57 protein-coding genes, 5 tRNA genes and 1 other RNA gene (2 of these 63 only partly in view) are annotated in these 57,055 nt (G+C 56.3%); 43 read left to right on the top strand and 20 right to left on the bottom strand.

Translation table 11 applies throughout. The annotated features are described in order from the left end of the window. A protein-coding gene (gene dtpD / locus AC236I_RS17415; protein ID WP_004859642.1) for a dipeptide permease DtpD crosses the window boundary here: on the bottom strand, positions 1-426 show its beginning. It extends 1,053 nt beyond the left edge of the window; only the first 426 of its 1,479 coding nucleotides appear in the window; its start codon is at positions 424-426; its stop codon lies off the left edge, out of view. Between the two features lie 270 nt (positions 427-696). Between dtpD and AC236I_RS17410 the strand changes: the two genes are divergently transcribed. The 8 genes from AC236I_RS17410 (at position 697) to nei (ending at position 7,019) form a co-directional block, all read left to right on the top strand. Then, positions 697-1,440, top strand: coding sequence for a type 2 GTP cyclohydrolase I (locus AC236I_RS17410; RefSeq protein WP_004859643.1), 744 nt, complete (start codon positions 697-699; stop codon positions 1,438-1,440). Between the two features lie 16 nt (positions 1,441-1,456). Then, positions 1,457-2,113, top strand: a complete 657-nt coding sequence (gene pxpB, locus AC236I_RS17405) for a 5-oxoprolinase subunit PxpB (RefSeq protein ID WP_032716910.1) — start codon at positions 1,457-1,459, stop codon at positions 2,111-2,113. Then, entirely contained in the window at positions 2,107-3,039 is a 933-nt protein-coding gene (gene pxpC / locus AC236I_RS17400) for a 5-oxoprolinase subunit PxpC (RefSeq protein WP_004859647.1), read from the top strand. Before pxpB ends, pxpC begins: the two co-directional genes overlap by 7 nt. Beyond that, a complete protein-coding gene (pxpA, locus tag AC236I_RS17395) occupies positions 3,029-3,775 on the top strand; it encodes a 5-oxoprolinase subunit PxpA (protein WP_004859649.1) in 747 nt (248 codons plus the stop codon). Before pxpC ends, pxpA begins: the two co-directional genes overlap by 11 nt. A gap of 62 nt (positions 3,776-3,837) precedes the next feature. Further along, on the top strand, positions 3,838-4,566 hold the full coding sequence (locus AC236I_RS17390; RefSeq protein ID WP_004859651.1) for a DUF969 domain-containing protein: 729 nt from the start codon (positions 3,838-3,840) through the stop codon (positions 4,564-4,566). After that, positions 4,563-5,558, top strand: a complete 996-nt coding sequence (locus tag AC236I_RS17385) for a DUF979 domain-containing protein (protein ID WP_015584870.1) — start codon at positions 4,563-4,565, stop codon at positions 5,556-5,558. The genes AC236I_RS17390 and AC236I_RS17385 overlap by 4 nt, the downstream gene beginning before the upstream one ends. Before the next feature lie 9 nt (positions 5,559-5,567). After that, a complete protein-coding gene (gene pcp, locus AC236I_RS17380; RefSeq protein WP_004859654.1) occupies positions 5,568-6,212 on the top strand; it encodes a pyroglutamyl-peptidase I in 645 nt (214 codons plus the stop codon). A gap of 15 nt (positions 6,213-6,227) precedes the next feature. Next, entirely contained in the window at positions 6,228-7,019 is a 792-nt protein-coding gene (nei, locus tag AC236I_RS17375; protein WP_048024578.1) for an endonuclease VIII, read from the top strand. Between the two features lie 725 nt (positions 7,020-7,744). Here the strand turns inward: nei and AC236I_RS17370 are convergent. Together AC236I_RS17370 and AC236I_RS17365 are read right to left on the bottom strand one after the other, a co-directional pair. Then, on the bottom strand, positions 7,745-9,031 hold the full coding sequence (locus AC236I_RS17370) for a citrate synthase (RefSeq protein WP_004859660.1): 1,287 nt from the start codon (positions 9,029-9,031) through the stop codon (positions 7,745-7,747). Between the two features lie 181 nt (positions 9,032-9,212). Beyond that, positions 9,213-9,344 carry a hypothetical protein gene (locus AC236I_RS17365; protein WP_418325369.1) on the bottom strand — a complete coding sequence of 44 codons (132 nt, stop codon included), beginning with the start codon at positions 9,342-9,344 and terminating at the stop codon, positions 9,213-9,215. A gap of 324 nt (positions 9,345-9,668) precedes the next feature. Here AC236I_RS17365 and sdhC point away from each other — a divergent pair, with 324 nt between their 5' ends. From sdhC to pnuC, 27 genes are all read left to right on the top strand, one after another. After that, positions 9,669-10,073: a succinate dehydrogenase cytochrome b556 subunit gene (gene sdhC, locus AC236I_RS17360; RefSeq protein WP_004859662.1), complete on the top strand. Its 405-nt coding sequence runs from the start codon at positions 9,669-9,671 to the stop codon at positions 10,071-10,073. Continuing rightward, positions 10,067-10,414 carry a succinate dehydrogenase membrane anchor subunit gene (gene sdhD, locus AC236I_RS17355; protein WP_004859665.1) on the top strand — a complete coding sequence of 116 codons (348 nt, stop codon included), beginning with the start codon at positions 10,067-10,069 and terminating at the stop codon, positions 10,412-10,414. The genes sdhC and sdhD overlap by 7 nt, the downstream gene beginning before the upstream one ends. Then, positions 10,414-12,180, top strand: coding sequence for a succinate dehydrogenase flavoprotein subunit (gene sdhA / locus AC236I_RS17350; RefSeq protein ID WP_004859668.1), 1,767 nt, complete (start codon positions 10,414-10,416; stop codon positions 12,178-12,180). The genes sdhD and sdhA overlap by 1 nt, the downstream gene beginning before the upstream one ends. Before the next feature lie 15 nt (positions 12,181-12,195). After that, a complete protein-coding gene (gene sdhB / locus AC236I_RS17345; protein WP_004859670.1) occupies positions 12,196-12,912 on the top strand; it encodes a succinate dehydrogenase iron-sulfur subunit SdhB in 717 nt (238 codons plus the stop codon). A 507-nt stretch (positions 12,913-13,419) separates the two neighbouring features. Then, a complete protein-coding gene (sucA, locus tag AC236I_RS17340; protein WP_004859672.1) occupies positions 13,420-16,227 on the top strand; it encodes a 2-oxoglutarate dehydrogenase E1 component in 2,808 nt (935 codons plus the stop codon). A 14-nt stretch (positions 16,228-16,241) separates the two neighbouring features. Continuing rightward, positions 16,242-17,462 (top strand): 2-oxoglutarate dehydrogenase complex dihydrolipoyllysine-residue succinyltransferase, encoded by a 1,221-nt coding sequence (odhB, locus tag AC236I_RS17335; protein WP_004859675.1) that lies wholly within the window; start codon positions 16,242-16,244, stop codon positions 17,460-17,462. Positions 17,463-17,607: 145 nt separating this feature from the next. Next, complete coding sequence (gene sucC, locus AC236I_RS17330) at positions 17,608-18,774, top strand: ADP-forming succinate--CoA ligase subunit beta (RefSeq protein WP_004859677.1); 1,167 nt, start codon at positions 17,608-17,610, stop codon at positions 18,772-18,774. After that, complete coding sequence (sucD, locus tag AC236I_RS17325; RefSeq protein WP_004859678.1) at positions 18,774-19,643, top strand: succinate--CoA ligase subunit alpha; 870 nt, start codon at positions 18,774-18,776, stop codon at positions 19,641-19,643. The genes sucC and sucD overlap by 1 nt, the downstream gene beginning before the upstream one ends. An 839-nt stretch (positions 19,644-20,482) precedes the next feature. Then, complete coding sequence (gene cydA / locus AC236I_RS17320) at positions 20,483-22,051, top strand: cytochrome ubiquinol oxidase subunit I (protein ID WP_004859682.1); 1,569 nt, start codon at positions 20,483-20,485, stop codon at positions 22,049-22,051. Positions 22,052-22,066: 15 nt separating this feature from the next. Then, positions 22,067-23,206, top strand: a complete 1,140-nt coding sequence (gene cydB / locus AC236I_RS17315; RefSeq protein ID WP_004859683.1) for a cytochrome d ubiquinol oxidase subunit II — start codon at positions 22,067-22,069, stop codon at positions 23,204-23,206. Positions 23,207-23,221: 15 nt separating this feature from the next. Further along, positions 23,222-23,335 (top strand): cytochrome bd-I oxidase subunit CydX, encoded by a 114-nt coding sequence (gene cydX / locus AC236I_RS17310; protein ID WP_004859685.1) that lies wholly within the window; start codon positions 23,222-23,224, stop codon positions 23,333-23,335. Further along, positions 23,335-23,628: a cyd operon protein YbgE gene (gene ybgE / locus AC236I_RS17305; protein WP_004859687.1), complete on the top strand. Its 294-nt coding sequence runs from the start codon at positions 23,335-23,337 to the stop codon at positions 23,626-23,628. The genes cydX and ybgE overlap by 1 nt, the downstream gene beginning before the upstream one ends. Before the next feature lie 160 nt (positions 23,629-23,788). Further along, complete coding sequence (ybgC, locus tag AC236I_RS17300; protein ID WP_004859689.1) at positions 23,789-24,193, top strand: tol-pal system-associated acyl-CoA thioesterase; 405 nt, start codon at positions 23,789-23,791, stop codon at positions 24,191-24,193. After that, positions 24,190-24,882, top strand: coding sequence for a Tol-Pal system protein TolQ (gene tolQ / locus AC236I_RS17295; protein WP_004859692.1), 693 nt, complete (start codon positions 24,190-24,192; stop codon positions 24,880-24,882). The genes ybgC and tolQ overlap by 4 nt, the downstream gene beginning before the upstream one ends. Before the next feature lie 3 nt (positions 24,883-24,885). Further along, the gene (tolR, locus tag AC236I_RS17290; protein ID WP_004859694.1) at positions 24,886-25,314 is read left to right on the top strand and encodes a colicin uptake protein TolR; all 429 of its coding nucleotides are present in this window, start codon (positions 24,886-24,888) and stop codon (positions 25,312-25,314) included. Positions 25,315-25,417: 103 nt separating this feature from the next. Next, the gene (gene tolA / locus AC236I_RS17285; RefSeq protein ID WP_044349716.1) at positions 25,418-26,755 is read left to right on the top strand and encodes a cell envelope integrity protein TolA; all 1,338 of its coding nucleotides are present in this window, start codon (positions 25,418-25,420) and stop codon (positions 26,753-26,755) included. Between the two features lie 129 nt (positions 26,756-26,884). Then, entirely contained in the window at positions 26,885-28,177 is a 1,293-nt protein-coding gene (gene tolB, locus AC236I_RS17280; RefSeq protein ID WP_004859698.1) for a Tol-Pal system beta propeller repeat protein TolB, read from the top strand. 34 nt (positions 28,178-28,211) lie between these two features. Further along, entirely contained in the window at positions 28,212-28,736 is a 525-nt protein-coding gene (gene pal, locus AC236I_RS17275; RefSeq protein WP_004859700.1) for a peptidoglycan-associated lipoprotein Pal, read from the top strand. A gap of 9 nt (positions 28,737-28,745) precedes the next feature. Further along, entirely contained in the window at positions 28,746-29,534 is a 789-nt protein-coding gene (gene cpoB / locus AC236I_RS17270) for a cell division protein CpoB (RefSeq protein WP_004859702.1), read from the top strand. Between the two features lie 162 nt (positions 29,535-29,696). Then, positions 29,697-29,772 (top strand) — tRNA-Lys (locus AC236I_RS17265). A gap of 138 nt (positions 29,773-29,910) precedes the next feature. Continuing rightward, positions 29,911-29,986 (top strand) — tRNA-Val (locus tag AC236I_RS17260). 3 nt (positions 29,987-29,989) lie between these two features. Beyond that, positions 29,990-30,065, top strand: a tRNA-Lys gene (locus AC236I_RS17255). A gap of 142 nt (positions 30,066-30,207) precedes the next feature. After that, positions 30,208-30,283, top strand: a tRNA-Lys gene (locus AC236I_RS17250). A 128-nt stretch (positions 30,284-30,411) separates the two neighbouring features. Beyond that, a tRNA-Lys gene (locus tag AC236I_RS17245) sits at positions 30,412-30,487 on the top strand. A 22-nt stretch (positions 30,488-30,509) separates the two neighbouring features. Further along, positions 30,510-30,643, top strand: a non-coding RNA gene (locus tag AC236I_RS17240) — RtT sRNA. A gap of 210 nt (positions 30,644-30,853) precedes the next feature. Beyond that, the gene (gene nadA, locus AC236I_RS17235) at positions 30,854-31,897 is read left to right on the top strand and encodes a quinolinate synthase NadA (protein ID WP_487608561.1); all 1,044 of its coding nucleotides are present in this window, start codon (positions 30,854-30,856) and stop codon (positions 31,895-31,897) included. A gap of 36 nt (positions 31,898-31,933) precedes the next feature. Next, on the top strand, positions 31,934-32,653 hold the full coding sequence (gene pnuC, locus AC236I_RS17230; RefSeq protein ID WP_487608560.1) for a nicotinamide riboside transporter PnuC: 720 nt from the start codon (positions 31,934-31,936) through the stop codon (positions 32,651-32,653). On the opposite strand, the gene zitB is transcribed toward pnuC, so the two are convergent. Next, positions 32,650-33,588, bottom strand: coding sequence for a CDF family zinc transporter ZitB (zitB, locus tag AC236I_RS17225; RefSeq protein WP_004859706.1), 939 nt, complete (start codon positions 33,586-33,588; stop codon positions 32,650-32,652). The two genes, pnuC and zitB, sit on opposite strands and share 4 nt — an antisense overlap. A 408-nt stretch (positions 33,589-33,996) precedes the next feature. Between zitB and aroG the strand changes: the two genes are divergently transcribed. Continuing rightward, a complete protein-coding gene (aroG, locus tag AC236I_RS17220) occupies positions 33,997-35,049 on the top strand; it encodes a 3-deoxy-7-phosphoheptulonate synthase AroG (RefSeq protein ID WP_004859708.1) in 1,053 nt (350 codons plus the stop codon). 95 nt (positions 35,050-35,144) lie between these two features. On the opposite strand, the gene gpmA is transcribed toward aroG, so the two are convergent. The 7 genes from gpmA to modE form a co-directional block, all read right to left on the bottom strand. Beyond that, the gene (gpmA, locus tag AC236I_RS17215) at positions 35,145-35,897 is read right to left on the bottom strand and encodes a 2,3-diphosphoglycerate-dependent phosphoglycerate mutase (RefSeq protein WP_004859709.1); all 753 of its coding nucleotides are present in this window, start codon (positions 35,895-35,897) and stop codon (positions 35,145-35,147) included. A gap of 207 nt (positions 35,898-36,104) precedes the next feature. Beyond that, positions 36,105-37,148, bottom strand: a complete 1,044-nt coding sequence (galM, locus tag AC236I_RS17210) for a galactose-1-epimerase (protein WP_054829420.1) — start codon at positions 37,146-37,148, stop codon at positions 36,105-36,107. Further along, a complete protein-coding gene (gene galK, locus AC236I_RS17205) occupies positions 37,142-38,290 on the bottom strand; it encodes a galactokinase (protein WP_004859713.1) in 1,149 nt (382 codons plus the stop codon). Before galK ends, galM begins: the two co-directional genes overlap by 7 nt. Before the next feature lie 2 nt (positions 38,291-38,292). Next, on the bottom strand, positions 38,293-39,339 hold the full coding sequence (gene galT / locus AC236I_RS17200; RefSeq protein WP_015584864.1) for a galactose-1-phosphate uridylyltransferase: 1,047 nt from the start codon (positions 39,337-39,339) through the stop codon (positions 38,293-38,295). A gap of 9 nt (positions 39,340-39,348) precedes the next feature. After that, positions 39,349-40,365, bottom strand: coding sequence for a UDP-glucose 4-epimerase GalE (gene galE / locus AC236I_RS17195; RefSeq protein WP_004859716.1), 1,017 nt, complete (start codon positions 40,363-40,365; stop codon positions 39,349-39,351). A gap of 207 nt (positions 40,366-40,572) precedes the next feature. Beyond that, on the bottom strand, positions 40,573-42,048 hold the full coding sequence (gene modF / locus AC236I_RS17190; protein ID WP_032717173.1) for a molybdate ABC transporter ATP-binding protein ModF: 1,476 nt from the start codon (positions 42,046-42,048) through the stop codon (positions 40,573-40,575). 67 nt (positions 42,049-42,115) lie between these two features. Then, entirely contained in the window at positions 42,116-42,904 is a 789-nt protein-coding gene (gene modE, locus AC236I_RS17185) for a molybdenum-dependent transcriptional regulator (protein WP_004859720.1), read from the bottom strand. A gap of 153 nt (positions 42,905-43,057) precedes the next feature. Here modE and AC236I_RS17180 point away from each other — a divergent pair, with 153 nt between their 5' ends. The 4 genes from AC236I_RS17180 to modC all read left to right on the top strand — a co-directional run bounded on the left by AC236I_RS17180 (position 43,058) and on the right by modC (position 45,889). Further along, positions 43,058-43,207, top strand: a complete 150-nt coding sequence (locus tag AC236I_RS17180; protein ID WP_004859721.1) for an AcrZ family multidrug efflux pump-associated protein — start codon at positions 43,058-43,060, stop codon at positions 43,205-43,207. 158 nt (positions 43,208-43,365) lie between these two features. After that, positions 43,366-44,139 carry a molybdate ABC transporter substrate-binding protein gene (gene modA, locus AC236I_RS17175; RefSeq protein WP_004859724.1) on the top strand — a complete coding sequence of 258 codons (774 nt, stop codon included), beginning with the start codon at positions 43,366-43,368 and terminating at the stop codon, positions 44,137-44,139. After that, positions 44,139-44,828, top strand: a complete 690-nt coding sequence (gene modB, locus AC236I_RS17170; RefSeq protein ID WP_004859726.1) for a molybdate ABC transporter permease subunit — start codon at positions 44,139-44,141, stop codon at positions 44,826-44,828. The genes modA and modB overlap by 1 nt, the downstream gene beginning before the upstream one ends. Positions 44,829-44,830: 2 nt before the next feature. Next, complete coding sequence (gene modC / locus AC236I_RS17165; protein WP_015584861.1) at positions 44,831-45,889, top strand: molybdenum ABC transporter ATP-binding protein ModC; 1,059 nt, start codon at positions 44,831-44,833, stop codon at positions 45,887-45,889. On the opposite strand, the gene AC236I_RS17160 is transcribed toward modC, so the two are convergent. After that, positions 45,890-46,708, bottom strand: coding sequence for a pyridoxal phosphatase (locus AC236I_RS17160; RefSeq protein ID WP_004859730.1), 819 nt, complete (start codon positions 46,706-46,708; stop codon positions 45,890-45,892). A gap of 173 nt (positions 46,709-46,881) precedes the next feature. Here AC236I_RS17160 and pgl point away from each other — a divergent pair, with 173 nt between their 5' ends. After that, positions 46,882-47,877: a 6-phosphogluconolactonase gene (gene pgl / locus AC236I_RS17155; RefSeq protein ID WP_054829419.1), complete on the top strand. Its 996-nt coding sequence runs from the start codon at positions 46,882-46,884 to the stop codon at positions 47,875-47,877. Positions 47,878-48,015: 138 nt separating this feature from the next. On the opposite strand, the gene AC236I_RS17150 is transcribed toward pgl, so the two are convergent. The 8 genes from AC236I_RS17150 to AC236I_RS17115 form a co-directional block, all read right to left on the bottom strand. Continuing rightward, a complete protein-coding gene (locus tag AC236I_RS17150; RefSeq protein ID WP_004859734.1) occupies positions 48,016-48,645 on the bottom strand; it encodes an NrsF family protein in 630 nt (209 codons plus the stop codon). Then, positions 48,638-49,189 (bottom strand): sigma-70 family RNA polymerase sigma factor, encoded by a 552-nt coding sequence (locus tag AC236I_RS17145; RefSeq protein ID WP_004859737.1) that lies wholly within the window; start codon positions 49,187-49,189, stop codon positions 48,638-48,640. Before AC236I_RS17145 ends, AC236I_RS17150 begins: the two co-directional genes overlap by 8 nt. A 17-nt stretch (positions 49,190-49,206) precedes the next feature. After that, on the bottom strand, positions 49,207-50,445 hold the full coding sequence (locus tag AC236I_RS17140) for a protein-disulfide reductase DsbD family protein (RefSeq protein ID WP_015584860.1): 1,239 nt from the start codon (positions 50,443-50,445) through the stop codon (positions 49,207-49,209). 15 nt (positions 50,446-50,460) lie between these two features. Next, on the bottom strand, positions 50,461-51,033 hold the full coding sequence (locus AC236I_RS17135) for a peroxiredoxin (RefSeq protein ID WP_032716916.1): 573 nt from the start codon (positions 51,031-51,033) through the stop codon (positions 50,461-50,463). 190 nt (positions 51,034-51,223) lie between these two features. Beyond that, entirely contained in the window at positions 51,224-52,027 is an 804-nt protein-coding gene (locus AC236I_RS17130; protein WP_069476129.1) for an anti-sigma factor family protein, read from the bottom strand. After that, positions 52,024-52,575, bottom strand: a complete 552-nt coding sequence (locus AC236I_RS17125; protein WP_072071430.1) for a sigma-70 family RNA polymerase sigma factor — start codon at positions 52,573-52,575, stop codon at positions 52,024-52,026. The genes AC236I_RS17130 and AC236I_RS17125 overlap by 4 nt, the downstream gene beginning before the upstream one ends. After that, a complete protein-coding gene (locus tag AC236I_RS17120; RefSeq protein ID WP_487608559.1) occupies positions 52,562-53,113 on the bottom strand; it encodes a tetratricopeptide repeat protein in 552 nt (183 codons plus the stop codon). Before AC236I_RS17120 ends, AC236I_RS17125 begins: the two co-directional genes overlap by 14 nt. Positions 53,114-53,406: 293 nt before the next feature. After that, the gene (locus tag AC236I_RS17115) at positions 53,407-54,690 is read right to left on the bottom strand and encodes a putative acyl-CoA thioester hydrolase (RefSeq protein ID WP_015584856.1); all 1,284 of its coding nucleotides are present in this window, start codon (positions 54,688-54,690) and stop codon (positions 53,407-53,409) included. A 250-nt stretch (positions 54,691-54,940) separates the two neighbouring features. On the opposite strand from AC236I_RS17115, the gene hutI reads away from it, so the two are divergent. Next, positions 54,941-56,275 carry an imidazolonepropionase gene (hutI, locus tag AC236I_RS17110; RefSeq protein WP_163980475.1) on the top strand — a complete coding sequence of 445 codons (1,335 nt, stop codon included), beginning with the start codon at positions 54,941-54,943 and terminating at the stop codon, positions 56,273-56,275. Continuing rightward, positions 56,272-57,055, top strand: partial view of a formimidoylglutamase gene (hutG, locus tag AC236I_RS17105; RefSeq protein WP_048024134.1) — the 5' portion only. The gene runs 173 nt beyond the window's last position; the window shows 784 of its 957 coding nt (coding positions 1-784); it begins with the start codon at positions 56,272-56,274; its stop codon lies beyond the right edge, outside the window. The genes hutI and hutG overlap by 4 nt, the downstream gene beginning before the upstream one ends.

The following is a 57,055-nucleotide window of genomic DNA, read 5'->3' as shown; positions in this document are numbered from 1 at the left end:
CAGCGAGAAGCCGCCATCGCGGCGTGGATCGGTGGGTTCGTACAGCTCTCCCAACAGGCAGCTGACGTTGGATTTAAACAATCCGTAGCCGCAGACGATGATGGCGAGCGACAGATAGAGGAAGGTTGGCGCAATTTCGCTGGCACCCAACACCAAATGGCCAATGGCCATCAACAACGCGCCGAGCATCACCGCCATTCGGTTGCCGAGGAGCTTATCGGCCAGGAAACCGCCGAGAATCGGCGTGACGTAGACCAGAGAGCAGTATGCGCTGAAGAGGGCGTAGGCGTGGCTATCGTCGTACTTAAGCTGATTGGTGAGATACAAAATCAGCAGCGCCCGCATCCCGTAAAAACTGAAGTATTCCCAAATTTGCAGCGCGACGACGTAATAGATTGCGCGCGGTTGCGATGATTGTCTGTTCATGTAACGCCTGGTTCCTGCCGTAAAACGAAAGTCGATCTTTCTGCATGAATAGCGGTTTAGCAGTGTTATTCATGGCCTTAAAGGCTTTCTGGTTATTTAATATGCTTTTATAATGCATAAATATACACGAATGCATCACGGGGTGGGTAGACAAATTGCGGGATTAAGCTAAAAGTCAAACGAGCGTCTCTCACGCAGAGGCTATCGACGATCTACGCGGATACCGCTATGTTATGCCTGTGCACAAAATGATGACCTGATGGAGCGGCAATGAAAAATAGCGAACTGGAACAACTGATTAACGAAAAGCTCAATAGCGCGACATTCAGCGACTACGCGCCAAATGGCCTTCAGGTGGAAGGGCGTGAGACGGTGCAAAAAATTGTCACCGGCGTCACCGCCAGCCAGGCGCTGTTGGACGAGGCCGTGCGCCTGCAGGCAGATGCGGTGATCGTCCATCATGGTTATTTCTGGAAAGGTGAATCGCCGGTGATTCGCGGCATTAAGCGCCAGCGCCTGAAGACGCTGCTGGCAAATGATATCAACCTCTATGGCTGGCATCTGCCGCTGGATGCCCACCCGGAGCTGGGGAATAACGTCCAGCTGGCGCAGCTGCTGGGGATCACCGTCATGGGGGAAATTGAGCCGCTGGTCCCGTGGGGAGAGCTGTCGATGCCGGTTTCCGGGCTGGAGCTGGCTTCGTGGATTGAGGCGCGCCTGGGGCGCAAGCCGCTGTGGTGCGGTGATACCGGGCCAGATAAAGTGGCCCGTGTCGCCTGGTGTACCGGCGGCGGCCAGAGCTTTATTGACAGCGCCGCTCGCTTTGGCGTCGATGCGTTTATTACCGGTGAAGTCTCGGAGCAAACTGTCCACTCCGCGCGCGAGCAGTCCCTGCATTTTTATGCTGCCGGACACCATGCCACCGAACGCGGCGGTATTCGCGCGTTGAGCGAATGGCTGACGGAAAATACCGATCTGGATGTGACCTTTATTGATATTCCCAACCCGGCCTGATGAGAGAGAAAGAAAAGTGCAGCGAGCGCGTTGTTACATGTTAGGCGAAACCGCCGTGGTTCTGGAGCTCGAACCCCCGGTCACGCTGGAAAGTCAAAAGCGTATCTGGCGCCTGGCTCAGAGACTGGCGGATCACGAAGAGGTCCTGGATGCGATACCGGGGATGAACAATATTACCGTGGTCCTGCGCCATCCGCAGGAGATGGCATGGGATGCGATTGAGCAGTTGCAGCGCTGGTGGGAGGAGAGCGAGGCGCTTGAGCCACAGTCGCGGCTGATGACCATTCCGGTTATCTACGGCGGCGAAGACGGCCCCGACCTGGCGAACGTGGCGCTTCACAGCGGGTTGACTGAACAGCAGGTTGTCGAACTGCACGCCTCCGTCGAGTACGTGGTGTGGTTTCTTGGTTTCCAGCCGGGATTTCCTTATCTCGGCGGACTGCCGGAGCGTTTAGCGATGCCGCGACATGCGGAACCGCGTCTGCGGGTCCCCGCCGGCTCTGTCGGCATCGGCGGCGCGCAAACCGGCGTGTATCCGCTGGCGACTCCGGGTGGATGGCAGCTGCTGGGCCGTACGCCGCTGGCGCTCTTTGATCCTATGCGTCAGGAGCCCGTGCTGCTGCGTTCCGGCGATCGAGTCCGCTTTGTGCCGCAAAAGGAGGGGGTATGTTGAAGATGATCCGCGCCGGAATGTACTCTTCGGTACAGGATGGCGGACGTGAAGGACAGCGACAGTCGGGGATCAGTCTCTGCGGTGCGCTGGATAAACCCTCGCTGGTGATTGCTAACCTGCTGGTCGGCAACGCGGGAAATGCTGCCGCGCTGGAGATTACGCTCGGCCAGGTGGATATTCAGTTTGAACGTGACTGCTGGTTTGCGCTGACCGGTGCCGCCTGTGAAGCAATGCTGGACGGCGAGCCGGTATGGGTCGGCTGGCGAATGGCGGCGAAGGCCGGGCAGCATCTGGTGCTTAAAACCCCGCAGTATGGGATCCGCAGCTATCTGGCGGTAGCCGGGGGCATTGACGTTCCGGAGGTGCTCGGTTCGCGCTGTACCGATCTGAAAGTCGGCATTGGCGGCCTTGAAGGGCGACGCCTGCAGGATGGCGATCGGCTGAAGCTGGGAAAAGCGTCCCGACGATTCAGTACGTCGCGGGGCGTTAAGTCACTGCCGATCGGCAATCGCATCCGCGCGTTACCGGGGCCGGAGTACCATGAATTTGATCGGGCCTCGCAAGGGGCGTTCTGGCGTTCCCCCTGGCAGCTTAGCGCCCAGAGCAACCGGATGGGATATCGTCTGCAGGGCCAACCGCTTACGCGCACCACCCATCGCGAAATGTTTTCGCACGGCCTGCTGCCGGGGGTGGTACAGGTTCCGCATAACGGTCAGCCGATTGTCTTGATGAACGATGCGCAGACCACCGGGGGCTATCCGCGAATTGCCTGCATTATCGACGCTGATATGTATCAGCTGGCGCAAATTCCGCTGGGCCAGCCGATTCATTTTGTTCCGTGCACGCTGGAAGAGGCGTTGAAAGCACGTGCGGATCAGCAGCGCTATCTGGAACAACTGGCATGGAGACTGAGCGATGATCATTGATTTAAATGCCGATCTGGGGGAAGGCTGTGCGAGCGATAGCGCGTTGTTACAGCTGGTCTCCTCCGCCAATATCGCCTGCGGTTTTCATGCCGGCGATGCGTTACTGATGCATAAATGCGTGCGCGAGGCGTTGAAAAACGGCGTGGCCGTCGGGGCGCATCCCAGCTTTCCCGATCGGGAAAATTTTGGCCGCACCGCAATGCAGCTGCCGCCGGAGACGGTCTATGCCCAGATGCTGTATCAGATTGGCGCGCTGGCGGCGATCGTGCGCGCGGAAGGCGGCGAACTGAAGCACGTGAAGCCGCACGGTATGCTCTACAACCAGGCGGCAAAAGAGGCGCCGCTGGCCGATGCGATTGCCCGGGCTGTGCGAGATTTCGATCCTGCGCTGATCCTGGTCGGGCTGGCCGGCAGCGAATTAATTCGCGCCGGACAACATTACAAGTTGGTCACGCGGCAGGAGGTCTTTGCCGATCGCGGGTACCTGGCTGACGGTAGCCTGGTGCCGCGTTCACAGCCCGGGGCACTTATCGACAGCGAAGAGCAGGCGTTGGCGCAGACCCTGGAAATGGTGCAGCATAATCGGGTACGCAGTCTCACCGGTGAATGGGCGCATGTTATCGCTGACACCGTGTGTCTTCACGGTGACGGTGAACATGCGCTGGATTTTGCGCGCCGTTTGCGTGCGGCTTTTGCCGGACGCAATATTCAGGTCAGCGCGGAAACAGAAGAATAAAACAATAATTATTAAGGCATTACAGCACTCACAACAACACTCACAACTAACAGGACGTTATCATGGGAGAAGCGATATCTCTCTGGCCGCTGATCGGCATTGCCGTGATTGTGGTCGGATTTGTTTTGCGTTTTAATCCGGTTTTAGTGGTCATTATCTCTGGAATTGTTACCGGCGTGGCGGCGCAAATGCCCATCGCCACCATTCTGGAAAAGCTGGGGGAGGGGTTTCTTAACACCCGCAACCTGCCATTTATTCTCTTGCTGCCGCTGGCGGTCATTGGGCTACTTGAACGGCATGGCCTGAAAGAGCGCGCCCAGGCGTGGATCGCGAAGATCCACAGCGCCACCGCCGGACGTCTGCTGATCGTCTACCTGTTCGTGCGCGAAGCGACGGCTGCGCTGGGGTTAACCAGCCTGGGGGGCCATCCGCAAATGGTGCGTCCGCTGCTGGCGCCGATGGCGGAAGGGGCGGCGGAAAAAACGTTAGGTCCGCTTCCCGGCAGCATTCGCTATCGCTTACGCGCGATGTCGGCGGCGACGGACAACGTCGGCCTGTTCTTTGGCGAAGACATTTTCGTCGCCTTCGGCGCCATCATCTTTATGCACAACTTTATGCTGGAGTCCGGTGGGATCCAGACCGAACCGCTGCATATTGCCCTGTGGGGGATCCCGACGGCGATTTGCGCCTTCGCGATCCATTCCGCGCGTCTGTGGCGACTCGATCGTCACCTGCAGCGCGAGCTGGATAAACTGAACGCCGCCGCACAGGCGAAAGGCGGTGTCGCATGAATTTTCAACAAACCTGGCTCTACTGGCTGGCGGGTGTCGTTCTGCTGGTGGTCGCGGTCATGTCATGGCGCGACAAAAGTAACCCTCGTCGCCTGACCACCGGCCTGTTCTGGGGGCTGTATGGTCTGCTGTTCCTGCTTGGCGACTGGACTTATCAGCTGGTAGACGACAAGCGCTCGGTCAATATTGCCGTCGGCGTTGCCGTCGTGGCGCTGGCGCTGATCGCCGGTTTTGGCGGTGTCAGGCTGGGTAGCTATCACCAGCGCACCGAGGAAGAGCGAACCGCCAGCGCGACCCGCCTGGGTAACCGACTGTTTTATCCGGCGCTGGCTATTCCGGTTGTCACGGTGATCGGGGTGCTGCTGTTTAATAACCTGCCATCGTGGCAAGTCCGGGTGTTTGGCCCGGGTAATCATGCCACGCTGATTACGCTGTTTTCGATGACCGCCGGGACGCTGATCGGCCTGATGATGGCGATTCGCATGACCCGGGAAAAGGTCGCGCAGCCGCTGCAGGAGGCGCGTCGTCTGCTGGATTCGGTAGGCTGGGCGTTTATTTTGCCGCAGATCCTGGCGGTGCTGGGGCTGCTGTTTACCACTGCCGGAGTGGGTAGCAGTATTGCCTGGCTCACCGAGCATTATCTGGCGGTGGACAGCCGCTTTGTCGCTGTGGCGGTCTACACCATCGGCATGGCGCTGCTGACGATGGTCATGGGCAATGCGTTTGCCGCCTTCCCGATTGTCACGGCGGGGATTGGTATTCCGATTCTGGTGCTTCAGCACGGCGGTAATCCGGCGGTGATGGCGGCGATCGGTATGTTCTCCGGCTACTGCGGCACCCTGATGACGCCGATGGCGGCAAACTTCAACATCGTGCCGGCGGCGCTGCTGGAACTGCCGGATAAAAATGCGGTGATTAAGGCTCAGATTCCGACCGGCGTACTGCTGCTGATCGTCAACGTATTTCTACTCTATTTCCTGATGTTCCTGTAAGGAGGAAAGATGGCGGGCGTATTAATCACCGGGTTTGAACCCTTTGGCGGTGAGGCGGTGAACCCTTCATGGGAAGTGGTGAAGCAGCTTGATGGCGCGATGGTGGCCGGTGAGCGCGTGGTCGCGCGACAGCTGCCCTGTGTATTTGGTGAGGCCCTGACGGCGCTGTATGCGGCGCTGGATGAGCATCAACCGGTGTTAACGATAGCGGTCGGGCAGGCGGGTGGTCGTGTCGATATTACCGTCGAACGTGTCGCGATAAACGTCGATGATGCGCGTATTGCCGATAATAAAGGCCAGCAGCCGGTTGACGTGCCGGTAGTGGCCGACGGTCCGGCGGCCTGGTTCAGCAGCCTGCCGGTGAAAGCAATTGTCGCGGCGCTGCGCGAGCAGGGCATACCGGCATCGGTGTCGCAAACGGCGGGGACATTCGTCTGCAACCATGTGATGTATGGTCTGCTGCATGCATTAAACGGGCGAAGCGGGGCAAAAGGCGGCTTTATCCATATTCCGTACCTCCCGGAGCAGGCGGCCGCCCATCCGGGTGAGGCGAGTATGGCGGTACAAACGGTCCGTGCGGCGCTGGAGACGGCGATTGCCGTCTCCCTGCGCCAGGAGGGGGATGTGAAAATTGTCGGCGGTGCGACGCACTAACAGAAGGACGCTATTATGCCGGAAGGTCCGGAGATCCGCCGCGCGGCGGATAGCCTGGAGGCGGCGGTCAAAGGCGAACCTCTTACCGATGTCTGGTTCGCTTTTCCGCAGCTGCAGGTGTATCAGGCTCCGCTGGTGGGCCAGCGGGTAACCCACATAGAAACCCGCGGCAAAGCGCTGCTGACGCATTTCTCCGGCGGGTTGACGCTCTACAGTCATAATCAGCTGTACGGCGTCTGGCGCGTGGTGGAGGCGGGCGAACAGCCGGTCAGCAACCGCGTGCTGCGGGTCAGGCTGCAGACGGCGGAGAAGGCGATTTTGCTCTATAGCGCGTCGGATATCGCTATTCTGACGCCGGAGCAGCTGGCTACCCATCCGTTTTTATTGCGGGTTGGACCCGATGTGCTGGATATGACGCTGACCACGGAATCGGTCAAAGCTCGCCTGCTGTCGGCCAGATTCCGCCGACGGCAGTTTTCCGCTTTGTTGCTGGATCAGGCGTTTCTGGCCGGACTGGGAAACTATTTACGGGTGGAGATTCTCTGGCAGGTCGGGTTGAGCGGGCGGCATAACGCATCGGCGCTCGATGATAAGCAGCTCGACGCCCTGGCCCATGCGCTGCTGGATATTCCGCGCCTGTCGTATCGCACCCGCGGGGCGGTGGATGAGAATAAACATCATGGCGCGCTGTTCCGCTTTAACGTTTTCCATCGTGATGGCGAAATCTGCGAGCGCTGCGGCGGGATTATCGAGAAAACGATGCTCGCGTCGCGACCGTTTTACTGGTGTCCGGGGTGCCAGCATTAGCGATACGTTGTTCGCTTTTTAAGCTATCGTGCCCGTCTTTCGTGCCGGGCGTTTACGGGTCGGTTGACCAATCCGGCAGTGGTGTGGCAGTGGTGTAAGAGTCAGTTATCTCAATGAGATTGCCGATTTTTTATGCGACGCAGTCAGGTTTTCAACATCTTTGCAGGAGTTTCTGTCCCGTCGTTCGCTGTTAAGCCAGAGATGTTGTTTTTACGCTGGTTTGTGCGAAAAGGGTCTATCGCGTGGGTTCCGTGGAGTATATCGTTCACTTTTGTGGCATGTTCCGTTCACGGTGAATCCGCCACTTTTCTTACACCCGCTGCGGGTGAACGGCATGGGGGGCGTTTCGCTCGCCCCCCATGCCCCCCGGCATTGCGCTGAAAACGGCCGCTACGCGGTATGCTCCACTCCGGCTTCATCTGGCGGACCGGGCCGGACTCGACATCCCTGTCTCGACCGATCCTCTGACCACCGTCCTGGCGGTCAGTCCTGGATGTGCGCCTGCGTTCCCGCCCGTTCACCTGTCGCGCAGGAAACAGTCGCGTGCGGAACCTCACGAGAACGGAATATTCCACAGAACACATGCCCCGAAGTACGAAAATTACTTTCGCGCCAACCACCGTTTACCGGCATCGCCCTGGTCCACGATAAACAAAAAAAAAGCTGGCCACCTTAAGTGGCCAGCATGACGTTCGCAGACGCGTTTTTTGTCTTCAGGATCGAACTTAGCCTTTGGCCACGTCGGATTTGAAGTCGCGTTTTTCGTAGCCGGTATACAGCTGACGCGGACGCGCGATTTTCATGCCGTCGCTGTGCATTTCGTTCCAGTGAGCAATCCAGCCTACGGTACGCGCCATCGCGAAGATAACGGTAAACATGGAGGACGGAATACCCATCGCTTTCAGAATGATACCGGAGTAGAAATCGACGTTCGGGTAGAGTTTCTTCTCGATGAAGTACGGGTCGTTGAGCGCGATGTGCTCAAGTTCCATGGCCACTTCCAGCAGATCGTCTTTGGTGCCCAGTTCTTTCAGCACTTCATGGCAGGTTTCACGCATTACGGTGGCGCGCGGGTCGTAGTTTTTGTACACGCGGTGGCCGAAGCCCATCAGACGGAAAGAGTCGTTTTTGTCTTTCGCGCGACGGACAAATTCCGGAATGTGCTCAACGGAACTGATCTCTTCCAGCATCTTCAGCGCAGCTTCGTTCGCGCCACCGTGCGCCGGTCCCCACAGGGAGGCGATGCCCGCAGCGATACAGGCGAACGGGTTCGCGCCAGAAGAACCTGCGGTACGGACGGTGGAGGTGGATGCGTTCTGTTCGTGGTCAGCGTGCAGGATCAGGATACGGTCCATGGCGCGTTCCAGTACCGGGTTAACCTCGTAGGTTTCACACGGCGTGGAGAACATCATATTCAGGAAGTTGCCCGCGTAAGAGAGGTCGTTGCGCGGATAAACGAAAGGCTGGCCGATTGAATATTTGTAACACATTGCTGCCATTGTCGGCATTTTGGACAGCAGGCGATAGGCGGCGATTTCACGGTGGCGCGGATTGTTGACATCCAGGGAGTCGTGATAGAACGCGGCCAGCGCGCCGGTGATACCGCACATCACCGCCATCGGGTGAGAGTCACGGCGAAACGCGTGGAACAGACGGGTAATCTGCTCGTGGATCATGGTGTGGCGGGTAACGATGGTCTTGAATTCGTTGTACTGTTCCTGGTTCGGCTTTTCACCGTTCAGCAGGATGTAACACACTTCGAGGTAGTTGGACTCGGTCGCTAACTGATCGATCGGGAAACCACGGTGGAGCAGGATACCTTCATCACCATCGATAAAGGTGATTTTAGATTCACATGATGCGGTGGAAGTGAAACCAGGGTCAAAGGTGAATACGCCTTTTGATCCAAGACTACGAATATCAATAACATCCTGACCGAGCGTGCCCTTTAGCACATCCAGTTCAATAGCAGTATCACCGCCTAGGGTGATTTTTGCTTTAGCATCAGACATTTATGGTCTCCTTAGCGCCTTTATTGCGTAAGACTGCCGGGTGTGGATTTGCCTTCGGCCCGTGCCTGACTACGTTACCAGTTTGTTATGTTGCACACAGCTCTGCGTCAGCGGAAATTGCAGGGTACAGAGCAAAGGCGCTTGATGGTACGTCTTCAGCCTACGACGAAACAGCAGCAAATCAGCGTTTTAGCAGTCCGAATTTAAAAATCTGTATACCACTAATAACTGTCCTGATTACATCGGTCAATACCATCACACTGTTGCATAACTTATTCTCAGGTGAAAGAGTGACCCCATAACTTTTGAGCATTATTGCATTTATCTGGTAATGGTTGTAACAAGAATGTTTAATATTTGTCAAATCAGGTGATTAAAATTTAAAATAATGTTGTTATCGTGACATCGATCACTGTTCCGGACAAAACCCGACAAACTATATGTAGGTTAATTGTAATGATTTTGTGAACGGCCTATACTGCCGCCAGGTCTCCGGAACACCCTGCAATCCCGAGCCACCCAGCGTTGTCTGGTCACGTTTTAGCTCTTGAAAAGGGGTTTTATCATGACCACAGGTTATAGAAAGGACGCTGTCTGACCCGCAAGCAGACCGGAGGAAGGAAACAATAAGAACAGCATGTGGGCGTTATTCATGGTAAGAAATGTGAAAAAACAAAGACCTGTCAATCTGGATCTGCAAACGATCCGGTTCCCAATCACAGCGATAGCGTCCATTCTCCATCGCGTTTCCGGTGTGATCACCTTCGTGGCGGTCGGGATTCTGCTTTGGTTGCTGGGCACCAGCCTTTCCTCTCCAGAAGGTTTCCTCGTTGCGTCTTCCATCATGGATAGCTTCTTTGTGAAGTTCATCATGTGGGGCATCCTGACCGCGCTGGCATACCACGCCGTTGTCGGTATCCGCCACCTGTTGATGGATTTTGGCTACCTGGAAGAAACCCTCGAAGTAGGGACACGCTCCGCTAAGATTTCTTTTGTTATTACTGTCGTGCTTTCACTTCTCGCAGGAGTCCTCGTATGGTAAGCAACGCCTCAGCACTGGGACGCAACGGCGTACATGACTTCATTCTGGTTCGTGCTACCGCCATCGTTCTGACCCTTTACATCATCTACATGGTCGGCTTTTTTGCCACCACCGGTGAAATTTCCTGGGAAGTCTGGACGGGCTTTTTCTCCTCCGCATTCACTAAAGTCTTCACCCTGTTAGCCCTCGTGTCCATTCTGATTCACGCCTGGATCGGGATGTGGCAGGTGTTGACGGACTACGTTAAACCGCTGGCTGTACGCTTAATTCTGCAACTGGTTATCGTTGTTGCGCTGGTGGCTTACGTTCTTTATGGATTTGTTGTGGTGTGGGGTGTGTGATGAAATTGCCTGTCAGAGAATTTGATGCAGTTGTGATTGGTGCCGGTGGCGCAGGTATGCGCGCGGCGCTGCAAATTTCCCAGAGCGGCCAGACCTGTGCGCTGCTCTCTAAAGTGTTCCCTACCCGTTCCCATACCGTTTCCGCGCAGGGTGGCATCACCGTGGCGCTCGGTAATACCCATGAAGATAACTGGGAATGGCATATGTATGACACGGTGAAAGGCTCCGATTATATCGGTGACCAGGACGCCATCGAATATATGTGTAAGACCGGCCCGGAAGCGATTCTGGAGCTTGACCATATGGGGCTGCCGTTCTCCCGCCTGGAGAATGGCACCATTTATCAGCGTCCGTTTGGCGGCCAGTCGAAAAACTTCGGCGGCGAACAGGCGGCACGTACCGCTGCGGCGGCTGACCGTACCGGTCACGCGCTGCTGCATACCCTTTATCAGCAGAACCTGAAAAACCACACCACCATTTTCTCCGAGTGGTATGCGCTGGATCTGGTGAAAAACGCCGATGGCGCGGTGGTAGGTTGTACCGCGCTGTGCATCGAGACCGGTGAGGTGGTTTACTTCAAAGCCCGTGCGACCGTGCTGGCAACCGGCGGCGCAGGCCGTATCTACCAGTCCACAACTAACGCCCACATCAACACCGGTGACGGCGTCGGGATGGCGATTCGCGCCGGCGTGCCGGTGCAGGATATGGAAATGTGGCAGTTCCACCCGACCGGTATCGCCGGTGCGGGGGTTCTGGTGACAGAAGGCTGCCGCGGCGAAGGCGGTTATCTGCTGAACAAACACGGCGAGCGCTTTATGGAGCGTTATGCCCCGAATGCGAAAGACCTGGCGGGTCGTGACGTGGTGGCGCGTTCCATCATGATCGAAATCCGTGAAGGTCGCGGCTGTGACGGCCCGTGGGGCCCGCATGCGAAGCTGAAACTGGACCACCTGGGTAAAGAGGTTCTGGAATCCCGTCTGCCGGGCATCCTGGAGCTTTCACGTACCTTCGCCCACGTCGACCCGGTGAAAGAGCCGATTCCGGTTATCCCAACCTGCCACTACATGATGGGCGGTATTCCGACCAAAGTGACCGGTCAGGCGCTGACCGTGAACGAGCAGGGCGAAGATGTGGTGATTCCTGGCCTGTTCGCCGTCGGCGAAATTGCCTGCGTATCGGTCCACGGCGCGAACCGTCTGGGCGGCAACTCCCTCCTTGACCTGGTGGTGTTCGGTCGTGCGGTCGGTCTGCATCTGCAGGAGTCGATTGCCGAGCAGGGCGATCTGCTTGACGCGACCGAAGCCGAAATCGACGCGTCCCTTGAACGTCTGAACCGCTGGAACGGTAACCGTAACGGCGAAGATCCGGTGGAAATCCGCAAAGCGCTGCAAGAGTGTATGCAGCATAACTTCTCGGTATTCCGCGAAGGCGATGCGATGGCCAAAGGGCTTGAGCAGCTGAAAGCGATCCGCGAGCGCCTGAAAAATGCGCGCCTGGATGACACCTCCAGCGAGTTCAACACCCAGCGCGTTGAGTGCCTGGAGCTGGATAACCTGATGGAAACTGCCTATGCCACCGCGGTTTCTGCAAACTTCCGTACCGAAAGCCGCGGCGCGCATAGCCGCTTCGACTTCCCGGATCGTGATGACGAAAACTGGCTGTGCCATTCCCTGTATCTGCCAGAGTCGGAATCCATGACGCGTCGTAGCGTCAATATGGAACCGAAACTGCGTCCGGCATTCCCGCCGAAGATTCGTACTTATTAATGCGGAGACAGGAAAATGAAACTAGAGTTTTCAATTTATCGTTATAACCCGGACGTTGACGATGCTCCGCGCATGCAGGATTACACCCTCGAAGCGGAAGAAGGTCGTGACATGATGCTGCTGGATGCCCTGATGCAGCTGAAAGAAAAAGACCCGTCGCTCTCATTTCGTCGTTCCTGCCGTGAAGGGGTCTGTGGCTCCGACGGTCTGAACATGAACGGTAAGAATGGTCTGGCGTGTATCACGCCGATCTCCGCGCTGAATCAGCCGGGTAAGAAAATTGTCATCCGTCCGCTGCCCGGTTTGCCGGTTATCCGCGATTTGGTTGTAGACATGGGGCAATTCTATGCACAATATGAGAAGATTAAGCCTTACTTGTTGAATAATGGGCAAAATCCTCCGGCTCGCGAGCATCTGCAGAAGCCAGAGCAGCGCGAAAAACTCGATGGTCTGTACGAGTGTATTCTTTGCGCATGTTGTTCAACCTCTTGTCCGTCGTTCTGGTGGAATCCGGACAAGTTTATCGGCCCGGCAGGTCTGCTGGCTGCGTATCGTTTCCTGATTGACAGCCGCGATACCGAAACCGACAGCCGTCTGGAAGGGTTAAGCGATGCTTTCAGCGTATTCCGCTGTCACAGCATCATGAACTGCGTCAGTGTATGTCCGAAAGGGCTTAACCCGACGCGCGCCATCGGCCATATTAAGTCGATGCTGCTGCAGCGCAGTGCGTAAGTAACCCGGTCTGTCCCGGATGGCGCTATCGCTTATCCGGGCTACCCGAAGCAGTAGCCCCGGCAGCGTTTGTGCCGCCGGGAAATGAATACCCTAAATAATTCGAGTTACAGGAAGGCGGCGACGCCGCGAATCCCCAGGAGCTTACTCAAGTAAGTGACTGGGGTGAGTGAGGAAAGCCAACGCACATGTAACTTGAAGTATGAAGGGGATGGCAGGAAATCTTTAAAAACCGCCAAATATGTACCAGTAATCAAGGCGTTCAGAGCGAGGTAAGGCGGCAACTGAACGCATCCCAGGGAGCATAGTGAACTATGTGATCGGGGTAAGTGAAGGCAGCTAACGCAACCGCAGCCTGAACGCCGAAGATTAATGGCAGTTTTTAAAGGTTCCTTCGCGGATGCAGAAGCCACAACTCGTCCGCAACAAGTGAACCCCGGCACGTACAATTGCTGTGCGTGGTAGTTTCTACGGCGAAATAAGCATATAAATGCTTAAGGGATCACGATGCAGAACGGCGCAATGAAAGCCTGGCTGGACTCTTCTTACCTCTCTGGTTCGAACCAGAGCTGGATAGAACAGCTCTATGAAGACTTCTTAACCGATCCTGACTCTGTTGACGCCAACTGGCGTTCTATGTTCCAGCAGTTACCTGGCACCGGAGTCAAACCGGATCAATTTCATTCGAAAACGCGTGATTATTTCCGTCGACTGGCGAAGGATGCCTCACGTTACACTTCTTCGATTTCCGACCCTGATACCAATGTGAAGCAGGTTAAAGTCCTGCAGCTCATCAACGCATATCGCTTCCGTGGTCACCAGCATGCGAATCTCGATCCGCTGGGACTGTGGAAGCAAGAGAGAGTGGCGGATCTCGATCCTGCATACCACGATCTGACCGAGGCCGATTTCCAGGAAAGCTATAACGTAGGTTCATTTGCTATCGGCAAAGATACGATGAAACTGGGCGAGCTGATTGCCGCGCTCAAACAAACCTACTGCGGCGCTATCGGCGCGGAATACATGCACATCACCTCTACCGAAGAGAAACGCTGGATTCAGCAGCGTATTGAGTCGGTAGCAGGGAAAGCCAGCTTTACCGCTGACGAGAAGAAACGTTTCCTGACCGAGCTGACAGCAGCCGAAGGCCTGGAACGTTACCTCGGCGCGAAATTCCCGGGCGCCAAACGCTTCTCGCTGGAAGGCGGCGATGCGCTGATCCCGATGCTCAAAGAGATGATCCGTCACGCTGGCAAAAGCGGCACCCGTGAAGTGGTGCTCGGCATGGCGCACCGCGGTCGTCTGAACGTGCTGGTTAACGTTCTGGGCAAAAAACCGCAGGACCTGTTCGACGAGTTCGCGGGCAAGCATAAAGAACACCTCGGCACCGGTGACGTGAAGTACCACATGGGCTTCTCTTCTGACATGGAAACCGAAGGCGGCCTGGTGCACCTGGCGCTGGCGTTTAACCCGTCACACCTCGAAATCGTCAGCCCGGTGGTTATCGGGTCGGTTCGCGCGCGTCTCGATCGTCTCGACGAGCCGAGCAGCAATAAAGTGCTGCCGATTACTATCCACGGCGACGCCGCAGTGACGGGTCAGGGCGTGGTTCAGGAAACCCTGAACATGTCCAAGGCGCGTGGCTACGAAGTGGGCGGAACCGTACGTATCGTTATCAACAACCAGGTGGGCTTCACTACCTCGAACCCGCTGGATGCGCGCTCCACGCCATACTGCACCGATATCGGTAAAATGGTTCAGGCGCCGATCTTCCACGTGAACGCGGACGATCCGGAAGCCGTTGCTTTCGTTACCCGCCTGGCGCTGGATTTCCGTAATACCTTCAAACGCGATGTCTTCATCGACCTGGTGTGCTACCGCCGTCACGGCCATAACGAAGCCGACGAGCCGAGCGCAACGCAGCCGCTGATGTATCAGAAAATCAAAAAACATCCGACCCCGCGCAAAATCTACGCCGACAAACTTGAGCAGGACAAAGTGTCGACCCTGGAAGATGCGACCGAACTGGTTAACCTCTATCGTGATGCGCTGGATGCCGGCGAATGCGTGGTTGAGGAATGGCGTCCGATGAACCTGCACTCCTTTACCTGGTCACCGTACCTCAACCACGAGTGGGATGAGAGCTACCCGAGTAAAGTCGAGATGAAACGTCTGCAGGAGCTGGCTAAACGCATTAGCACTGTGCCGGACAGCATTGAAATGCAGTCTCGCGTGGCGAAGATTTATGGCGATCGCCAGGCGATGGCCGCCGGCGAGAAGCTGTTCGACTGGGGGGCGGCGGAAAACCTGGCTTACGCCACGCTGGTTGATGAAGGGATTCCGATTCGCCTGTCCGGTGAAGACTCCGGTCGCGGTACGTTCTTCCACCGCCATTCCGTGATTCATAACCAGGTGAACGGTTCGACCTACACGCCGCTGCAGCATGTGCATAACGGCCAGGAGCATTTCAAAGTCTGGGACTCCGTGCTTTCTGAAGAAGCGGTGCTGGCGTTCGAATACGGCTACGCCACTGCGGAACCGCGCACCCTGACTATCTGGGAAGCGCAGTTCGGTGACTTTGCTAACGGCGCTCAAGTGGTGATCGATCAGTTCATCAGCTCCGGCGAGCAGAAGTGGGGCCGGATGTGTGGCCTGGTCATGCTGCTGCCGCACGGCTACGAAGGCCAGGGCCCGGAGCACTCCTCCGCGCGTCTGGAACGCTATCTGCAGCTGTGTGCTGAACAGAATATGCAGGTTTGTGTGCCATCGACTCCGGCTCAGGTTTACCACATGCTGCGTCGTCAGGCGCTGCGCGGTATGCGTCGTCCGCTGGTGGTGATGTCGCCGAAATCTCTGCTGCGCCATCCGCTGGCGGTCTCCAGCCTGGACGAGCTGGCGAACGGCACCTTCCTGCCGGCCATCGGTGAAATCGATGACCTCGACCCGAAAGCGGTGAAGCGTGTTGTCCTGTGCTCTGGTAAGGTTTATTACGATCTGCTGGAACAACGCCGTAAGAACGACCAAAAAGATGTCGCTATCGTGCGTATAGAGCAGCTCTATCCGTTCCCGCATCAGGCGGTACAGGAAGCGCTGAAGCCTTACGCTCACGTGCATGATTTTGTCTGGTGCCAGGAAGAACCGCTCAACCAGGGCGCGTGGTACTGCAGCCAGCATCACTTCCGCGAAGTGATTCCGTTTGGGGCCTCTCTGCGTTACGCAGGCCGCCCGGCCTCCGCCTCTCCGGCGGTAGGGTATATGTCCGTTCACCAGAAACAGCAACAAGATCTGGTCAATGACGCGCTGAACGTCGATTAATTAAAGGATACATAATGAGTAGCGTAGATATTCTGGTTCCCGATCTGCCTGAGTCCGTAGCTGACGCGACGGTTGCGACCTGGCATAAAAAACCGGGCGATAGCGTCCAGCGTGATGAAGTGCTGGTGGAAATCGAAACTGACAAAGTGGTACTGGAAGTACCGGCTTCAGCGGACGGCATTCTGGATGCAGTGCTGGAAGACGAAGGTGCAACCGTACTTTCTCGCCAGATCCTCGGTCGCCTGCGTGAAGGCAACAGCGCGGGTAAAGAGTCCGCGGCGAAAGCCGACGCTAAAGAGTCCACCCCGGCTCAGCGTCAGCAGGCCTCTCTGGAAGAGCAGAGCAATGATGCCCTCAGCCCGGCGATTCGCCGTCTGCTGGCTGAACACAACCTCGATGCCGCAGCCATTAAAGGCACCGGCGTCGGCGGCCGCCTGACCCGTGAAGATGTTGAGAAACATCTGGCGGCGGCACCGGCTAAAACCGAAGCCAAAGCGCCTGCCGCTGCGGCAGCACCGGTTGCGCAACTGGGCCACCGTTCTGAAAAACGCGTTCCGATGACCCGCCTGCGCAAACGCGTTGCCGAGCGTCTGCTGGAAGCGAAGAACTCCACCGCCATGCTGACGACCTTCAACGAAGTCAACATGAAGCCGATTATGGATCTGCGTAAGCAGTACGGCGATGCCTTCGAAAAACGTCACGGTATCCGTCTGGGCTTTATGTCCTTCTACGTGAAAGCCGTGGTTGAAGCGCTGAAACGCTATCCGGAAGTGAACGCCTCTATCGATGGCGATGATGTGGTGTATCACAACTACTTCGACGTCAGCATGGCGGTCTCTACGCCGCGCGGTCTGGTGACTCCGGTTCTGCGTGATGTTGACCTGCTGGGCATGGCGGATATCGAAAAGAATATTAAAGAGCTGGCAGTGAAAGGCCGTGACGGCAAGCTGACCGTAGATGACCTGACCGGCGGTAACTTCACCATTACCAACGGCGGCGTATTCGGTTCTCTGATGTCCACGCCAATCATCAACCCACCGCAGAGCGCCATTCTGGGTATGCATGCCATTAAAGATCGCCCGATGGCGGTCAATGGCAAGGTAGAAATTCTGCCAATGATGTACCTGGCGCTCTCTTACGACCACCGTCTGATCGATGGACGTGAATCGGTAGGCTTCCTGGTTGCTATCAAAGAGCTGCTGGAAGACCCGACTCGTCTGCTGCTGGACGTGTAGTCAGCAAGAGTATTACCTACCGTAGGCCGGATAAGGCGTTTACGCCGCCATCCGGCGTTGATGAGATGCCTGATGGCGACGCTAGCGCGTCTTATCAGGCCTACAGGTTTAAAGATAATTATTCCCTGAAGGATGGACTGAACACATGAACTTACATGAATATCAGGCAAAACAACTGTTTGCCCGCTATGGTTTACCGGCGCCGGTGGGTTATGCCTGTACTACTCCGCGCGAAGCAGAAGAAGCCGCATCAAAAATCGGTGCGGGTCCGTGGGTAGTGAAATGTCAGGTTCACGCTGGTGGCCGCGGTAAAGCGGGCGGTGTGAAAGTAGTTAACAGTAAAGAAGACATTCGCGCATTTGCTGAGCACTGGCTGGGCAAACGCCTTGTGACCTACCAGACAGACGCCAACGGCCAGCCGGTTAACCAGATTCTGGTTGAAGCAGCGACAGATATCGCCAAAGAGCTGTATCTGGGTGCGGTTGTTGACCGTAGCTCCCGTCGCGTAGTGTTCATGGCCTCCACCGAAGGCGGCGTGGAAATCGAAAAAGTGGCGGAAGAAACCCCGCACCTGATCCACAAAATTGCGATCGATCCGCTGGCAGGCCCGATGCCTTACCAGGGACGCGAGCTGGCGTTCAAACTGGGTCTGGAAGGTAAGCAGGTTCAGCAGTTCACCAAAATCTTTATGGGTCTGGCGACTATCTTCCTGGAGCGCGACCTGGCGCTGATCGAAATTAACCCGCTGGTTATCACTAAGCAGGGCGACCTGATCTGCCTCGACGGCAAACTGGGCGCCGATGGCAATGCGCTGTTCCGCCAGCCGGATCTGCGTGAAATGCGCGACCAGTCTCAGGAAGACCCGCGTGAAGCGCAGGCTGCACAGTGGGAACTGAACTACGTTGCGCTGGACGGCAACATCGGTTGTATGGTTAACGGTGCGGGCCTGGCAATGGGCACCATGGACATCGTTAAACTGCACGGCGGCGAACCGGCTAACTTCCTCGACGTTGGCGGCGGCGCAACCAAAGAGCGCGTGACTGAAGCGTTCAAAATCATTCTTTCCGACAGCAATGTTAAAGCCGTACTGGTTAACATCTTCGGCGGTATCGTGCGTTGCGACCTGATCGCTGACGGCATCATCGGCGCGGTAGCAGAAGTTGGCGTAAACGTACCGGTTGTCGTACGTCTGGAAGGGAACAACGCCGAACTGGGCGCGAAGAAACTGGCTGACAGCGGCCTGAATATTATTGCAGCGAAAAGTCTGACGGACGCAGCACAGCAGGTTGTTGCCGCAGTGGAGGGGAAATAATGTCCATTTTAATTGATAAAAACACCAAGGTTATCTGCCAGGGCTTCACCGGTAGCCAGGGGACTTTCCACTCTGAACAAGCCATTGCTTACGGCACTCAAATGGTCGGCGGCGTTACGCCAGGCAAAGGCGGCACCACTCACCTGGGTCTGCCGGTGTTTAACACCGTGCGCGAAGCCGTTGAAGCAACCGGCGCAACCGCGACCGTTATCTACGTTCCGGCCCCGTTCTGCAAAGACTCCATTCTGGAAGCTATTGATGCGGGCATTAAGCTGATCATCACCATCACCGAAGGTATCCCGACGCTGGATATGCTGACGGTGAAAGTGAAGCTGGATGAAGCCGGCGTTCGCATGATCGGCCCTAACTGCCCGGGCGTTATCACCCCAGGCGCATGCAAAATCGGCATCATGCCGGGTCACATTCATCAGCCGGGTAAAGTGGGGATCGTTTCCCGTTCCGGTACGCTGACCTATGAAGCGGTTAAGCAGACCACCGATTACGGTTTCGGCCAGTCTACCTGCGTCGGTATCGGCGGCGACCCGATCCCGGGTTCTAACTTCATCGATATCCTGAAGCTGTTCCAGGAAGACCCGCAGACCGAAGCGATCGTGATGATCGGTGAGATCGGCGGTAGCGCGGAAGAAGAAGCGGCTGCTTACATCAAAGATCACGTCACCAAGCCGGTTGTCGGTTACATCGCCGGTGTGACCGCGCCGAAAGGCAAGCGTATGGGCCACGCGGGCGCCATTATCGCAGGCGGTAAAGGCACGGCTGATGAGAAATTTGCTGCGCTGGAAGCGGCGGGCGTGAAGACCGTTCGTAGCCTGGCGGATATCGGCGAAGCGCTGAAATCAATCATTAAGTAAACCCTCTCTGCTCAAGCTGAGCAGTTAAATGTCCGATTTCGACATGGTTGGCCACCGTCAGGTGGCCTTTTTTATGCCTCTCTTTGCCGCCGTTTCAACGGTCCCCGCGGCGCACTTTTGCCGTGGCAGATCGCCGTTATCCGGAAAAACCACTTCTATTGTATTGATTTAACACCTTTTTTTAAAATAATAACCCGCTATTTTTCGGCAGAAGAGGGAATGATTCTCACTGCTATTTCTTACCTGAAAATGAAAAGATAAAAATTATGATTTAATTGATGCTGTCTATCAGGAAAAAATACTGTGAAGCGTCTAACATTAATCAGATCGCTATTTTTTTTCATACGATACGACTTAAAGTTAAATCATATTACCTATACTTCTCATATCTCTCTTTTTAGTAACCATTATTGGTATGCTTTAAACATATATTTAACATTACCTTCACCATTATTCTTTGTTGGGATACATAATTAACATGAGCGGGAAAAATTGATTTATATCAATACTTAAAACTTGGAAAAAACCACAAAAAAACGTTAAATTGTCGCCAATCAAATTGGCCTAAATCAGGCATTTTCGCTATATATTGATCACCGTCGTAAATGTAAAACTGATTCAATAAAATCCTGTTTATTGTAAGGTTATTGCGGCGTAATATATTGGGGAATCAATTGGGTTTTTCGTTAACGTATTTGTAACCTTTGCGAGGAGCTGTTTCATCTGGCGACGAAACGGTAACGAAGCGGGATGCAAGTTATTTTGTATTGGGGCATGCGTATGAACCCGGTGTGCAGGGTTCATTCTCGGAGTCTTCATGCGATGAGCAAGGAGTCATGATGTTAGATATAGTCGAACTGTCGCGCTTACAGTTTGCCTTGACCGCGATGTACCACTTCCTTTTTGTGCCACTGACGCTCGGTATGGCGTTCCTGCTGGCCATCATGGAAACGGTTTACGTCCTTTCCGGCAAACAGATTTATAAAGATATGACCAAGTTCTGGGGCAAGTTGTTTGGTATCAACTTTGCGCTGGGTGTAGCAACCGGGTTGACCATGGAGTTCCAGTTCGGGACAAACTGGTCTTATTATTCTCACTACGTGGGCGATATCTTCGGTGCGCCTCTGGCCATTGAAGGTCTGATGGCCTTCTTCCTCGAATCTACCTTTGTAGGTCTGTTCTTCTTCGGTTGGGATCGTCTGGGCAAAGTTCAGCACATGGCGGTGACCTGGCTGGTGGCACTGGGTTCCAACTTGTCTGCATTGTGGATCCTCGTGGCGAACGGCTGGATGCAAAACCCGATCGCCTCGGATTTCAACTTTGAAACCATGCGTATGGAGATGGTCAGTTTCTCCGAGCTGGTTCTGAACCCGGTTGCGCAGGTGAAATTTGTCCATACCGTCGCATCCGGCTACGTCTGCGGCGCAATGTTCGTCCTGGGTATCAGCTCCTACTATATGCTGCGCGGTCGCGACTTCGCTTTCGCTAAACGCTCCTTTGCCATTGCTGCCAGCTTCGGTATGGCGGCGATTCTCTCCGTTATCGTGCTCGGTGATGAATCCGGTTACGAAATGGGTGACGTGCAGAAAACTAAACTTGCGGCCATCGAAGCCGAATGGGAAACACAGCCAGCTCCGGCTGCCTTTACCCTGTTTGGTATTCCGGACCAGGATGCGCAAACCAACCACTTCGCAATCCAAATTCCTTATGCGTTGGGCATTATTGCCACTCGTTCCGTGGATACGCCGGTTATTGGTCTGAAAGACCTGCTGGCACAGCACGAAGCGCGTATTCGTAACGGGATGAAAGCTTACACCCTGCTGGAAGAGCTACGCGCAGGCTCAACCGATCAGGCTGTACGCGATGAATTCAACAGCGTGAAGAAAGATTTGGGCTACGGTCTGCTGCTGAAACGCTATACCCCGAACGTCTCTGACGCGACGGAAGCGCAGATTGCTATGGCGACGAAAGACTCTATTCCTCGCGTTGCGCCGCTGTACTTTGCGTTCCGTATTATGGTGGCCTGCGGCATCCTGATGCTCGGTATCATCGCGGCGTCGTTCTGGACCGTTATCCGTAACCAAATTGGCGAGAAGAAATGGCTGCTGCGCATTGCGCTGTACGCAATTCCTCTGCCGTGGATCGCTATCGAGTCCGGTTGGTTCGTCGCGGAATATGGTCGTCAGCCGTGGGCGATAGGTGAGGTACTGCCTACCGCGGTAGCGAACTCGTCCCTGACCGCCGGTGACCTGATCTTCTCGATGCTGCTGATTTGCGGTCTGTACACCCTGTTCCTGGTCGCGGAGCTGTATCTGATGTTCAAATTCGCACGCCGTGGACCAAGCAGCCTGAAAACCGGTCGCTACCACTACGAGCAGTCTTCCACGACTACTCAGCCGGCACGCTAAGACAGGAGTCGTCAAATGATCGATTATGAAGTATTGCGTTTTATCTGGTGGCTACTGATCGGTGTTCTGCTGATTGGTTTCGCCGTCACCGATGGCTTCGACATGGGGGTGGGCATGCTCACCCGTTTCCTCGGTCGTAATGACACCGAGCGTCGAATCATGATTAACTCCATCGCTCCGCACTGGGACGGAAACCAGGTGTGGCTGATCACCGCCGGCGGAGCACTGTTTGCTGCCTGGCCGACGGTCTATGCCGCCGCGTTCTCCGGCTTCTATGTGGCGATGATTCTGGTGCTGGCCGCTTTGTTCTTCCGTCCGGTGGGTTTTGACTACCGCTCGAAGATTGAAGATACCCGCTGGCGCAACATGTGGGACTGGGGCATCTTCATCGGTAGCTTCGTACCGCCGCTGGTGATTGGCGTGGCGTTCGGGAACCTGCTGCAGGGCGTACCGTTCCATATGGATGAATATATGCGCCTGTACTACACCGGTAATTTCTTCCAGCTGCTGAACCCGTTTGGTCTGCTGGCCGGTATTGTTAGCGTGGCGATGATTCTGACGCAGGGGGCTACCTACCTGCAGATGCGTACCGTTGGTGAGCTGCACCTGCGTGCCCGCACGACCTCTCAGGTTGCGGCACTGGTGACGCTGGTTTGCTTCCTGCTGGCCGGTGTCTGGGTGGTATACGGGATCGACGGTTATGTGGTCACCTCGGCTATCGACCACTCTGCGCCATCTAACCCGCTGACCAAAGAAGTGACTCGTCAGGCTGGTGCATGGTTGGTGAACTTCAATAATATGCCTTCGCTGTGGGCTATCCCGGCACTGGGCGTGGTATTGCCGCTGCTGACTATCCTGACCTCGCGGATGGAGAAGGGCGCTCTGGCGTTTATCTTCTCTTCTCTGACGCTAGCCTGCATCATTCTGACCGCCGGGATTGCGATGTTCCCGTTCATCATGCCGTCCAGCACGATGATGAACGTTAGTCTGACCATGTGGGATTCAACCTCCAGCCAAAGAACGCTGAACCTGATGACCTACGTGGCGATTGTCTTCGTGCCGATTATTCTGGGTTACACCACCTGGTGTTACTGGAAGATGTTCGGTCGCATTACCCGCGAAGACATCGAAAAGAACACCCACTCGTTGTATTAAGGTAAGGAGCTAGATATGTGGTATTTCGCATGGATTTTGGGAACGCTTCTTGCCTGTGCCTTTGGGGTTATCACCGCGTTAGCGCTTGAGCACGTGGAAAGCACCAAAGCAGGTAAAGAAGAACACTGATGAGTAAAATTATCGCGACCCTTTACGCGATAATGGATAAGCGCCCGTTAAGGGCGCTTTCCCTATTGATGGCACTGCTGTTGGCGGGCTGCATTTTCTGGGATCCGTCGCGCTTTGCGGCAAAGACCAGTGAGCTGGAGATCTGGCACGGCTTCTTGCTGATGTGGGCCGTGTGCGCCGGGGTTATTCACGGCGTGGGCTTCCGTCCGCATGCCATTCACTGGCAAGGGATTTTTTGTCCACTTATCGCTGATATTGTACTCATCACGGGGCTGTTTTTTTTCTTCTTTTGAAAGAGAAGAGAATAAGAGAACTCTGTTAACCTCATGGGCTTGCATAAGCCCATAAAAATTTACTCGCTGTTTACTTTCCCCCATTCCAAACCACGTTCCCCGCGCGTATAGTAGCGAAGTTTGAAAGCACTAATCTTTTTTTGCATTACCGGGATGTAAAGTGAATACAACGCTGTTTCGATGGCCGGTTCGTGTCTACTATGAAGATACCGATGCCGGTGGTGTGGTTTACCACGCCAGTTACGTCGCTTTTTATGAAAGAGCACGCACAGAGATGCTGCGCCACCATCACTTCAGTCAGCAGGTTTTGCTGGCTGAACGAGTTGCCTTCGTGGTTCGCAAAATGACGCTGGAATATTTTGCGCCCGCCAGACTCGACGACATGCTCGAAATCCAGACGGAAATCACCTCGATGAGAGGTACCTCTTTGGTTTTCACGCAGCGAATCGTCAACGCAGAGAATACAGTTTTGAACGAAGCTGAGGTTCTCATTGTGTGCGTTGATCCACTCTTAATGAAGCCTCGTGCGCTTCCCAAGTCTATTGTCGCGGAGTTTAAGCAGTGACTGACATGAATATCCTTGATTTGTTCCTGAAGGCGAGCCTTCTGGTTAAACTTATCATGTTGATTTTGATTGGTTTTTCTATCGCTTCCTGGGCCATTATTATTCAGAGAACGCGCATCCTCAACACGGCAAGCCGCGAGGCGGAAGCCTTTGAAGACAAGTTCTGGTCGGGTATTGAGCTTTCTCGCCTGTATCAGGAGAGCCAGGGGCGTCGCGATAACCTGGTGGGGTCGGAACAAATTTTCTACAGCGGTTTCAAAGAGTTTGCTCGTCTGCATCGCGCAAACAGCCATGCGCCAGAAGCGGTGGTTGAAGGGGCGTCGCGCGCCATGCGCATCTCGATGAACCGTGAGATCGAGACGCTGGAGACGCACATTCCGTTCCTCGGAACCGTGGGGTCCATCAGCCCGTACATCGGCCTGTTCGGTACCGTCTGGGGGATCATGCATGCCTTTATCGCACTTGGTGCGGTGAAACAGGCGACTCTGCAGATGGTTGCACCGGGTATCGCAGAAGCGCTGATCGCCACGGCAATCGGTCTGTTTGCGGCAATTCCGGCGGTTATGGCCTACAACCGTTTGAACCAGCGTGTGAACAAACTTGAACTGAACTATGACAACTTTATGGAAGAGTTCACCGCGATTCTGCACCGTCAGGCGTTTACCAGCAGCGAAAGCAATAAGGGGTAAGCCATGGCCAGAGCACGTGGACGCGGACGTCGCGAACTGAAGTCCGAGATCAACATCGTTCCGCTGCTGGATGTCTTGTTGGTGCTGTTGCTGATCTTTATGGCGACCGCGCCGATCATTACGCAGAGCGTAGAGGTCGACCTGCCGGATGCGACAGAATCACAAGCGGTCAAAAGTAATGATGAGCCGCCGGTGATTGTTGAAGTTTCCGGCGTCGGGCAGTACAGCGTAAAAGTGGGTCCGGAAACGCTGTCGCAGCTGCCGCCAGAGCAGGTTATTGCCGAAGCGAAACGCCGACTCGAAGCGAACGAGAAAACGGTGTTCCTGATCGGCGGTGCGAAAGACGTACCTTACGATGAAATTATTAAAGCGCTTAACCTGTTGCATAGCGCAGGGGTTAAATCGGTTGGCTTAATGACCAAGCCTATTTAATCGCTTCGGATATGTGCGCCCGCCGGACCGCTGGCTGCGAGAATAACAGACTCGTGGCCGGCGAGAGTAGCGGGGACAGGCGAACAGTTTTTGGGAACCGATAGTGTCAAAGGCAACCGAACAAAACGACAAGCTTAAACGAGCGATCATAGTTTCAGTCGCGCTGCACATCATTCTGATCGCGCTGCTGATCTGGAGTTCGTTCGACGAGCATCTGGATGCCTCAGCCGGCGGCGGCGGAGGTTCTTCCATTGATGCGGTGATGGTTGATCCTGGGGCGGTGGTGAATAATTACAACCGCCAGCAGCAGCAGCAGGCCAGCTCGCGCCGTGCCGCCGAGCAGCGCGAAAAGCAGGCTCAGCAGCAGGCTGAAGAACTGCGTGAAAAGCAGGCCGCTGAACAGGAGCGTCTGAAGCAGCTTGAGCAGGATCGTCTGCAGGCGCAGGAAGCGGCTAAGCAAGCGAAGGAAGAGCAGAAGCAGGCTGAAGAAGCGGCGGCGAAAGCGGCGGCAGCGGCGAAAGCCAAAGCGGATTCTCAGGCGAAAGAAGCACAGGAAGCGGCAGCGAAAGCCGCTGCTGACGCGAAAGCGAAGGCAGACGCGCAGGCTAAAGCGGCGGAAGCTGCGGCAGCGAAAGCCGCAGCCGATGCGAAGAAACAGGCAGAAGCCGAAGCGGCGAAAGCTGCGGCGGATGCCCAGAAGAAAGCCGAAGCCGATGCGGCGAAGAAAGCGCAGCAGCAGGCTGAGAAGAAAGCCCAGCAGGAAGCCGCTAAGCAGGCCGCGGCTGAGAAAGCTGCTGCGGAAAAAGCCGCTGAGAAAGCAGCAGAAAAAGCAGCGGCGCAAAAAGCCGCCTCTGAGAAAGCGGCAGCAGAAAAGGCCGCCGCAGCAGAGAAAGCCGCCGCGGAGAAAGCGGAAAAAGCTGCCGCAGCGAAAGCCGCAGCAGCGGAAAAAGCCGCAGCCGATAAAGCCGCCAAGGCTGCTGCAGCTAAGGCCGCCGCAGCGAAAGCCGCGGCAGCGAAAAAAGCCGCGGCAGCGAAAGATGCTGATGGCGTAGACGACCTGCTCGGCGATCTGAGTTCAGGTAAGAATGCGCCTAAAGGTAGCACCAGCGGTAGCAATGGAGGCTCATCTCCTGCTAAAGGAAGTAAACCGGGGCAGGGGGGCGCGTCTCAGGCTGAGATTGCCAGTTATATTTCGCAGGTTCAGGCGGCGATTAAAGGGCATCTCTATGACTGGGACACGTACAAAGGTAAAACATGTACGTTACGCGTGAACCTGGCTCAGGACGGGACGTTATTGAGCGTGAAGTCGGAGGGAGGCGATCCTGCTTTCTGTCAGCAGATGCTGGCGGCAACCAGCCGGATGAGCAAGTTCCCGAAACCGCCTTCTCAGGCTGTGTATGAGACGTTCAAAAATGCACCACTGGACTTCAAACCGCAGTGATGTGTTTCCCGGCGTGAGCGGGGGAACACAATCCAGGGCTGACGCCGGGTTTTGGTAGTTTTGTGTATTTGAGTTTGTTAACATTCTGCTAAATTATCGTGGGCTTTCCGTCCGGATAAGGGAGATATGATGAAGCAGGCATTACGAGTAGCGTTTGGTTTTTTAATGCTGTGGGCGGCGGTGCTGCACGCAGAAGTACGTATCGAGATCACCCAGGGGGTGGACTCGGCGCGCCCGATCGGTGTTGTACCGTTCCAGTGGGCAGGGCCGGGTGCCGCGCCTGAAGATATTGGCGGTGTCGTTGCGGCTGACCTGCGTAACAGCGGTAAGTTCAACCCACTGGATCGCTCGCGTCTGCCTCAGCAACCGGGGACGGCACAAGAGGTTCAACCTGCGGCATGGTCTGCGCTGGGTATTGATGCGGTGGTTGTCGGTCAGGTGACCGGGAACCCTGACGGATCGTACAACGTGGCTTACCAGCTGGTTGATACCGGTGGTGCTCCGGGGACGATTCTGGCGCAGAACTCTTATAAGGTGACTAAACAGTACCTGCGCTATGCGGCTCACACCGCCAGCGATGCGGTATTCGAGAAGCTGACCTCTATTAAGGGCGCCTTCCGTACCCGTATTGCCTACGTTGTGCAGACTAACGGCGGCCAGTTCCCGTATGAGCTGCGCGTCTCCGACTACGATGGTTATAACCAGTTTGTTGTCCACCGTTCACCGCAGCCGCTGATGTCTCCGGCATGGTCTCCGGATGGTTCTAAACTGGCTTATGTGACCTTCGAAAGCGGCCGTTCTGCGCTGGTGGTCCAGACTCTGGCAAATGGCGCGGTGCGTCAGATAGCCTCCTTCCCGCAGCATAACGGGGCTCCGGCCTTCTCGCCGGATGGCAGCAAACTGGCATTCGCATTGTCGAAAACCGGTAGCCTGAACCTGTATGTGATGGATCTGGGTTCGGGTCAGATTCGCCAGGTGACCAATGGTCGCAGCAACAACACCGAACCAAGCTGGTTCCCGGATAGTCAGAATCTGGCCTTTACTTCCGACCAGGCCGGTCGTCCGCAGGTGTATAAAGTCAGCGTCGGCGGCGGTACTCCGCAGCGTATCTCCTGGGAAGGTTCTCAGAACCAGGATGCGGATGTCAGCAGCGACGGTAAATTTATGGTAATGGTCAGCTCGGCCAACGGTCAGCAGCACATTGCCAAACAAGATCTGGTAGCGGGTGGCGTACAAGTTCTGTCGTCAACGTTCCTGGATGAAACGCCAAGTCTGGCACCTAACGGCACTATGGTAATCTACAGCTCTTCTCAGGGGATGGGATCCGTGCTGAATCTGGTTTCTACAGATGGGCGTTTCAAAGCGCGTCTTCCGGCGACTGATGGACAGGTAAAATTCCCTGCCTGGTCTCCGTATCTGTGATAATAAATAATTGATTATTAAAGGAATCAAAGAAATGCAACTGAACAAAGTGCTGAAAGGGCTGATGATCGCTCTGCCGGTTATGGCAATCGCGGCGTGTTCTTCTAACAAGAACGCCAGCAACGACCAGAGCGGTGAAGGCATGCTGGGTGCCGGCACTGGTATGGATGCTAACGCTAACGGTGGCAACATGTCTTCCGAAGAGCAAGCTCGTCTGCAAATGCAGCAGCTGCAGCAGAACAACATCGTTTACTTCGATCTCGACAAGTACGATATCCGTTCTGACTTCGCTGCAATGCTGGATGCGCACGCTAACTTCCTGCGTAGCAACCCATCCTATAAAGTGACTGTTGAAGGTCACGCGGATGAACGCGGTACGCCGGAATACAACATCGCTCTGGGTGAGCGTCGTGCTAACGCCGTTAAGATGTATCTGCAGGGCAAAGGTGTTTCTGCTGACCAGATCTCCATCGTTTCTTACGGTAAAGAAAAACCTGCAGTACTGGGTCACGACGAAGCGGCTTACGCTAAAAACCGTCGCGCCGTACTGGTTTACTAAGAGAATTGCATGAGCAGTAACTTCAGACATCATCTGTTGAGTCTGTCGTTACTGGTTGGCATAGCGGCCCCCTGGGCCGCTTTTGCTCAGGCGCCAATCAGTAGTGTCGGCTCAGGCTCGGTCGAAGACCGGGTCACTCAACTCGAGCGTATTTCTAACGCTCACAGTCAGCTTTTAACCCAACTTCAGCAACAGCTCTCCGATAACCAGAATGATATTGACTCCCTGCGCGGCCAGATTCAGGAAAGCCAGTATCAGCTCAATCAGGTTGTCGAACGCCAGAAGCAAATTCTGTTACAGATCGACGGTCTGAGCAGCGGTGGGGCGGCGGCAGGTGCACAGCCATCGTCTTCGGCAGGCGATCAGGGGGCGGCGGCTACCGCGGCGCCAGCGGCCTCTACCGGCGCTCCTGCTTCAACCGGAGATGCAAATACGGACTACAATGCGGCTATTGCGCTGGTGAAGGATCCATCCCGCCAGGATGACGCGCTGGCAGCATTTCAGAATTTCGTCAAAAAGTACCCGGATTCAACCTATCAGCCGAACGCGAACTACTGGCTCGGTCAGTTGAATTACAATAAGGGGAAAAAAGATGATGCCGCTTACTATTTTGCTTCCGTGGTGAAGAATTACCCTAAATCCCCGAAAGCGCCTGATGCCATGTTTAAGGTCGGCGTGATTATGCAGGATAAAGGTGATACCGCGAAGGCGAAGGCTGTTTACCAACAGGTAGTCAGTAAATTTCCTGGAACCGATGGCGCGAAACAGGCTCAGAAACGTCTTAATGCCCTTGGGTGATTATGGCATGACCAGAAATCGCATTATTTCTGGTCTTGTCGCGTGAATCCTAAGCAGTCAGATGTTTTTTATCGAAATACTTGTTGCGCTGAATTCTTAAATCAGTAATATATGCCGCCGTTGCCACGGGATATCGAACAAGCCTGAAGCGACGAAAAAAGTGGGTCGTTAGCTCAGTTGGTAGAGCAGTTGACTTTTAATCAATTGGTCGCAGGTTCGAATCCTGCACGACCCACCACTAACTACCAGGGTGGAACGGTAGTAAAACGTGAAGGATAACGTTGCGTCAGCAACGGCCCACAGGGCGAGGCAAAGCCGAGTCTTCCTCCACGAACCACCGCTGACTTTAGTCAGATGTAGTATCCAGCGTAGTATCGGGTGATTAGCTCAGCTGGGAGAGCACCTCCCTTACAAGGAGGGGGTCGGCGGTTCGATCCCGTCATCACCCACCACTCGGGTCGTTAGCTCAGTTGGTAGAGCAGTTGACTTTTAATCAATTGGTCGCAGGTTCGAATCCTGCACGACCCACCAATTTAACATCGAACTCAGATGTTGAACGTGAAGGATAACGTTGCGTAGCAACGGCCCACAGGGCGAGCGAAAGCGAGTCATCCTGCACGACCCACCAGTTTAAGATTGGTGACGAGTGAAAAAATTCAGGTAGTACCCGAGCGGGTCGTTAGCTCAGTTGGTAGAGCAGTTGACTTTTAATCAATTGGTCGCAGGTTCGAATCCTGCACGACCCACCACTTTAACATTGAAGTTGATGTTAAATGTGAAGGATAAGGTTACGTAGCAACGGCCCACAAGGCCAGCGAAAGCCAGTCATCCTGCACCACCCGGCATCCTGAATATTGCAAGTATTAAGTCCCGAAAGGGGTCGTTAGCTCAGTTGGTAGAGCAGTTGACTTTTAATCAATTGGTCGCAGGTTCGAATCCTGCACGACCCACCAATGTAAAAAGGCGCCCTAAAGGCGCCTTTTTGCTATGCGCAGAATTTAACGATTCGAACCTGCGGCAGGTTCGAGTCGAGCAAGGCGAGACAACGGAGCCGCTGGCGGCGACGGCCCGAAGGGCGAGCAAAGCGCGTTATCCTGCACGACCCACCAATGTAAAAAGGCGCCTTTTTGCTATCTGTTGTTTTCCCTCCATAAATATTAATCCTCCCTTTTTTTGCCTTCAGACGACAATAAATTCCGCACGACATTTTCTGTACAATCCGCTATCTTGTTTAGCATATAAAACATCATGACCGCCGCTATGCCCTCTGAAGGCATATTAACGGTATTTGAGTTAAGCCAGTAAAACGAGATTGCAAGATGAGCGTAATGTTTGACCCTGAAACGGCGATTTATCCTTTCCCGCCGAAACCATTGCCATTAAGTCGCGATGAAAAACACTTTTACCGTGAAAAGATTAAACGTCTGCTGCGCGAGCGCGATGCGGTGATGGTTGCTCATTACTATACTGACCCTGAAATTCAGCAGCTGGCTGAAGAGACCGGCGGCTGTATCGCTGATTCTCTGGAAATGGCTCGTTTCGGCGCCCGCCATTCCGCCTCGACGTTGCTGGTGGCCGGAGTGCGCTTCATGGGGGAAACGGCAAAAATTCTCAGCCCGGAAAAGACCATCCTGATGCCAACGCTGAATGCCGAGTGTTCTCTGGATCTCGGCTGCCCGATTGAGGAGTTCAACGCGTTCTGCGATGCCCACCCGGATCGTACCGTCGTCGTTTATGCCAACACCTCAGCGGCGGTTAAAGCGCGTGCCAATTGGGTTGTGACTTCCAGTATTGCCGTTGAACTTATTGAACATCTCGACAGCCTCGGGGAAAAAATTCTCTGGGCGCCCGACCGTCACTTAGGGCGGTACGTGCAGCGGCAAACCGGGGCAGATGTTTTGTGCTGGCAGGGCGCCTGTATTGTCCACGATGAGTTTAAAACCCAGGCGTTAACGCGGATGAAAGCCCTCTACCCCGATGCCGCCATTCTGGTGCATCCTGAATCACCGCAGTCCATTGTGGATATGGCGGATGCGGTAGGGTCTACCAGCCAGCTGATTGCCGCGGCTAAAACGCTTCCGGCGCGCCAGCTCATTGTCGCCACCGATCGCGGGATCTTCTACAAAATGCAGCAGGCGGTACCGGAAAAAGAGCTGCTGGAAGCACCGACGGCGGGAGAAGGGGCAACCTGTCGTAGCTGCGCCCACTGTCCGTGGATGGCGATGAACGGCCTGCAAGCGATTGCAGAGGGGCTGGAAAACGGTGGCCCCGAACACGAAATTAAGGTCGATGCGCAGCTGCGCGCCGGCGCATTAGTCCCGCTGAACAGAATGCTGGATTTTGCGGCTACACTTCGGGGATAGTGGTTAATTACGCAATCAATACAGTGCGGGGAAAATATGGATTTTTTTAGTACGCAGAATATCCTGGTGCATATACCCATCGGCGCCGGCGGATACGACTTATCATGGATCGAGGCGGTCGGCACGCTTGCCGGGCTGCTGTGTATCTGGCTGGCGAGTCTGGAAAAGATCAGCAACTATGCATTTGGGCTGGTCAACGTCACCTTGTTTGCCATTATTTTCTTTCAGATTCAGCTTTATGCCAGCCTGCTGCTACAGGTCTTTTTCTTTGCCGCCAACGTTTATGGCTGGTACGCCTGGTCCCGGCAAACCAGCAGCCATGAAGCCGAACTGCGTGTTCGCTGGTTGCCATTACCGAAGGCGCTGGGCTGGCTGACGGCTTGTATCGCGGCAATTGCGCTGATGACGGTCTTCATTAATCCGGTCTTTGCCTTTCTGACGCGGATCGCGGTCACGCTTATGCAGAGCCTGGGACTGCAGGTCACGATGCCGGAACTGCAGCCGGATGCCTTCCCGTTCTGGGACTCCTGCATGATGGTGCTGTCGATCGCCGCCATGATTTTGATGACCCGTAAATATGTCGAAAACTGGCTGCTTTGGGTGATCATCAACGTCATCAGCGTGGTGATTTTTGCCCTTCAGGGCGTCTACGCGATGTCGCTGGAATATCTGCTTTTGACCTTTATTGCCCTTAACGGCAGTCGGATGTGGATGAACAGCGCGCGTGAGCGAGGTTCTCACGCGTTTTCTCGCTAATGGTGGTGATGAGGGTCGTGCCCGGCGTGCGTCATGTTGAGATGGCATTCCGGGCCGTTACAGGGCTGGTACTCCATCTGCACGGTCACATGCCCGATATTATATTTATGCTGCAAAAAGGCCTGGATACGATTCAGCAAGGCATCGTGATCGTGCGGCGGGACAACCTGAACATGCAGCGTCATGACCGTTTTTTCACCAACCAGCCAGACGTGGACGTGATGCACATCGCGGACTTCCGCCACCGAACGGCGTAAATCCCGCTTTAACCCCTCGACATCTAATGATCGCGGCGCCCCTTCCAGCAGTTCGTTCAAACTTTCCTGCAACAGCCGCCAGGCGCTGCGCAGTACCAGACATGAGACCAGCACCGACAAAATCGGGTCAATTGGCGTCCAGCCGGTGGTGAGAATCACGAGAGCGGCAACGATCGCCCCGACCGAACCCAGCAAGTCGCCCAGTACGTGTAAGGCGGCCGCGCGGACATTAAGATTTCTTGCTTCACTGCCGCGGTGCAGGATCCAGAATGCCAGTATGTTCGCCAGAAGCCCGGCAACGGCAATCACCATCATTGTGGTGCCGGCAACGGGCTGAGGATGGTTAAAGCGTTGAATTGCTTCCCAGACAATCAGAATGGTAATCACAACCAGCGCAATGGCGTTGACGAAGGCCGCCAGCGTGGTCAGACGCAGCCAGCCGAAGGTGTGACGGGTATTGGGTGGACGGCTGGCGAAGCGGACCGCGAGTAGCGCAAATAACAGAGCGGCTGAATCGGTAAGCATGTGACCGGCATCAGCCAGCAGCGCCAGCGAGCCGGAAACGACACCGCCGATGGCTTCAACAAGCATAAAGCCGGCGGTGACGATGAAAGCCTGCAACAGGCGTTTTTCGTTACCGCGATCGGTGGTTTCTGACGGAGTGTGAGCATGGGCCATTACAGAATCCTGTCATTATTTTATCAATTAGTCTCTGACCTTATTACAGATTAACCACAATCAGGCGTCTGTTCCATCAGCCAATGTCGATAGGGCAAGGTACGGCGGCATGTGTCTGCAACAAGCCGCAAATGAGGCAACAATAGGGTGAAAGCACGGGGAGACGGAGTAATGTCGAATCATTCCCCCGTCAGTGCAATATATAATATTTACATATGATAATTTTTCAGAGTATAAAACTGATGTTAAGGCTCTTTTTTTCGCCATTGTTATGGTTTGTATTGTTTTTATCTGTTTAATCAGTGAATTACCCTTGTGACTGTAAAAGTCTGTTTACACTTTTCTGACGGCGAGTTAGATTGAAAGCATTGCACACAATTGATTAAGTATGGCAACGCTGGAAAGAAAATGAATTATCAGAACGACGATTTACGTATTAAAGAGATCAACGAATTATTACCTCCCGTTGCCCTCCTGGAAAAGTTCCCCGCGACCGAAAATGCTGCTAACACCGTGGCGCACGCTCGTAAAGCGATCCATCAGATCCTGAAAGGCAACGACGATCGTCTGCTGGTGGTGATTGGCCCGTGTTCTATCCACGATCCTGCCGCTGCGAAAGAGTATGCTGAACGCCTGCTGACGCTGCGTGAAGAGCTGAAGGGCGAGCTGGAAGTGGTGATGCGCGTTTACTTTGAAAAACCGCGTACCACCGTTGGCTGGAAAGGGTTAATCAACGATCCGCATATGGATAACAGCTTCCGCATCAACGACGGCCTGCGCATTGCGCGTAAGCTGCTGCTGGAGATTAACGACAGCGGACTGCCTGCGGCGGGTGAATTCCTCGATATGATCACCCCGCAGTACGTCGCTGACCTGATGAGCTGGGGCGCCATCGGCGCACGCACCACGGAATCCCAGGTGCATCGCGAGCTTTCATCTGGCCTCTCTTGCCCGGTAGGTTTTAAAAACGGGACCGACGGGACAATAAAAGTGGCAATTGACGCGATCAACGCCGCCGGCGCGCCGCACTGCTTCCTGTCAGTGACCAAATGGGGCCATTCGGCGATTGTGAATACCAGCGGCAACAGCGACTGTCATATCATTCTGCGCGGTGGCAAAGAGCCGAACTACAGCGCGAAGCACGTTGCTGAAGTGAAGGTTGGGCTGGCGAAAGCGGGCCTGCCGGCGCAGATCATGATTGATTTCAGCCACGCAAACTCAAGCAAGCAGTTTAAAAAACAGATGGAAGTGGGCGCCGATGTTTGCCGGCAGATTGCCAGCGGCGAGCAGGCAATTATGGGCGTGATGATTGAAAGCCATCTGGTGGAAGGTAGCCAGAGTCTGGAGAGCGGCGTGCCGCTGGCCTATGGCAAAAGCATCACCGATGCCTGCATCGGCTGGGAAGATACCGATACCATCCTGCGTCAGCTGGCGGATGCGGTAAAAGCCCGTCGCGGTTAATCCGCCGTCTGGCCCGGCAGAGCGTCGCGACGCCGGGATTCAGAGCCATAAAAAAAGCGTGGACGAATCCACGCTTTTTTTATGGCTGGCGATAATTATTTCGCTTTACCCTGGTTTGCTACCGCGGCGGCTTTTGCAGCGATTTCATCCGCATTGCCCAGATAGTAGTGTTTGATCGGTTTGAAGTTTTCATCGAACTCATAAACCAGCGGTACGCCGGTCGGGATGTTCAGTTCAAGGATTTCGTCTTCGCCCATATTGTCCAGGTACTTCACCAGCGCACGCAGGGAGTTGCCGTGAGCGGCGATAATCACGCGCTCACCGCTTTTCAGACGCGGCAGAATGGTTTCGTTCCAGTAAGGCACAACGCGCTCGATGGTCAGCGCCAGGCTTTCGGTTACCGGCAGCTCTTTATCGGTCAGTTTAGCATAACGCGGATCGTGGCCCGGATAGCGCTCGTCGTCTTTGGTCAGCTCCGGCGGAGTAATGGCAAAGCCACGGCGCCACTGTTTAACCTGCTCATCACCGTATTTCTCAGCGGTTTCAGCTTTGTTCAGACCCTGCAATGCCCCGTAGTGACGCTCGTTCAGTTTCCAGGATTTCTCAACCGGCAGCCAGGCCTGGTCCAGTTCATCCAGGACGTTCCACAGAGTATGGATGGCACGTTTCAGCACAGAGGTATAAGCAAAATCGAAGCTGAAGCCTTCGTCTTTCAGCAGTTTACCTGCCGCTTTTGCTTCACCTACGCCTTTCTCGGACAGATCGACGTCGTACCAACCGGTGAAACGGTTTTCATTGTTCCATTGGCTTTCGCCATGACGGACCAGTACCAGCTTAGTTACAGCCATACACTTACTCCTCAAGCTTTGTTTGAATGATAACAATTCTCATTATATTGCCGCAATTTGAGCCACGGCAATGCTTATCCCTAACCATAGCGAAAATAGTGGCTCAGTGTAAGATGCTTGTAAAACGGCGGTTATATTTTTGTCTGTAAGTGGCGTAATTTGCAGCAAAATGGCGAAAAAAAAGCCCTCCATCAGGAGGGCGGGGGCTTATCGGGCAATAAACTGATATTCCGTCAGACTGACGTACTCCTCGCCCGGGCGCAATATGCAGTCGGGCTGGGGCCATTCCGGGTGATTGGGTGAATCCGGCAGAAATTCACTCTCCAGCGCCAGGCCTTGCCAGTCGGCGTACGGCTGTTCGGTACGCGACGGCGTACCGCCCAGGTAGTTACCAGAATAAAACTGCAGGGCAGGGGCGGAGGTATATACCGCCATCTGCAGTTGACCATCCTGAGACCAGACATGGGCCGCCGCCTTGCGGGCATCGCCTTTTGCCTGTAGCAGGAAAGCATGATCATACCCTTTGACTTTCTGCTGATCGGCATCACGAAGAAAATCGACCGCTACGGTTTTCGGCGAGCGAAAATCGAAGCTGGTCCGGGCGACGTCCTGCAAATGGCCGCCCGGAATACCGTCGCTCTCCACCGGCAGGTAGCTGTCGGCGAAAATTTGCAGCTGGTGGTTGCGGACGTCCGTCTGCCCACCGTCGAGGTTGAAGTAGACGTGGTTGGTCAGGTTGACCGGACAGGGCCTGTCAACCGTCGCACGATACTCAATAGCGATGCGGTTATCTTCAGTAAGACGGTAGTGCGCCGTGGCTTTCAGGTTGCCGGGAAAACCCTGGTCGCCGTCATCAGAGGCGAGGGCAAACAGCGCCTGATGTTCGTCGGCGCTAACGATCTGCCAGCGACGTTTGTCAAAGCCGTCTGGCCCGCCGTGCAGCTGATGACCGGCTTCGTTAGAAGGGGTCAGTTGGATCGTCTGGCCATCCAGAGTAAACCGGCTGTTGGCGATACGGTTGGCATAGCGGCCCACGGAGGCGCCGAGATAGGCCGCCTGGCGGGTATAGTTTTCCGGCGAAGCGCAGCCGAGCAGCGCTTCGCGTACTTCGCCGTTGGCCAGCGGTACCCGGGCGGATAATAATGTTGCGCCCCAGTCCATCAGCGTGACCACCATCCCGGCATTATTCCGCAGGGTGATCAGATTCCACGGCTGCCCGTCCGGCGCCAGGTCTGTCGTTTGGTTTAGCACTGGCCGGCCCCCTGTGACGGTTTGCACACGTAGAAGGTCTCTTTGATGCCGGTTTTCGCTTCATACTGCTGCGCGACGGCTTGCTTAACGGTATCAACGCACTCTTCCGGCACCAGCGCCACGACGCAGCCGCCAAATCCGCCGCCGGTCATGCGTACGCCGCCTTTATCGCCGATGGTGGCTTTGACGATCTCCACCAGCGTGTCAATTTGCGGAACGGTAATTTCAAAATCATCGCGCATCGAGGCATGAGATTCCGCCATCAGTTCACCCATACGCTTGAGGTCGCCTTTTTCCAGCGCGGTGGCGGCTTCGAGCGTACGCGCATTTTCGGTCAGGACATGGCGGACGCGTTTCGCAACCACCGGATCCAGCTCATGGGCAACGGCATTGAACTCGGCGATTTTGACGTCGCGCAGCGCAGGCTGCTGGAAGAAACGCGCGCCGGTCTCACACTGTTCGCGACGGGTGTTGTATTCGCTACCGACCAGAGTACGTTTAAAATTACTGTTGATGATCACCACCGCGACGCCTTTCGGCATCGAGACGGCCTTGGTTCCTAATGTGCGGCAGTCAAGCAGCAGCGCGTGATCTTTCTTACCCAGCGCTGAGATAAGCTGGTCCATGATGCCGCAGTTGCAGCCGACGAACTGGTTCTCCGCTTCCTGGCCGTTGAGGGCAATTTGCGCCCCGTCCAGCGGCAGATGATACAGCTGCTGGAACACGGTTCCGACGGCCACTTCCAGCGAAGCGGAAGAGCTTAACCCCGCCCCCTGCGGCACATTACCGCTGATCACCAGATCGGCGCCGCCAAAATGGTTATTGCGCTTCTGCAGGTGTTTCACCACTCCGCGGACGTAGTTTGACCACTGTTGGGTCTCGTGGCTGACAATCGGCTTATCAAGGGAGAACTCGTCGCTCTGATTGTCATAATCGGCGGCAATCACCCGGACAATACGGTCCGTGCGCGGCGCGCAGCTGATCACCGTCTGATAATCAATCGCGCAGGGCAGCACGAAGCCGTCGTTGTAGTCGGTATGTTCGCCGATCAGATTGACGCGGCCCGGTGCCTGAATAACGTGGGTCGCAGGGTAGCCGAACTTTTCAGCAAACAGGGTTTGGGTTTTCTCTTTCAGACTCATTGTTATTCTCCGGATTCGCGAAAATGGACGTCGCTCACTGCCCGCAGGCGTTCGGCGGCTTGTTCAGCCGTCAAATCGCGCTGAGTTTCAGCCAGCATTTCGTAGCCGACCATAAATTTACGCACCGTCGCAGAGCGCAGCAGCGGCGGATAAAAGTGAGCGTGTAGCTGCCAGTGATTATTCTCTTCGTTATTAAACGGCGCCCCGTGCCAGCCCATGGAATAAGGGAATGAGCACTTGAACAGGTTGTCGTAACGGCTGGTCAGCTTTTTCAGCGCCAGCGCAAGATCGCTACGCTGGGCTGCGGTTAAATCGGTGAGGCGCTGAATGTGTGCCTTCGGCAGCAGCAGCGTCTCAAAAGGCCAGGCCGCCCAGTAAGGTACGACGGCCAGCCAATGTTCTGTTTCGACGACAGTCCGGCTGCCGTCGGCTAATTCGCGCTGAACGTAATCCACCAGCATCGGCGAACCCTGAGCGGCGAAATACTCTTTTTGCAAACGATCTTCGCGTTCCGCCTCATTTGGCAGGAAGCTGTTGGCCCAGACCTGGCCGTGCGGGTGCGGGTTGGAGCAGCCCATCGCCGCGCCTTTATTCTCAAACACCTGCACCCACGGATAGGTTTGGCCCAGCTCAGCCGTCTGTTCCTGCCACGTATTAACCACCTCTTCCAGCGCTTCAACGCTCAGCTCAGGCAGCGTTTTGCTGTGATCCGGCGAGAAGCAGATGACCCGGCTGGTGCCGCGTGCGCTTTGACAGCGCATCAGCGGATCGTCGCTATTCGGGGCATCGGGCGTGTCGGTCATCAATGCCGCAAAGTCATTGGTAAACACGTAGGTACCGGTGTAATTCGGGTTCGTGTCGCCGGTGACGCGGGTGTTACCCGGACACAGAAAACAATCCGGATCGTGCGCCGGCAAGGTTGCTTTTGCCGGCGTTTCCTGCGCCCCTTGCCAGGGGCGCCTGGCGCGATGCGGTGATACCAGAATCCACTGCCCGGTTAACGGGTTATAACGACGATGCGGATGGTCGACGGGGTTAAATACGCTCATGACGGTTCCTTAGTCTGGGTAACCCTGCGGATGACGGGACTGCCAGTGCCAGGTGTCCTGCGCCATCTCGTCAAGGTCGCGCGTAACGCGCCAGTTCAGCTCGCGGTCGGCCTTTTCGGCATCCGCCCAGTAGGCCGGGAGGTCGCCATCGCGGCGCGGCGCGAAGTGGTAATTAACAGGTTTGCCGCAGGCTTTACTGAAGGCATTGATCACGTCGAGGACGCTGCTGCCGACGCCTGCGCCGAGGTTATAAATGTGTACGCCTTCGCGGCCCGCCAGTTTTTCCATCGCCGCAACGTGGCCGTCGGCGAGATCCATGACGTGGATATAGTCGCGTACGCCGGTACCGTCAGGGGTCGGATAATCATTGCCGAAAACGGCCAGCGATTCGCGACGACCAACGGCCACCTGCGCGATATAAGGCATCAGGTTGTTCGGGATACCCTGCGGATCTTCGCCCATGTCGCCTGACGGATGCGCGCCGACCGGGTTGAAGTAACGCAGCAGCGCAATGCTCCAGTCCGGCTGGGCCTTTTGCAGGTCGGTCAGAATTTGTTCGACCATCAGCTTGCTTTTGCCATACGGGCTCTGCGGCGTACCGGTCGGGAAGCTTTCGACATAAGGGATCTTCGGCTGATCGCCGTAGACGGTCGCGGAGGAGCTAAAAATAAAGTTCTTCACGCCAGCGGCGCGCATGGCGGAAACTAATTTAAGTGTACCGGTGACGTTATTGTCGTAGTATTCCAGCGGCTTCGCGACGGATTCGCCGACGGCTTTCAGGCCGGCAAAGTGGATCACTGCTTCAATAGCGTGATCGTGCAGAATTTCCGTCATCAGCGCTTCATTACGAATATCGCCTTCGACAAAGGTGGCTGTTTTCCCGCCGAGACGTTCAATGACCGGCAATACGCTGCGCTTACTGTTGCAGAGATTGTCGAGAATAATCACTTCATGTCCCTGCAGCAGCAGTTGAACGCAGGTATGACTTCCAATGTAACCGCTACCACCTGTAACCAGTACTTTCATGATTCGCTCCAATAGGCTTATCGTGTGTGATGAAGATAGCATATCAAAGAAGTGGAAAGTGTGACACAGGCCAAATTGGTGGAATCGCTTACACTAAAAGACACAATGCGATATTTTTACTTTTTAGTGTTTAAAAACAGCATGTTGATTGTTTTTCTGGTTATTTCTCTGAAAAAAAAACAGGGGGGCATGGCCCCCTGTTTTGGCTCAGTCCGTGAGTGGACCGACCTGATAAGTGTAACCGTCTCCACTGCGCACAAACTCCAGACGATGGGTAATGCAGTCCGGCGCATCTTCGGCGTGATGGGAGACAAACAGCAGCTGAGTGGCACCTTCGCTAATCAAAACATCCACGAAGCGCCGTACCAGCTGACGGTTAAGCGGATCCAGTCCCTGCAGGGGCTCGTCAAGAATCAACAGCGTCGGATGCTTCACCAGCGCCCGGACGATCAGCGCCAGCCGTTGTTGTCCCCAGGAGAGACTGTGGAACGGCGCATCGGCGGTACGTTTGTCGATTCCCAGTATATCCAGCCAGTTCTGCACCAGCTTGCGCTGCTTATCAGAAACGGCCTGATAAATACCGATAGAGTCGAAATAACCCGACAGGATCACGTTGCGAACCGTGGTACTGACGCGGTACTCAAGATGCAGACTGCTGCTGACGTAGCCAATATGCTTTTTGATGTCCCAGATGGTTTCACCGCTGCCGCGGCGGCGGCCAAAGAGGGTCAGGTCGTTGCTGTAGCCCTGCGGATGGTCGCCGGTCACCAGACTGAGCAGGGTCGATTTCCCGGCGCCGTTGGGACCGACGATCTGCCAGTGCTCACCGGGGTTAACCGTCCAGCTCAGGCGCTCGATGATCGGCCGGTCGTTGTATGACACCACGCCATCCCGCAGGACGATGCGCGGGGCCCCGGCGTCGAGAGCATGGCGGGCGGCGGGGGCGTCTGGTTCCGGTAAGCTCATGCCAGCCAGTTTTTCACTGTGCGCCAGCTGGGCAATCAGCGCCTGTTGCAGCAGCGCCTGCTTTTCGCCGGTTTCGCTCAGGGTGCAATCGGCCAGCACGCCGGCAAACTGGACAAACGACGGGATTTCGTCGAAGCGGTTGAGTACCAGGACCAGCGTGAGCCCTTCGAGGTGCAACCGCGCCAGCAGCCCGGCAAGCTGCTGGCGGGAAGCCACGTCCAGGCCGTCAAACGGCTCATCGAGAATCAACAGGTCCGGCTGCGTCATCAGCGCCTGACAGAGCAGCGTTTTACGCGTTTCTCCGGTGGAAAGGTATTTAAAGCGGCGCTGGAGCAAAGAAGTAATGCCAAACAATTCCGCCAGACGCGCGCAGCGGGCGGCGTCTTTGGACTCTTCCTGAATAATCTCTTCCGTCGTGCGGCCGGTGTCCTCTTCGCCTGGGCTGAGTAGGTCCGTATTGTTGCGTTGCCATTCATCGCTGACCAGCTTCTGCAGCTGTTCGAAGGAGAGGCGGGTTACCCGGGAAAAGCGGTTTTCATACTGGCCGGACAGCAGGGTGAGCTCACCGGACAGCGCGCGAGCCAGCGCCGACTTCCCGCTGCCGTTGCTGCCGACGAAGGCCCAGCTCTCGCCAGCGCCAACGGTGAGGTGCTCGATTTTTAACGTTTTTGTGTCGCTCAGGCGAAACGTACCTTGCGAAATTTGCAATGATGACATTGTGTATCCCACTTTTTGCAGCGATTTGCCACAGGGATACGACGTCACGCGCGCAATGTCAATGCCGTCAGCATAACGTGGCGAGAATGATTCGATCGGCATTAAAATATGCTATCGCCTCAGCACCTTCTGCCAGTTTTCGGGTCTGTTCCAGCGGTAGGGTGGCGCACAAACTCTGGCCATCAGGCAGCGCCATCAGCACTTCACACTGTTCCGGGCCGTATTCGATATGGCTGATCCGCCCGGCGAGTTGGTTATCGGCCTCTTTGGCAACCGCCGGATCCTGAGTCATCCCCACCCAGGGAGCCTTCAGTAGCACCAGCACTTCCTGACCCTCATCCAGGCCAAGGCGCTCTGCGCTCTGCGCGGTGATAGCGACTTTTAAGCGGGTCTGACGATCGGCAAGAAGCACGTCGACATGCTGCTGTACCTGCTGGTGGTCGCGACCGGTGATGGTACCAAACCACTGGTTACGCGCGCTGGTCTGCAGCGAGAAGCGCGAAATAGCGGCCAGCAGGCTGTCGAGAGGCAAGGCATCGTCGTCGCTCAACACATCGAAAGCTTTTTGCTGAATTTGCGCCAGCAGATCGTACAGCTGGATCAGCCGCTGTCCGTAGCGGGTCAGCACGGCACCGCCGCCGCCTTTACCGCCGGTAGCCCTGTCCACCAGCGTCTGTTCGCTGAGCTGGTTCATCTCATTGATGGCGTCCCATGCGCTTTTATAGCTAATGCCCGCGTTTTTCGCGCCCTGGCTAATCGAACCGGTGGAATCGATCTGTTTTAACAGGGCGATACGACGCGGATCGGCAAACAGGCGCTGCTGTAGCTTGAGGGTCAGAAGAATTTCAGCCTGCATAATGATATCCTGGCAAAAAAGAGTATTGTGACCGATAGCGGGCATCTTGCAAGATGCATCTGTCGCCGTTATCGGCCAGCCATCGCACAAATGGGGCGTGTTTTTCCAGCTGAAGCGGTTACAATAAAGCATTCGTACTTTCTGGAGCCAACCATGTTAGAGCTATTGAAAAGTCTGGTTTTTGCCGTTGTCATGGTCCCGGTGGTGATGGCCATCATCCTCGGTCTGATTTACGGTCTGGGCGAAGTGTTTAACATCTTCTCCGGCGCAGGTCACAAAGATCGCGGCCAGCAGAACAACTGATTTCCCGGCGCCCGGTTTTCCGGGCGTTTTCATTTCCTCGTTCTTTTCTTTTTTTCACCCTCTTTTGATCCTCCTCTGGCTACCACCAATTCGCGCTGGGAAAACCCTGATCTTATCGTTATATTGTCATATACATAACGCAACTACAGGAGTTTCAGATGGCACGTCAATGGTTACGCTTGTTTGCCGGAGCGACGCTAACACTTTCCGTCGCAGGGCACGCGCTGGCAGAAGAAGGGAAAATTACGGTGTTTGCCGCGGCATCGTTAACGAATGCAATGCAGGATATTGCGAAGGCCTATAAGAAAGAGAAAAACGTCGATGTGGTCTCCTCGTTTGCCTCTTCATCCACGCTGGCTCGGCAAATCGAAGCCGGCGCGCCTGCGGATCTGTTTATCTCTGCCGACCAGAAATGGATGGATTACGCGGTCGAGAAAAAAGCGATTGATACCGCCTCGCGTGCAACGCTGCTTGGCAACAGCCTGGTCGTTGTCGCGCCTGAAGCCAGCGCGCAGGGCGACATAGTGATTAACAACAAAACCGACTGGACCAGCCTGCTGAAAGGCGGCCGTCTGGCCGTTGGCGACCCGGAGCACGTGCCGGCAGGTATCTACGCCAAAGAAGCGCTGCAAAAACTGGGTGCCTGGGAGACGCTGGCGCCGAAACTGGCACCGGCTGAAGACGTGCGCGGAGCGCTGGCGCTGGTTGAGCGTAACGAAGCCCCGCTGGGTATTGTCTACGGTTCCGATGCGGTGGCGAGCAAAGGTGTGAAAGTGGTCGGGACGTTCCCGGAAGATTCGCACAAGAAAGTTGAATACCCGCTGGCTATCGTCGACGGGCATAAAAATGCCACCGTCACCGGATTTTACGACTACCTGAAAGGACCGCAGGCGGCCGCCATCTTCAAACAATACGGATTTACCACCCGCTAATGATTTTAAGCGATCCCGAATGGCAGGCGGTACTGCTGAGCCTGAAAGTCTCATCCCTGGCGGTGGTGTTAAGCTTACCTTTTGGGATTTTTATCTCATGGCTGCTGGTGCGGCGCAATTTCCCCGGAAAGGCGCTGCTCGACAGTATTATCCACCTGCCGCTGGTGCTGCCGCCGGTGGTGGTGGGGTACCTGCTGTTGATTGCCATGGGTCGGCGCGGTTTTATCGGCAGCTGGCTATATGACTGGTTCGGTTTGACCTTTGCCTTCAGCTGGCGCGGGGCGGTGCTGGCGGCGGCGGTCATGTCCTTTCCGCTGATGGTGCGGGCCATTCGTCTGGCGCTGGAAGGGGTGGACGTGAAGCTGGAACAGGCGGCGCGAACTCTGGGGGCGGGCCGTTGGCGGGTGTTTTTTACGATAACGCTGCCGCTGACGCTGCCGGGCATTATCGTCGGTACCGTTCTGGCCTTCGCCCGTTCGCTAGGGGAGTTTGGCGCCACTATTACCTTTGTCTCCAATATCCCGGGGGAAACGCGCACTATTCCTTCGGCGATGTATACCCTGATTCAAACCCCCGGCGGCGAAGGGGCCGCCGCGCGCTTATGTTTGATTTCCATCGTGCTGGCGCTGGTTTCGCTGCTGGTTTCTGAATGGCTGGCGCGGCTCAGCCGCGTGCGGACGGGGAAATAACCATGCTTGAACTCCATTTTACCCAGACGCTGGGCAGCCACTGCCTGAGTATCGATGAAACGCTGCCTGCCAGCGGCATCACCGCCGTTTTTGGCGTCTCCGGCGCAGGCAAAACCTCCCTGATTAATGCCATCAGCGGCCTGACCCGGCCGCAGAAAGGGCGAATTGTGCTCAACGGCAGGGTTTTAAATGACACGGAAAAACGCATCTGCCTGGCCCCGGAAAAGCGGCGGGTGGGCTATGTGTTTCAGGATGCACGCCTGTTTCCGCACTATAAGGTGCGCGGCAATCTGAAGTACGGCATGGCGAAAAGTATGGCCGGTCAGTTTGATAAGCTGGTGGCGCTGCTCGGTATCGAACCGCTGCTTGATCGCCTGCCGGGGGGGCTGTCCGGCGGAGAAAAGCAGCGTGTGGCGATTGGCAGAGCGCTTCTCACCGCACCTGAGCTGTTGCTGCTTGATGAGCCGCTGGCTTCGCTGGATATCCCTCGTAAACGTGAGCTTCTGCCGTACCTGCAGCGGCTGGCGCGGGAAATACATATCCCGATGCTCTACGTCAGCCACTCGCTTGATGAGATTCAACATCTGGCGGATAAGGTGCTGGTGCTGGAGGAGGGGAGCGTCAAAGCCTTTGGCGATCTGGAGGAGGTATGGAGCAGCAGCGTGATGCATCCGTGGCTGCCGCCGGATCAGCAGAGCACAATACTGAACGTGTCCGTTGCCGCACAGCATCCCCGTTATGCCATGACCGCGCTGGCGCTGGGCGAGCAGCAGATCTGGGTGAACTATCTCGATCGGCCAATCGGCGAGGCGACGCGAATTCGCATTCAGGCCTCCGACGTCTCGCTGGTGCTCGAACAGCCGCAGCAGACCAGCATTCGCAATATTTTGCCGGCGCGGGTCGTGCAGTGTCTTGAAACACACGGACAGATCGAAGTGCAGCTGAACGTCAGCGGCCGTCCGCTGTGGGCGCGCATCAGCCCGTGGGCCAGAGATGACCTGGGGGTCACGCCAGGTCAATGGCTGTATGCGCAGATTAAAAGCGTATCGATTGCCGCCTGATTACAGCAGGTTGCGGTTGATGAAGTCGGCAATACTGTTGCTTTCGTTTTCGCCAATGACCACGTTGGCTCGCGCTTTGACTTCCTCAACCGCATTGCCCATCGCCACGCCGGTTCCGGCGGCTTCCAGCATGCTGAGGTCATTATAGTTATCGCCAAAGGCCACCACGTCCTGCATAGACAGGCCCTGTGCTTCCACCCACTGCGTCAGGCGCTTGCCTTTGCTGTTGCCCGCGCGGGCGATATCGACCTGATCGTGCCACGACCATTCGCACTCCAGACCCAGCGTCTGACCCACATCAAGGGCGAACTGCTGCAGCTTAGGTATATCTTCATCGGTGAGGGCAAACTTCCACACCGACTCGACGTCGCGGGCGGCCTGCGCCAGCGAAGCGACCTGGGTGAACACCGGACGCTGCTCGACGGGCAGCGACTGTGCCCAGCGGCTAGTACGGATAACGTGCCCGGTCGGACGTTCATAGAGCATTGCGTCGTCGACATACATCAGGCCGTGAATATCGTGCGCGGCGAGCATATCGGTCAGGCTCAACGCTTTATCAACCGGCATCGGATCGGACTGCAGAACCTTTTTTGCCTGATAATCATACAAATAAGTGCCATTACAACAAATTGCAGGTGTATCCAGAGCCAGTGCCTGATAAAAAGGATGGATAGCGACGTGATGTCGGCCAGTGACGACGATCACCTGGAACCCTGCCGCTCTGGCGCGGGCCAGGGCTTCCAGCGAGGCGGGCAGGATAGTTTTGTTGGAGGTGAGCAGGGTGCCGTCTAAATCCAGTGCAATCACGCGTGATGTCATGTGTTGTTTCCGGTTAATGATGAAAAAATTGCCTGGCATGATGGTACACCGCTATGCCTGCGGGGCAAATTTTTCAGCATCTACCGTTAAAAGAGTCTATACATTGCATCAGCTCAGCAGCTTGATGAATGAAATGTATACGTTTTCCCTGTGCAGTGAGGAAAGGAGCAGTCATGAAACAAACCGTTTATACCGCCAGCCCGGAAAGCCAGCAGATTCATGTCTGGAGTCTCGATCTTGAGGGTAACCTGAAGCTTGTTCAGGTTGTGGATGCCCCGGGTCAGGTTCAGCCGATGGTGGTGAGCCCGAATAAAGAGTATCTCTACGTTGGCGTACGTCCGGAGTTTCGCGTCCTGGCTTACCGCATTGCGCCCGATAACGGCGCGCTGACTTTCGCCGGCGAAGCGGCGCTGCCGGGCAGCCCGACGCATATTTCGACCGATCATCAGGGCCGTTTTGTCTTCAGCGCGTCCTATAACGCCGGCTGCGTGAGCGTTACTCCGCTGATCGATGGTCTGCCGGGTGAAACGGTGGCCGTTGTGGAAGGGCTGGAAGGGTGTCACTCGGCCAATATTTCGCCCGACAACCGCACCCTGTGGGTCCCGGCGCTGAAACAGGATCGTATTTGCCTGTTTACCCTCAGCGATGATGGCTTCCTCGCGGCGCAAGAACCGGCGGAAGTGACCACCGTTGAAGGGGCTGGCCCGCGTCACATGGTGTTCCATCCGAATCAGCAATACGGCTACTGCGTGAATGAACTGAACAGCTCCGTTGACGTCTGGGAGCTGAAAGATCCGCATGGCGAAATTGAGTGCGTCCAGACGCTGGATATGATGCCCGCCGGTTTTACCGACGTACGCTGGGCGGCGGATATTCATCTGACGCCGGATGGCCGTCATCTGTACGCCTGTGACCGTACCGCCAGCATCATCACCATTTTCAGCGTATCCGAAGATGGCAGCGTGCTGTCCATTGAAGGGTATCAGCCGACGGAGGCGCAGCCGCGCGGTTTCAATCTCGATCACAGCGGTAAATATCTGATCGCTGCGGGGCAGAAATCACACCATATTGCGGTCTATGAGATCGTCGGTGAGCAGGGGCTGCTGACAGAGAAAGGGCGCTATGCCGTCGGTCAGGGGCCAATGTGGGTGGTCGTTAACGCTTACTAAGTTGCAGAGATAAAAAACCTCGCCGCGGCGAGGTTTTTTTATCGGTTAGCGTAGTCTGAAGCGCCGGCAAACAAAGTGCCATCAACCTGATGGATGACCAGACCCGATAGCGCAGCGATGAGCGGTAGAGAACGCCCACTAATCCAGCGCCACCCAGCGCCTGCCAACCAACACCGTCAGCGCCACGATTGTGACTATCGCCGCCAGATGCATGACAAAATCCATCGGGTGCAGATGCACCGGATGGCAAAACGCCAGCAGGCTGACCGCCATGCTGGCAATGCCCAGTCCCGCCATTGCCAGGCTGCGCACCGGATGCAGCGTTCGGGTGCGGCGCAGACTGGCGATCATCAGCGCCATCATTGGCGTGCTGACCACCAGCAAAAAGGTAAAGCAGGGCGTGCTGTCGCTCTCCGCCACCCGCAGCGCCGGATAGGGAATGCTGCTGATACTCAACCCCAGCCACATCAGCCCAATCGGCAGCAGGGCTTTCCAGCTGAGCGAACGCCGGCCGGCAATGCTCATCGTGAAGGCGCTGCGAATCGCCAGCGCGCCGAGCACAAAAGCCAGCAGCAGCTGCACCACCGCCAGAGGGGCGCCGGGCTGTGACCAGTCGGTCGGACTGCGTTGCACAAGGAAACTGGCGGCAACCGCGCACGGCAGCGCCGCTGCCAGCCAGGTCAGAACCCGCCTGCCGGTTGACGGCAGGCGTTTCACCGGCCGCATGTCGCGCCCCAGTTTGTCAATTAACAGGTCATGATTAGTCATGATGAGCTCCAAAACGGCGCAGGTTTTTCAGCGCCCGATGCAGCAGCGATTTCACTGCGGCGACACTCAGATTATTATGTGCAGCGGCTTCCGTCAGGCTCATTTCGCGCAGATGGACATGCTCCACAATGGCTCGTTGGCGGGAGGGGAGCTGGCGCAAATAGCCCGCCAGCTCCTCCCGACTATCCCGCTTTTGCGGATCTGCTGACGTTGCCGGTTCCGGCAGCGTCTCTTCGGGGATCTCCCACTGCTGATAGCGGCCGCGACGGCGCAGCGCATCAACGGCCCGCGCCGAAATAATCGCCATCAGCCAGGGCAAAAAAGGGTAGCTCGGATCGTAGGTATGGCGTACCCGATGCACCGTCAGCAGCACATCCTGAATCACATCTTCGACTAACGCGTCGTCGGCGATTCGCTTACGTATCTGCGAACGAATGACCGGAACCAGCGCTTTTAACAGCCGGGTGTAGGCGAGCTGATCGCCCGCCTGCGCCTGCTCCATTAGCGCGGGCCAGCTTTCACGCGCGCTGTCGTTTATTTCCATAATCCGCCTTGTTGCGTTTATGCTTTTTTGCCGGTTGCCTGGTTCAGGGCGTTCACGACGATGCCCGGAGTCAGGAGCTGCGGCAGTACTTTCGGCGGCCCGCCATCGGCAGGATAGACCACGTACAGCGGCAGACCGCCCTGACCAAATTGATTCAGCGCATCATCGACGTCCGGATTAAATTTAGTCGAGTCTGCCACCATATACAGCGTCCCGGTTTTTGCCAGCGCCTCTTTTACGGCCTGGGTTGAAAGCGATGTCTTTTCGTTAACCTGGCAGGTGATACACCAGGAGGCGGTGAAGTTAACAAAGATCGCTTTGCCGTGGCCGCGCTGCGCCTCGACAGCCTGCGGCGTCCATTTTTCCGCAGCGGTTTCGGCGGTCGCGACAGTCTGTGCGCCGGGCGACACGGAATCAGCCTGAATCAGACCGACCAGCGGGGCAATAACCGCGACGGCGAGCAGGCCGGTGACGGCGAACAGGCGCTTATGCCCTTTGCCCTGAAAGCGGCGCTGCTGGGCGATACCATAGAGCCAGGCAGCAAAGCTCAGCACCACGGAGGCCGCCAGTAGCGTCGCCAGCGCGCTGCTACCGGCCTGCTGCGCCAGCACCCAAACCAGCCAGGCGTAAGCGCCGAACATCGGAAAGGCCAGCGCACGTTTAAGAATATCCATCCACCCGCCAGGACGGGGGAGGAGAGAAGCCAGCGCCGGAAACAGTGAGACGAGGGTGAACGGAGCGGAAAAACCGAGCGCGAGGGCAAAAAACACGACCAGCGCGGTGGCCGGCGGCTGCACCAGCGCATAGCCAATCGCACTGGCCATAAACGGCGCCGCGCACGGGGTTGCAACGACGATTGCCAGCGCGCCGGTCATCGCCGAGCGTAAAAAGGCGCCGCGGCCAATATCCAGAGCGCCGACACGCTGCGCCGATAGCCCGACCTCGAACACCCCCAGCAGGTTCAGCGCAGCGGCGAGGATCACCAGCGAAAGCAGGGCAATCACCAGCGGCGATTGCAGCTGGAACCCCCAGCCGACAGCGACGCCGCCGGCGCGTGCAGCCAGCAGAACACCGGCCAACAGCATCATGGTGACCATCACACCAAGTAAAAAAGCCAGCCCTTCGCGACGAGCGCCCACGGCGTTATCCGCATGGCGCAGAAGCCCGAGCGCTTTCAGGGAGATGACCGGAAAAACGCAGGGCATAAAGTTGAGTATGATGCCGCCAATAAAGGCGGCCAGCATGGCGGTGAGCATCGCTGGCCTCTTCGCTTAGTGGGTTTGCGGGTGGGCGGCGTCGTACTGCTTGACCGCGGCCAGGGTCTTCTCAATATGGGCATCCGGATTTCGATCGGTGTAGCTGAGCAGAATCGTGTTGTCCGGCGCAATGACAAATGAAGTCCGGTCAGAAACGGTCTTACCTTTCATCTCCATCAGCGTTTGATACTGCGCGGCGACTTTTGCCCCCGGATCCGCGGCGACGGCGAACTTATCGCGGCACTCCAGTTTAGAGAAATCGCTGACCTGATCGGTGTTACCGGCGGTGACGCCGATGACGGTAGCGCCCATTTTGTTGAATTCATCGGTGGCTTCGGCGAAAGCGTGGGCCTCAATGGTGCAGCCGGCGGTAAATGCCGCCGGGAAGAAATAGAGCACCACCGGCCCCTTTTGCAAAGCCTGCTGCAGGGAGAAGGCGATCGGTTTACCGGCTAAGGCGCCCTGCAGTTCGAAAGCAGGGGCTTTTGCGCCGACGGGCAGCGCCGCGCCGGCGTTAAACGCGGTGGCGGACAGGCCAAGCGCGACGGTCAGGGTCAAAGAACGAGCAAGGTTTTTCATCAGTTTCATTATTAGCTCCAGCGATGTCAGGGCGTTCTGGTCAGGTGACTCTGCTATACAGTTCGCCGGAGTGAGAAAGAAAGTTTCGCCGGGTGAAAAATATTTAGCGGCCGGATGCGATGGCCGACGGCAGTTCTCAGCGATGTTGAGCGAATCATCGCCCGCTATCGCCGGTCATCGCCCCGAAGGGCGACGTTGCCTATGACAGTAAGTCCTGCAGTTTGCGGGCGTTATCGTGCAATTGTGCGCGAGGATTGCGGCCAATCAGCACGAACTGATATCCGTTAGCGCGCCACCAGGCGAGGTTCATGTCGTGCCGCCGTTCCGCGACTATCCTGGTCTCGTTTTGCGGGCTGGCCGCAGAGATGCACAGCGCCATCGGCCCATACGCCGCGTGAATCCAGGCGATCTGCGCAATGGTGGTGCGCTCGTAACGCAGAATGCGCACCATTTTTAGCTCGGCGCCCGGCAGCGCAAGCTGCTGCGGGTTGAGCGCTAAACCGATATCTTCGGCGGTGCGCGTCAGGCCGCGCTGTAATATCGCCGGTGAACTGTCCATATCAAGCAGGGTTTCCGCGCTATACAGCGACATGTAACGGGCCTCGAGATCGCGAATGTTTTCGCTCTCATCAGGTTCGCCGGGAGCGGGACGAGCCAGATAGCCTAAGCCGCTGCCGATCAGTAAAAACGCGAGCGAGGCGGCAATCATGGCGCGGCGGCTAAAGGCCGGGGGAGGTGCAGCGCTGTCCGGCGCGGGCATTGCCGCCAGATGGGCATCAAGTCGGCTCTGCATGCGCGCGACGGGGGCCTGTTCCAGCAGCGGGGCAAACGCCTGCTGATAATTCCGCGGGATGCTCTTCAGTTCGGCGGTGCGCGCGGCCAGCTGCCGATCCTCTCTGAAGGCGGCTTCAAAGCGGAGAGCGTCGGGAGCGCTCATTTCGCCATCCAGCCAGGCAATAATGGCCTCATCGCCATAGGGCGGAGTAAAAAAGGATGATTTCACAGGCGTTTCTCCCTGGCTGCAGCGGAGGTAGCGGGCGTTTTTGCCAGCGTCGATCGCGCCGCCGCCAGCCGGCTCATCACCGTACCGATGGGGACCGATAGCGTATCGGCCGCCTCCTGATAGGTAAAACCTTCAACATAAACTAAAAACACCGCGTTGCGCTGGGCTTCCGGCAGGGCGCTGACCCGGCGCATAAGTTGCTGATACTGGCGATGATCTTCATTCATTTCGCGGTCGTCGGTGGCAAGCTGCGGGTCGTTTTCGACGAAGCCTTGCCCCATTCGGACGTGACGCGCCCGCAGCTCGGAAATCCAGATGGAGTGGAGAATGGTGAACAGCCACCGGTCGATGCGGGTGCCCGGCGTAAACTGCGCGCTCCGTTCGAGCGCGCGAACACAGGTTGACTGAACCAGTTCTTCGGCAATATCGCGATTGTGCGACAGAATCAGCCCGTAGCGCCAAAGACGGGCCAGATGTGCGGCAAGCTGTGAGCGAACGTCGCTGGTAGTAATTTTTTTACCCTCGCGGTGGGCTTCAGGATTCCGGATGTCCGTTAATGGCGGCCTGCAAATCGCGATACTCCTCGCAGCTTTGACCGCAAATCCCGGAAATCACTTTCAGCTGTTCCTGCGCCAGATCCCGGCGGCCTTTTACCATCCACGCTTCGCCAAGATATTCACGCGCTTTGGCGTAGTTCGGCTCAAGCGCCAGCGCGCGCTGATAATAGCCAATCCCTTCATCCGTCCGTCCGAGCTTACGGGTGGCATAGCCGCGGTAGTTCCAGGCTTCGGCGGTATTGCCGTTTTTCAGCGAATCCAGCAGGTTCAGTGCCGCCTGATATTGCCCTTTTTTCGCCAGATGATAGGCGTAGTTGGTTTTATCCTGATCGCTAAGACTGCTGGTTTTATCCGGGACGCACTGCTTGCTGACGCTGTCATATACCTGCCCGCTGGGGCAGTCCGGCGTTTTGCTCTGGTTGCTGTTATCGCCCATGGCGAATGACGGCGATGCATATAACAAACATAGCAGTGCCGGGACCATTAAGCGGCGCGAAGCCGGCAGAATTGATGAGATAAGGGTGTTCATTTTTCGTCTCCAGGAGCAACGATGCGGGTAACCCGGCGGCCTCCCTGTCGGGGGGAACCGTGCCGGATGGCCGTTGTGTTCTTACAGAGAGTAAACGCATCAGCGGGGATATTTATTCGCCAGAAAACGCTATTTTTTGCACGCGCAAGAGAAGCGGCTGCGCTAGCGATGAATTGAGGAGGCGGAGCGGAGGAAAAATGCAGAGGGGTAAGTCGCGAAAGAGAACGTCGCTCAGAAAAAGAGAGGGAAAAAGAGAGAAAAAAGGGGGAGACGCGCTCCCCCCTCGTGAAGATTTACTGCTTCGGTTCGGCGACAACCACGCTGCCCACGCCGCGGTTATTGTATTCCCACATGCGGTTGAAGCTGCTGTCGTTGAGATTACGTTGCGGCACGCCCTTCGCATCTACGGCGCCGGTGTTACCGCTGAACGGGCGGCTGGAGATTGCCGCGTCGGCCCACGGTTTCGCCACGTTAAAGCCTTCATTGATGGCGCTGTCGCGGATTACCACCTGGCCACTGGTGGCGCTGTCGACATCGAGAGAGCGTCCCAGTTGCGCCACGCCGTCGCCGGAGGCGGTAAAGCGGCTGTTCACGGCCAGGAAGCCGTAGGTGACGCTTTTCAGCGTTGCCGGTGCAAAGACGTAGGCTTCTTTCTGGGTGCGTGAATTCACGACGCGGAAATCGGTGTTATCAAACACGACGGCACCGCGGCCGGAAACGATATCAACATCGCCTTCAATGTAGCTGTTGCTCACCAGGGTACGGGTCTGGCGATCGTTTTGCAGACGGTTCTGCACGCCGCTGTTGGTGACGAAGAAGGTGTTCTGGCGACCCAGAATGTTGACGTTGTTAATCTGAACCTGGTCGCCATCGCTGCGCAGCGCAACGGCCTGGTGAGTCCCGGCATCCACGCTGTCGCCGAGGTTGTTGGCGATGGTCAGGTTTTGCAACTGCAGACCATTGTTCTGCGACCAGAATACCGCTGAACACATCACGCCGACGGTGGCGGCGCGTTTACTCTGACAGCTGTCAAACATATACCACGCCGGTTTACCTGGCATATATTTACCGGCCGGATTGACCAGGTGGCGCCAGGTGTTCACGTCCATCTCCGAGTCAATAGCCTGGCTGATTTTCACATCCAGCGGCTTCTCGCCGGTACCGTACAGCGTCAGCGCACCGGGTGCCGCAGGGACATAAACGGTACCCGTATATTCACCCGGCATAATCGCAATAAACTGACGACGATCGGAGTGGCGGGCGATAGCCGCATCAACCGCAGCCTGAATGGTGGTATGGGTCACGCCCTGAGCGCCCGCCGGGCCGACGACGAAGTCAGGCTGAGACGGTATGCTGATGGCTGCCGGGGTCCACGCCGCGGCGTTTGGATCCAGGGACTGGAAATAGCTTGCCGGCGTGAAGTTTTTCGCTTCATCAGCGGTCAACACAGGGCGAGAGACGGTGCCCGGCGCAGTCTGCGTCGAGGGCTGTTGATCGGCAGGGGTTGAGCTACAGGCGGATAACGTCACGCCAAAAGCCAGTGCCAGCGTCAGGCGGGAAACTGAGAATGTGTTCATGTTGCTCCGGGCAAGAATCAATTAACAAGACCTGTCATTCTTCAGGCTGCCTCTCTGTTGGCGTATTTGTTGATTTCCGCCGCAAAGCAACCCGAATGATTTGGGGAGGGCATTATACAAAAAACATGCAAGCGGCGTCAGGCCGGCAAGGAATGAATTACGCGTATAACGTCCTTTAAAACCTGCTTTTTATACTAAGTCGAGCGAAACGGGAAGACGCTGCGCGAAAAAGTTCGCCTGAACCGGGCAGATGGACGGAGCTTCGCCCGCGTCCGGTCACAAAAAAATAACAATTCCCTCTGCTTTTATTGACATTCCGCGTGGAATGAAAATAAATGTCTATACAACCCATGACAAGCTGACTGGTATGACTGAAGCCACCTCCGATCGCGTTATCTGGCGAAATGCCCGCCTCGCCACTCTCAACCCTGATGATTCGCAGCCTTACGGCCTGCGGGATGGTCATGCGCTGCTGGTGCGCAATGGCCGGATTGAAGCCATTGTGCCTGAAAATGATGCCCCGGCCGGGCCGAGTATTGATCTTGGCGGCAGGCTGCTGACGCCGGGGCTGATTGATTGCCACACCCATCTGGTCTTCGGCGGTAGTCGGGCGCAGGAGTGGGAGCAGCGTCTGAACGGCGTCTCCTACCAGACGATCAGTGCCAACGGCGGCGGCATTAACTCAACGGTGCGCGCCACCCGTGAAAGCAGCGAAGCGCAGCTGTTAGCGCTGGCTCAGCAGCGGCTGGAGCGACTGCTTCGCGAGGGGGTGACCACGCTTGAAATTAAATCCGGCTACGGTCTGGATCTGGAAAACGAGCGCAAAATGCTGCGCGTGGCGCGCCAGCTTGCGCAGAACAATGCGGTCGAGCTGTCGCCGACGCTGCTCTCCGCTCACGCCACGCCACCGGAATATAAAGACCGCCCGGACGCCTATATTACGCTGGTGTGTGAAACCCTGCTGCCGACGCTGTGGGAGGAGGGGCTGTTTGAAAGCGTTGATGTTTTCTGCGAAAACGTCGGCTTCAGCCCGCAGCAGACCGAACGCGTATTCCAGGCCGCGCAGGCCCGCGGTATTCCGGTCAGAGGGCATGTTGAACAGCTCTCTTCGCTGGGCGGCGCGCAGCTGGTGAGCCGTTATCAGGGGCTCTCGGCCGATCATATCGAATATTTAACGGAAGAGGGGGTTGCGGCGATGAGCCGCAGCGCGACGGTGGCGGTGCTGCTGCCCGGCGCGTTCTATTTCCTCAATGAAACCCGCAAACCCCCGGTCGAGCTGCTGCGTCAGTATCAGGTGCCGATGGCGGTGGCGACGGATTACAATCCGGGTACCAGCCCCTTTGCCAGCCTGCATCTGGCGATGAACATGGCCTGCGTCAAATTTGGCTTAACTCCGCAAGAGGCGTGGGCGGGCGTGACGCGTCATGCCGCGCAGGCGCTGGGGCGCCAGAATAGCCACGGCCAGCTGGCGGCGGGGTTTGTTGCCGATTTTGCTATCTGGGATGCTGAACATCCGGTTGAAATGGTCTATGAACCGGGGCGGAGCCCGCTCTGGCATCGCGTTGTGCGAGGAGAAATGCAATGACATTGTGGCAACCGACCCCCGCCGATATCTGGCAAGGGCGTGACGACAGCGCGGAAGCCGCCAATGCGCTGCGCCTGTTTCAGACTATCGTGCGGGCCGAACGTTTTGCACCACAGACGTTACCGGGGGATATTGCCCTGCTGGGGTTTGCCTGCGATGAAGGCGTTCGCCGCAACCGCGGACGTACCGGGGCCGAAAAGGGGCCGGAAACGCTACGCCGGGCGCTGGCGAATATGGCCAGCCACAGCGGCCACGAGCGCTGTGTCGATATGGGCACCATCGGCGTCGCCGGTGAAGGGCTGGAGACCGCCCAGCAGGCGCTGCGCGAAGCGGTGGCCGCCTGCCTGCGCGCAGGCAAACGCACGCTGGTTCTCGGCGGCGGGCATGAGACGGCATTCGGTCATGGCGCGGGAGTGCTCGACGCTTTCCCCGGAGAGAAGGTCGGGATCATTAACCTCGATGCGCACCTGGATTTGCGCATCGCTGAGCAGGCCAGCTCGGGTACGCCGTTCCGCCAGCTGGCACTGGAGTGCGACGCGCAGCAGCGCGGCTTTCACTATACCTGTATCGGCGCCAGCCGTGCGGCGAACACCCAGGCGCTGTGGGATGAAGCGGCGCGTCGCGAGGTGCGGGTCGTGGAGGATTTGGACGTTCTGCAGGCCTATGATCAGCAGGTTGCGCCGGAAATCGCGCGTAATATTGCCCTCTACGACAGGCTCTATTTGACCATCGATCTGGATGTGCTGCCGGCGCGCGAAATGCCGGCGGTCTCGGCGCCTG

Source organism: Klebsiella sp. Sb-30, from assembly GCF_057652795.1.
The sequence above is the reverse complement of the archived record's forward strand: the minus strand, read 5'-3'. Positions and strand labels throughout refer to the sequence as shown.

Coding starts and splice junctions, on each gene's coding strand:
- AC236I_RS17410 (WP_004859643.1), top strand. CDS start 697: ATGAAAAATAGCGAACTGGAACAACTGATTAACGAAAAGCTCAATAGC.
- pxpC (WP_004859647.1), top strand. CDS start 2,107: ATGTTGAAGATGATCCGCGCCGGAATGTACTCTTCGGTACAGGATGGC.
- pxpA (WP_004859649.1), top strand. CDS start 3,029: ATGATCATTGATTTAAATGCCGATCTGGGGGAAGGCTGTGCGAGCGAT.
- AC236I_RS17390 (WP_004859651.1), top strand. CDS start 3,838: ATGGGAGAAGCGATATCTCTCTGGCCGCTGATCGGCATTGCCGTGATT.
- AC236I_RS17385 (WP_015584870.1), top strand. CDS start 4,563: ATGAATTTTCAACAAACCTGGCTCTACTGGCTGGCGGGTGTCGTTCTG.
- pcp (WP_004859654.1), top strand. CDS start 5,568: ATGGCGGGCGTATTAATCACCGGGTTTGAACCCTTTGGCGGTGAGGCG.
- nei (WP_048024578.1), top strand. CDS start 6,228: ATGCCGGAAGGTCCGGAGATCCGCCGCGCGGCGGATAGCCTGGAGGCG.
- AC236I_RS17370 (WP_004859660.1), bottom strand. CDS start 9,031: ATGTCTGATGCTAAAGCAAAAATCACCCTAGGCGGTGATACTGCTATT.
- AC236I_RS17365 (WP_418325369.1), bottom strand. CDS start 9,344: ATGCTCAAAAGTTATGGGGTCACTCTTTCACCTGAGAATAAGTTATGC.
- sdhC (WP_004859662.1), top strand. CDS start 9,669: ATGTGGGCGTTATTCATGGTAAGAAATGTGAAAAAACAAAGACCTGTC.
- sdhD (WP_004859665.1), top strand. CDS start 10,067: ATGGTAAGCAACGCCTCAGCACTGGGACGCAACGGCGTACATGACTTC.
- sdhA (WP_004859668.1), top strand. CDS start 10,414: ATGAAATTGCCTGTCAGAGAATTTGATGCAGTTGTGATTGGTGCCGGT.
- sdhB (WP_004859670.1), top strand. CDS start 12,196: ATGAAACTAGAGTTTTCAATTTATCGTTATAACCCGGACGTTGACGAT.
- sucA (WP_004859672.1), top strand. CDS start 13,420: ATGCAGAACGGCGCAATGAAAGCCTGGCTGGACTCTTCTTACCTCTCT.
- odhB (WP_004859675.1), top strand. CDS start 16,242: ATGAGTAGCGTAGATATTCTGGTTCCCGATCTGCCTGAGTCCGTAGCT.
- sucC (WP_004859677.1), top strand. CDS start 17,608: ATGAACTTACATGAATATCAGGCAAAACAACTGTTTGCCCGCTATGGT.
- sucD (WP_004859678.1), top strand. CDS start 18,774: ATGTCCATTTTAATTGATAAAAACACCAAGGTTATCTGCCAGGGCTTC.
- cydA (WP_004859682.1), top strand. CDS start 20,483: ATGTTAGATATAGTCGAACTGTCGCGCTTACAGTTTGCCTTGACCGCG.
- cydB (WP_004859683.1), top strand. CDS start 22,067: ATGATCGATTATGAAGTATTGCGTTTTATCTGGTGGCTACTGATCGGT.
- cydX (WP_004859685.1), top strand. CDS start 23,222: ATGTGGTATTTCGCATGGATTTTGGGAACGCTTCTTGCCTGTGCCTTT.
- ybgE (WP_004859687.1), top strand. CDS start 23,335: ATGAGTAAAATTATCGCGACCCTTTACGCGATAATGGATAAGCGCCCG.
- tolR (WP_004859694.1), top strand. CDS start 24,886: ATGGCCAGAGCACGTGGACGCGGACGTCGCGAACTGAAGTCCGAGATC.
- tolB (WP_004859698.1), top strand. CDS start 26,885: ATGAAGCAGGCATTACGAGTAGCGTTTGGTTTTTTAATGCTGTGGGCG.
- pal (WP_004859700.1), top strand. CDS start 28,212: ATGCAACTGAACAAAGTGCTGAAAGGGCTGATGATCGCTCTGCCGGTT.
- cpoB (WP_004859702.1), top strand. CDS start 28,746: ATGAGCAGTAACTTCAGACATCATCTGTTGAGTCTGTCGTTACTGGTT.
- nadA (WP_487608561.1), top strand. CDS start 30,854: ATGAGCGTAATGTTTGACCCTGAAACGGCGATTTATCCTTTCCCGCCG.
- pnuC (WP_487608560.1), top strand. CDS start 31,934: ATGGATTTTTTTAGTACGCAGAATATCCTGGTGCATATACCCATCGGC.
- zitB (WP_004859706.1), bottom strand. CDS start 33,588: ATGGCCCATGCTCACACTCCGTCAGAAACCACCGATCGCGGTAACGAA.
- aroG (WP_004859708.1), top strand. CDS start 33,997: ATGAATTATCAGAACGACGATTTACGTATTAAAGAGATCAACGAATTA.
- gpmA (WP_004859709.1), bottom strand. CDS start 35,897: ATGGCTGTAACTAAGCTGGTACTGGTCCGTCATGGCGAAAGCCAATGG.
- galK (WP_004859713.1), bottom strand. CDS start 38,290: ATGAGTCTGAAAGAGAAAACCCAAACCCTGTTTGCTGAAAAGTTCGGC.
- galT (WP_015584864.1), bottom strand. CDS start 39,339: ATGAGCGTATTTAACCCCGTCGACCATCCGCATCGTCGTTATAACCCG.
- galE (WP_004859716.1), bottom strand. CDS start 40,365: ATGAAAGTACTGGTTACAGGTGGTAGCGGTTACATTGGAAGTCATACC.
- modF (WP_032717173.1), bottom strand. CDS start 42,048: ATGTCATCATTGCAAATTTCGCAAGGTACGTTTCGCCTGAGCGACACA.
- modE (WP_004859720.1), bottom strand. CDS start 42,904: ATGCAGGCTGAAATTCTTCTGACCCTCAAGCTACAGCAGCGCCTGTTT.
- AC236I_RS17180 (WP_004859721.1), top strand. CDS start 43,058: ATGTTAGAGCTATTGAAAAGTCTGGTTTTTGCCGTTGTCATGGTCCCG.
- modA (WP_004859724.1), top strand. CDS start 43,366: ATGGCACGTCAATGGTTACGCTTGTTTGCCGGAGCGACGCTAACACTT.
- modB (WP_004859726.1), top strand. CDS start 44,139: ATGATTTTAAGCGATCCCGAATGGCAGGCGGTACTGCTGAGCCTGAAA.
- modC (WP_015584861.1), top strand. CDS start 44,831: ATGCTTGAACTCCATTTTACCCAGACGCTGGGCAGCCACTGCCTGAGT.
- AC236I_RS17160 (WP_004859730.1), bottom strand. CDS start 46,708: ATGACATCACGCGTGATTGCACTGGATTTAGACGGCACCCTGCTCACC.
- pgl (WP_054829419.1), top strand. CDS start 46,882: ATGAAACAAACCGTTTATACCGCCAGCCCGGAAAGCCAGCAGATTCAT.
- AC236I_RS17150 (WP_004859734.1), bottom strand. CDS start 48,645: ATGACTAATCATGACCTGTTAATTGACAAACTGGGGCGCGACATGCGG.
- AC236I_RS17145 (WP_004859737.1), bottom strand. CDS start 49,189: ATGGAAATAAACGACAGCGCGCGTGAAAGCTGGCCCGCGCTAATGGAG.
- AC236I_RS17140 (WP_015584860.1), bottom strand. CDS start 50,445: ATGCTCACCGCCATGCTGGCCGCCTTTATTGGCGGCATCATACTCAAC.
- AC236I_RS17135 (WP_032716916.1), bottom strand. CDS start 51,033: ATGAAACTGATGAAAAACCTTGCTCGTTCTTTGACCCTGACCGTCGCG.
- AC236I_RS17120 (WP_487608559.1), bottom strand. CDS start 53,113: ATGAACACCCTTATCTCATCAATTCTGCCGGCTTCGCGCCGCTTAATG.
- AC236I_RS17115 (WP_015584856.1), bottom strand. CDS start 54,690: ATGAACACATTCTCAGTTTCCCGCCTGACGCTGGCACTGGCTTTTGGC.
- hutI (WP_163980475.1), top strand. CDS start 54,941: ATGGACGGAGCTTCGCCCGCGTCCGGTCACAAAAAAATAACAATTCCC.